The organism is Ensifer adhaerens (genome assembly GCF_001270265.1).
Classification (GTDB): domain Bacteria; phylum Pseudomonadota; class Alphaproteobacteria; order Rhizobiales; family Rhizobiaceae; genus Ensifer; species Ensifer adhaerens_B.
On sequence record NZ_LGAP01000016.1, the window covers coordinates 1 to 56,875 of the forward strand.

Consider the following 56,875-nt stretch of genomic DNA (forward strand, 5'->3'; position numbering starts at 1 on the left):
TGCTTCTCAAAACTCAAGCAGTTCCGCAGAGTAGCCACGCGCTACGAGAAAACGGCACAAAACTACCGAGCCGTCGTCACAATCGCAGCCATCGTCCTCTGGATCAGGTAAGTGTCCACACGACCTAGCCGCTTAGGCTTTACCGGCCGCCGGCTCTCAGCTGTGCAAGCGAAAACAATGCGTCGGCGCTGATGCCGCCGCCGCTGCCGCCGGTCAGGATGGCGAGCCCCGGATTGACGTCGGTGTTGTTCTCGACGTCATAAAGCGCGGTGAAGCGCCTCAGCAGCTTCTCGAGCTCCTCGGGATCCTGAAGGTCCTTGATGTCCATCAGGCGTTCGATGTAGGCGGCCTGCATCTCGATCTTGGCGCTGGCCAGGCCCTCGGGCATGCTGTAGGCGGTGCGAACGACCTGCATCAGCGCGTTGTCGGCGAGCAAATCATAGGGCGTGGTGATTTCAGGCGCCTTGCGCTTGAAATAGAGCGCCAGTCGGACACCGGCATTGTCCTCGCCCTCACTCTCCTCAAGCGTCTGGTTAAGATAGAGATCGAACGTCATCGTCAGTCCACGCCGCGTCTGGATCTGCCCAGCCTCGCCTGTCACGATCTTTCCGTCCTTGTCGAAGTTGAAGGCGGAAACGATCTCGCGATACTTCAAGCCGTTTGGATCGGTATTGATGAAGCTCTTGCGATCGTTGAGGTCGGAGGTGAACATCTGCTTGAGGTAGTCGGTCTTGACGCCCTCCGGATCGATGCCGGCGCCGATCAGCACGATATCGACGAGCCGCTTGTCCTCGAGGAAATCGTCGAGCGTTTCGATCTTCTGGATCTGCGTCGTGTAGTACTTGCTTTCCTCTTCGGCCTTCGTCTTGGCGGCCTTCTTTTCGTCCTCCGTGCCGAAGCGCGACTTCTCGACGATATAGGCCTTGGCAGTATTGACGATGTCAGCCTCGTTCTGCGCCAACTTGGGTGAGCCAAGTGTACCGTCCGGGTTGAAATTAAAGGCCTTCACCAGCTTGATATAGCGCTCGTCCCGCAAGGAGTTGGCGTAGCTTGCCGGATTGTTGAGATCGCTTGTCAGAATCTGCTTCAGCTTGCGCGGCGTCAGATCCTCGTTTTCAAGGCCAAAGGCGCTGAGCACGAAGGAGCGCAATTCGCTATTGCCGACGAGATCATCGACCGTACTCATGGTCTTGATCAATAGCTTGTAGCGACTGATCTTGCCCTCGTCCGCTGCATCGTCGGCGTCGTTGTAGTGGACCATGTAACCATCGGTGGTCGTAGTGGTCTGTTCGGTCGTCTGCGCCTTGGTACCGGCCGGCAGCGTGCCGTCGGGCTGGAAGTTGAATGCCGCAAGCAGAGCCTTGTAGGCCTTGTTGTACTCACCGCCGAACTTGTTCACGTAGCTGTTCGGATCGTTGATGTCGCTGGTGAGAATATTCTCGATCGTCGCGTTCACGGTCGTGACAGGCAGGCCGAACGCGTTTCGGACGTAGTCCGCGAGGCGCGGGTCGGCCACAAGCTCGGCAACGGTCGTGATGGAACCGATCTTCTGTTCGAAATAATCCCTGTTGAGGAGCGCTCCCGAAGGGGTCAGTCGCGGACTGCTGAAGATGTGCGCGTCGTTCAGCATCTTCTTCTTTTCGTCGGTGATCGCCTTACCGCCCACAGGCACGCTGCCATCGGCTTCGAAGTTGAAGGCCCCGTTTATCTGCCGATAAGCGTCGAGCATGCTGATCTGCCTGTTCAACATGCTTACTTCGGTCGAAAGCTCGTTCGCCAATGCGGTCGACTCGCTACCGACCGGCGGCAGCTTGGTGTTGAGGTCAGCGACGATGGCGTTCTTGGCGTCGATCTGGGCCTGGATCGCAGGCTTGTCCGCCTCCGCCGCCTCGGCGAGTTGGGCTGTCAGCGTGCTGATGTCCTTTATGGCGGCTTCGCGCGTCTCCCGATCGGGCTGCGGCTTCCTGGGTTCGGTGCGCCGCGTCTGCGCTGCGGGCTGGGGGGTGGGAAGATCCGCCGGCTCGCTGGTCAACGCGTACCGCACCTGATCATAGGAGTAATTGCGCGTATCGATGTTGAAGATACTGAAAGCGTATGAGCGCAAACGTTCATTGCCGAGGAACTGATCGACGTTGGTGACGAGATCCATGGCCGCGTTGAAATAGGCGTTGTCTCCTTTGAGAACAGTGTCGAGATTGGCGACTCGTTCGTTGTAGAGACCGATCAGTGCATCCTGCTGCGCCGTCGTCTGCGCGGCGGCCGACGATGTGCTGAAGCTGAACGCCTCGGCAAAGTTGCGGTAACGGTCGTCCGTCAGCCGGCTGGCAAAGCTGTTCTCGTCCTTCAGATCGCTTTCGAGCACCTTGCGCATGAAGGCCTTGGCATAGGTCATGTCTTCGAGGCCATGCGCCTTCATGGCATAGGAATAGAGGCGGTAGTCGTCGAGGAACTCGTCGACCGTTTTCACGTTGCCGATGTTTTCCTTGTAGTACTCGGCCTCGCGGGCGACCAGCGGCCGGTCGGCAACACGATTGAGGGTGGTCCTCAAGTCGCTCGTGATCCGGCTGTAGTTGAGATAGGTCGAAACCATGCCTGCTGCCCCGTCGCTTACTTAAGGGGCGGGTCGCACCAATCCCCCGAAACAGAATTCTGACGCGGCATGATTGCACGACAGGCTTGTGTGTGGCTTTTCGCCGCCGCCGCCAGCCATTGCCAAAAATGCGAGCGCTCGCGTTGACGAAACAGAAACCTTGGCCGCTCGGCTTTTGCTAACCATCGAAAAACGCAAAGTTTTCTTAACCGCGATTTTTAAGTCGGCCGGAAGGAGGGCCGCCTATTCTCCAGCCCATAGAGGACGAAAAGTCCCGAAGAGAAGACCGGAAATCGGCTCTCAAGGAAAAACAAGGGCGATTGAAATGCGCAATACACTCTCTCAACCCGCATGGGTCGAAAACACGCTCCGGCTCGATCCGAAGCGTTTTCCTCAGCAGGCAAGCTACGTCCTGCGTGGCCATACAGGCAATGTCACGATCAGCCTGGACGAGCGTGGCGCGGTTCTGCGCAAGGTGCTACCATCAAGCGGCCTGCCGCTTTCGATCGCACTGCCGGCGCGGGCATTCAAAGGGGTCGCGGCACGCGCGATCGACCACGGCGACGGAGACGTTACAGTGACGCTTGAACTTCATCATGACGATCCGGACCTTTGCGTTCCGCTGCTCGTTGCACATGATCTTTCCGATATCGCCGCCGATTGGCGCGCCTGGGCCGAAGCCTATCGCATTCCGATGCTGATGGTCGAAGCCGATGGCGTTGCCCGCGCGCTGGAAGAGCATCTCGGCGAGGTTCGCACCGCACCGCTCAAGCCACGGCGCCGCCATTCCTTCTTTGCCGACCGCCGGCCGCGCTTCCTCGTGCGCCGCTCCACCGGCCGGCTTGGCGTCAACATGAAGATCGACGGGCGCGAAATCATCGCCCGCAGCTAAGTTTTCCTGAATTCCTCCAGTGCAAAAACCGGTCGTTCCCTGCGACCGGTTTTTGTTTGCGGCTACGGCATAATTCCTCAAATCGGATTCGATTTGAGGTGAAAATTATGCAGCGAGTCCAAAGCGCTACAGCGTCCTTAGCGCGTCATATTTGACGCGCGGCGCTGTAACGTCAGAACGTTCACGGCCAAATCGACGTGTTCCTTTGGAAACAGCCGCTTCGCCTTCTTCATGCCATATCGGGCTCATAGCCAAGGTCACGAAAGAAGGAGACACCCGATGCGCAAGCACCTCGCCGCAACCGTTGCCGCAGTCGCCGCCATTTTCCGTGCACGTTCCAAGGCGAAGATGCGCAAGGCTGTCACCGAAGTAAGCTGGGCCTGACGTGTTCCAGCATTTGCCGACGCATCGGCAAATGCGCAAGACGTGCATCAAGCAATTTGGATAGACTGCCGGATCCTCCGCCAAGACGGAGGATTTTTCATATCAGCCGAACAAAAAGCGCAGCGACAAGCCCGGCGAAGATGATCAGCCCCACGACACCATTGAACTTGAACAATGCAAGGCATTGCGAGGGGTCGTGAATGTTCAGCACCAGGATCTGATAGGTCAGCAGCACGGCGGCGACAAGCAAACCGAGATAGGCAAACAGCCCCGCTCCGGCCGCGAGAAACGACAACAGCATAAGCGCGATGGCAAGCCCATAGAGCCCGATCAGCCAGGGGCGTGGATTGTCGCCGAAGCGGCGAGCCGTCGACCGCACACCGATCAATTCGTCGTCTTCCCTGTCCTGGTAGGCGTAGATCGTGTCGTAGCCGATCGTCCAGGCGATCGCCGCGCCATAGAGCAGCACGGGCGCGAGCGAAAGCGACCCGAACTCCGCCGTCCAGCCCATGATCGCACCCCAGGAAAACGCAAGGCCGAGGAAGAACTGCGGCCAGTCGGTAAAGCGCTTGGCAAAGGGGTAGATTGCCACAAGTCCCAGCGACAGCACGCCGAGCAAAATTGTGAAGGCGTTAAGCTGTAGCAGAACCACGAGCCCGACGAGCGCCTGCAGCACCATGAAGACCTTTGCCTGAAAGCGGGAAACCCGGCCCGATGGCAATGGGCGCGAACGGGTTCGCGCGACTTCCATGTCGATGTCATGATCGACGATGTCGTTGAAGGTGCAGCCGGCGCCGCGCATGGCAATGGCACCGGCGATGAAGAGGAAGCTGTGAAAAACGAACCGGCCGAGCGAAAATTGCCCCGCTGCCGCCGCTGTACCCGAAGCCAGGGCGATCGACCACAGGCATGGCCACATCAGCAATTGCCAACCGATCGGGCGGTCCCAGCGAGCAAGTTGCGCATAGGGCCAGAGTGCGCGCGGCAGCACGCGGTAGACCCAGTTGTTCGACGGGGCGTCGTGGACGCGCCCGGAATCGGCGGAGAACGTGTTCATGCTCCCTGTTTGACGCCGCGCGCCGGGACGGTCAAGCGGTTCGATGCCGCACCGTCCCGACGCGTTATACCAAGTCTCGGTGATAGAAACCTATAGGATGGACCATGGCTGGTCTCTGGCTAGGCGCGGGGCGCAGCGCGATGCTGACGCATCGAACAAGCGTCGCAACGACGCCAGAGACCAGCCATGGTCCACCTTCGGCAGGCTTCTCGGGCTTTCTGGCGGCGTCGAGATCCTTGACCGATGCGTGAGCATCGCTCCGCGGACCTCTCCTAGCCAGAAAACCCGATCGAGCCTGTCCCATAGGTTCCTATCATCGAGACTTGGTATCAGCGGCACCGTTCAGTGAAGCGTGAAGTCGAAGCGGTAGGTGGCCGACAGGCCGACGAGGAACTGGTTGCGGCTGCCGCGCTCGCGCACGAGGCTGGAGTCGGCGGCAGAGCCCATCAGGCGGCGATATTCGGCATAGGCGCCGGTTTCGAGCTTTTCCGTTGCCTGCCAGTTGATCGCCGCACCAACACCGGCGGAATGAATGCCGCCGTGCGGATTATAGGTGCTGAGGCCGGATGCTGCCGACTCGGCATCGTTCACGCCGTAATAGGCGCTGAAATAGTCACTGGTGGCAGCCGTCATGCGCGGACCGGCGGAAATGCGAACATTGCTGCTGATGTCGGTAAATGCGTCCGCAGCAACATCGGCGACGATGCCATGATGGCTGCGAATGCCTTGCCGGACTTCCGCGCGCACGCGCATCCAGTCGGTCGGGTAGACTTCGGCGAAACCACCGAGCTCGCCACCGAACTTGACGGGGTCGAGACCCCTAAGGTCGCTGGAGGTACCGGCGTCGCGTTCGAAGATCAGCTTGCCGGCGACACCGGCGCGGAACCCGCCCTGGTCGAGCAGCGCATAGGACATGTTGTCGTTGCGCGACGAGAAGCGAACGGTGCTGCCAGCCTTGCCGAGCGAGATCAGCGGCGCGGCCTGGAACATGCGCTTGGAGGCGCCTTCGTATTTCGGGCCGAGAAAGCCGGTGGCGCCGACCTTCAAGTACCAGTCGCCGGACCAGAAATACTGGCCGTCACCAGCCGAGGCCGTGCCTGCGGACAACAAAAGGGTTCCAGAAAGGAGGAGAAGAGAACGGATACGCAAGGAACAACTCCGGAAGAATCATTCGCCGGGGCGAAGTTTGAACCGTGCCCTTGCGCCGGCCAGTGGCGCAATCTGATAGGACACGGGGCGACTTATTTCCCGTTGTTCCTACGATTCCGTTAACCAGGTCAATTCAGCCTCCGTTTCCCATACCAGCCGCGGCGCCTACCGGCCCTGGTACATTTTCAGGTAGTGGCTGGGGGCGCTTCCAAGCATGCGCCGAAACATCGTCGTGAAGGCCGCAACGTTCTCGTAGCCGGCATCGAGCGCGACGTTGGTGATCGATTCACCATCCGCAAGGCGTGGCAGCGATGCGAAGATGCAGGCCTGCTGGCGCCAGGTGACGAAACTGACACCTGTCTCGTTGCGAAACATCCGCGTGAATGTCCGTCGGCTCAAACCCAGGCGGTCGGCCCACTGATCGATATTGGCGGTCGCCGACGGCGCCCCCAGGAACTGCCGGCAGAGAAGCGCCAGCTTCTGCTCGCGCGGAAAAGGCAGACCGAGCGGCCGCTCATGCAGAAGCGCGATCTCCCCCAAGAGGAGATCCATGATCAACTGCTCCCGCCGCTCCGACATCGTTTCGCTCTCGACGCTGACCAGTGCATCGACGAGGCTGCCCGCCAGCGGGGTGATCTCCATCACCATCGGCCGTTCGGCACGCAGCAGCGACGGCGTGAAATAGATCGAGTGCATGCGCACATCGCTGATCATCTCGGTCGAATGCTCGACGCCTGCCGGGATCAACAACGCGTGCCCCGGCGGAACGAGCCAACGCCCGTGGGCCGTGCGCACAAGGACAACACCTTGCCGCGCCCACCACAATTGCGTGCGGGTATGGCTGTGGAGCGGAACGGTCAGGCCAGCGCCATAATCGCGGCCAAGGGCGAGCACGGCCGAGTTTCCGGCCTCGATCCAGTCCAGGTTCCTGAAGTGGTCGGCATCGGGCAGTTCGGGCAAGTTTACTCGTTGGATCGGCATTGGCCCACTCACGAAAGAACTCGACCACATCACAAAAGCAGGCCACGAGCAAGATCAGTAGAGATATCCCTCGCCGCAAACAACCATCGAGACGGCAAGGAAACATCCATGGCAACGGTTACTTCAACCGGGGACATAACCCCGGAAAAGACGGCATTTTCCGTCATCCTGGCAGTCAGCTTCTGCCACATGCTGAACGACATCATGCAATCGCTGCTGACGGCGCTCTATCCCTTGCTCAAGGCGAACTATTCGCTCGATTTCGTCCAGATCGGCCTTCTGACCTTCACCTTTCAGCTGACCGCCTCGATGCTGCAGCCGGCTGTCGGCATCATCACCGACCGCTGGGCGCTGCCCTACTCACTGCCGGTAGCGATGCTTTCCACATGCTCCGGCCTGATCCTGCTCGCGAACGCCCATGATTTCTCGATGCTGCTGCTCGCTGCAAGCCTGATCGGCGTCGGTTCGGCGATCTTCCATCCGGAATCCTCGCGCATCGCCCGCCTCGCCTCGGGTGGGCGGCATGGCTTGGCGCAATCGCTGTTCCAGGTCGGTGGCAATGCCGGCAGCGCCATGGGACCGCTGCTCGCAGCCTTCATCGTCATCCCCTTCGGCCAGGGTAGCCTCAGCTGGTTCTCGATCGTCGCGGTCATCGGCTTCTTCGTGCTCTCCTGGGTCAGCACCTGGTACGTGCGTCACCGCCGTTCGTCGATGAGCCGGCCAGCACCGAGCCGCGCGCTGCCGCTGCCGAAGAACCGCGTGATATGGGCCGTCGCCGTCCTGGTGCTGCTGACCGCCACCAAGAACGTCTATATGGCCAGCATCTCCAGCTACTTCACTTTCTTCGTCATCGAGAAGTTCAGCGTTACCGTGCAGCAGGCGCAGCTGATGCTCTTCCTGTTCTTAGGTGCGGCCGCCGCAGGCACCTTCCTCGGCGGTCCGATCGGCGACCGTTACGGTGCCCGCTTCGTCATCTGGTTCTCGATCCTCGGCGTCATCCCCTTCGCGCTGATGCTGCCCTATGCGAACCTCTTCTGGACCGGCGTGCTGTCGATCATCATCGGCTTCATCTTCTCCTCCGCGTTTTCGGCAATCGTCGTTTTCGCGCAGGAGCTGGTGCCGGGTCGCGTCGGGCTGATTGCCGGTGTCTTTTTCGGCTTCGCCTTCGGATTCGGCGGCATGGGTGCAGCTCTTCTCGGCATTTTTGCCGACCGGCAGGGCATCGAGTTCGTCTACACCGTCTGCTCCTATCTGCCGCTGCTCGGCATTCTGACGATCCTTCTGCCCAAGATGCCCGCGCGGCATTAGGCAGACATCGTACGGCGGACTTTTCAACGGGCGCCGCCATGCGGCGCCCGTTCTGTTTTCTCCGCCCGTCCACGCCTTGCTCCAGCTATGCTATTTCCCGCAGCCCTGCGTAATCATTCATCAATTTTTGCGCGCTACGGTCGCTGGATGGGGCTTGGGCAGGGGTAGACAATGCGAGGGCGATCGGCGATTCCTGCCTTTTTGACGACGTTGCTTCTGGCAACGGCGGGGCAAGCCGAAACGCTCAACCTGCTGATCTGGGAATCCTATATCGACCAGGCGATCCTCGATCGCTGGACGGCGATAACCGGCGTCGGAATCCATCAAGTCTACTACGACAACGGCGATACCCGCGACGAGGTGCTGGCCGATCCGAACAGCATCGTCGATCTGGTGGTGACCGGAGAGAACGGCGCCGCCCTCTTTGGGCGCAGGGGGGTGCTGGAGACGGTCGACGAGACGAATGTCGCCTCGCTCAGGGACTATGACGATAGCTGGCGCAAGCGCTGCTCGAACCATGGCCTGCCCTATCTCTGGGGCACGATGGGCATTCTCTACCGATCGGACATGCTGCCTGAAGCGCCGACGTCCTGGCGCGACCTGATGCAGCCGGCTCCGGCGCTCACCAAGCACGTCGCCATGTATGACGACCACAACGAGGCCTTCGTCGCGCCCCTCATGCTGCTCGGCGAGTCGATCAACACCAACGAGCCGGCAACGCTCAAGACCGCCTTCAACCTGATGAAGGAACAGGCGCCGGCCGTTCTGACCTATGAATACGTCATCAGCTCGATCCAGAACCAGGCGATCGGCAAAAACATCTATATGGCGCTCGGCTACAGCGGCGACCAGCACGTCCTGAACGAGAAGGCCGGCACACCGGGCGTCTGGCGCTATGTCGTACCCAAGGAAGGCTCGCTTTCCTGGCTCGACTGCATGTCGGTTGTCGCCAAGTCGCCAAACAAGGCGCGAGCGCTCGCCTTCCTCGATTATATCGGCTCGCCCGGAAGTGCCGCCGCAAACGCGCGGGCGCTGAATATGCCGACACCCAGCAAAGCCGCCCTTGCGCTCCTGCCTGAGGCGATGCGCACGGACCAGGCGATCTACCCCTCGCCCGACATTCTGGCCAAGAGTCAATACCAGCAAGAACTGTCAACGACGTCGGTGCAGCTGCGCCGACGCATCATCAGCACATTGGCGAATTTCCAGTGACCCTCGGCAAGCGCGCACTCATCCTGATCTTTCCCGTGGTGCTCGCCGGCTACCTGCTGGCGGCGGTGTCGGTCCATGTCACCCAGAGCCGGTCGATCCGGGCGCTCGAACATGCCAAACTATCCCAGCGGCTGGAACACGCCGCCGCTGTCTTCCAGAACGAAATCGGCCGCAGCAAGGGCTTCCTCAATGCGCTCCTGAACAGCAACGCACTGCGCCAGTACATCTCGGAAACCGACAAAAACTATCGGGCCAACGCGCTCGGCGTCCGGCTGCAGGAAAGTGTCAAGTCGCTTTCCGACGACCCGATGGGCTACGTGTCGCTGGTGATCCTGACATCGAGCCTGCAGTCCGAGTATTACTTCGAAAACAGCTGGGATCCCTTCGCGGAAATCGACGAGGCACAACTCAATCTGGCACGGCGGCTAGTGCGCGAGGAGAAACTCGCCGACTGGACCTATCTCTACGACGCCGGGCAGAAAGCTCGTATCGTCTATTCGTATTTCCTCGATCCCGTCACGTTCACACGGCCGCTGCCGAGCAAGAAATCGAGCGCGCTGCTTATCCAGGTAGCAATACAGCCGGATCGCTTCCTCGACATGCAGGAGACGCTGAAGCAGGAATACGGCGCCGACATCGTGCTTCAGCCGTGGCCGCTGGCGGTCACCGACGATCTTTCGGCAAGCGTGCATCTCGGGCCATCGCTCTATGCGACGCTGACGGTTTCCAACAATCATTTCTACCGGTTGATGGCCCAACAGAAATTGCTGCTGGCGCTTGGCGCCGTGGCAATGAGCCTGTTTTCGATCTGGCTGATCATCGTTCTCATCCGGCGGTTCATCACCGACCCGATTGCCACGCTCGACGCCAACGTCATGGCCGTCATGGTCGGCGCCCATGACGAGATCCGCAACATGGAGGAGAAGGGCGAGATCGGGCGCCTGACGGAGAACATCAGGGAGTTGCACCGGCAGTCCGAGCAATCGCTCAAACTGGTGCAGCGCAGTTCCTGGACCGACACGCTGACCGGGATCAGCAATCGCGGCCACTTCAACGCCGTTGCCGCCAGCATCGTTCGCGAGGCCATTGTCTCGGGCGAAAAATGCAGCCTGCTGTTCATCGACATCGACAACTTCAAGTTCGTCAATGACAAGCATGGCCATGAGATCGGCGACGAGCTCCTGAAGACGCTGGCGACGCGCATCGCCGAGAGTGTCGAAGCGATCACCGAGCGACGCGGTCAGAAGCCGGCGATCCTGGCGCGGCTCTCGGGCGACGAATTCGCGGTGCTGGTCCGCTCGCGGCCGGGTGACGGCACCGTGCGGGAGGTTTCCGCGGCCATCCTGGCACTGTTCGAAGATGGCTTCGAAGTCTCCGGCAAGAGCTATCCGGTCACAGCCAGCATCGGCGCCGCCATCTGCCCCGATGACGCCACCAATCTTGCCGAGTTGATCTCAAATGCCGACGCGGCGATGTATCAGGCAAAGACCAGCGGCAAGAACCGCTCTTCCCGGTTCTCGCGCGCCCTTCACGACAAGCGCACGCGCCTGCGCCAGATCCAGGACGAGCTGCGTTCGCTCGACCCGGACGAACAATTCCACCTGGTCTACATGCCGATTGTTGATACCGATGGCCGGGTGGCCGGTTGCGAGGCGCTGTTGCGCTGGTATTCGCCGGTACTTGGCAACGTGACGCCGGACGAATTCGTACCGATCGCCGAAAGTTCCGGCCTCTTTACCAAGATCGACTGGTGGGTGATCAACAAGGCGATGTCCGACTGCCGGCAGCTGAAAGCGCTGTTTGGTCCCGATACGATCCTGGCGATCAACATTTCCTCGGCCGAACTGCATTCGAAGGCGATTGCCGACTATTTCTCCGATTGCCTCAGCCGCCATGGCCTTCAGCCGCAATCGATCGAAATCGAACTGACGGAGACCTTCGCGGTCAAGTTCAGCGACCAGCTCCGCCGCAACATCGACGAGCTTCGACAAAAAGGATTCCGCCTGTCGATCGACGATTTCGGAGCGGGCTACACCTCGGTCCAGCAGATTATCGAATACACCGCCGATACGATCAAACTCGATCGCGCGCTTGTTTCGAACCTCACGGCATCACAATCGCTACCGGTACTGAAGGCTCTGATCGCGCTGTGCCACGCCAAAGACGTTGCCGTGGTCGGCGAAGGCGTCGATACGCCGGAGAAGCTCTCGATGCTGACGGCTGCAGGCTGCGACCTCTTCCAGGGCTATCTCATCAGCAAGCCGCTGCCGCTCGAGGATCTCGGCATCTGGGCGCTGACGCGCACCGCCCGCTATGCCAATCAACAGGATGATCGCAAGAACCAGCAGGCCATCGCCTGATCGCGTGGTAGACGCGCTCTGTCGTGGTACCTCGTGCATGTGTGCCTTCAACCGCGGGAATCGTGCCTCACGGCTCCCTGCCCCCTTGACCTGACAGCCGCGCCGCCTTAACCGCAACGCAACAATTTTCGGCATGTCGGGGGCAGGCAATGAAGGTTCTTCTGATCGGATCGGGTGGACGCGAACATGCGCTGGCATGGAAGATCGCGCAGTCGCCGAAATTGACCAGGCTTTATGCCGCGCCCGGCAATCCCGGGATTGCCGAGGAAGCGACGCTCGTTGCACTCGATACCGACAACCATGCTGCGGTCACGGATTTCTGCCTGAAAGAGGCGATCGACTTCGTCGTGGTCGGGCCGGAAGGTCCGCTCGTCGCCGGCCTCGCAGATGTGCTCAGCGCTGCCGGTATCGCCGTCTTCGGTCCTTCCGCCGCTGCCGCCCAGCTTGAAGGGTCCAAGGGCTTCACCAAGGACCTCTGCGCCAGATACGATATCCCGACCGGTGCCTATGGCCGCTTCACCGATGCCGAAACGGCCAAGGCCTATGTGCGCGACCAGGGCGCGCCGATCGTCATCAAGGCCGATGGGCTTGCCGCCGGCAAGGGCGTGACCGTCGCCATGGAACTCGATGAAGCGCTTGCTGCAGTCGATGACTGTTTCGACGGCGCCTTCGGTGCGGCCGGCGCAGAAGTGGTCGTGGAGGCCTATCTCGACGGCGAAGAGGCAAGCTTCTTCTGCCTTAGCGACGGCAAGACCGCGCTCGCGCTAGCCTCGGCGCAGGATCACAAACGCGTCGGCGATGGTGACACCGGCCCGAACACTGGCGGCATGGGCGCCTATTCGCCGGCACCTGTGATGACACCGGAGATGATCGAGCGCACGATGAAGGAGATCATCGAGCCGACGATGCGCGGCATGGCGGAGAGCGGACATCCCTTCTCCGGCGTGTTCTTTGCCGGACTGATGATCACCGCCAAGGGGCCGGAGCTGATTGAATACAACGTGCGGTTCGGCGACCCGGAATGCCAGGTGCTGATGATGCGAATGAAGAGTGACCTGCTGCCGCTGCTTTATGCCGCCGCAACCGGCACGCTAGCGGGCATGGAAGCCGAATGGCGCGACGAGACGGCACTGACCGTCGTCATGGCGTCGAAGGGATATCCGGGCAGCTACGACAAGAACACGCCTATCGCTGCGCTTCCGGCAACCTCGCCGCGGACCAAGGTGTTTCATGCCGGCACAGCGATGAAGGACGGCAGCCTGGTTGCAACGGGCGGCCGGGTGCTGAACATCACGGCGATCGGCGAAAGTGCGAGCGCTGCCAAGGACCGCGCCTATTCGGCAGTCGACGGCGTTTCCTGGGACAACGGCTTCTACCGCCACGATATCGGCTGGCGCGCGGTTGCTCGCGAAAAGGTCTGATCGTCATCGGCAAATGGCCGGATCATTCAATTTTTACCAATTCTCCTGACGGGAAAGTAAGAGAGAACGCATATTCTCGCCCAGTACATGTTTCCTTAAATCGTAGCCGACTTCAGGAATTCAAAGTGCTGCAGCGACCTTTGCGCGTCCGATAAGACGCGCGGCGCTGTAGAACAAACTCGGGGAGAAGACCGATGCGCCTGCTGCTGATCACCACCGCCGTCGCGCTTGCAGCCGGCAGCGCCTGGGCATCGTCGATCGAAGCCGTCGTTTCCGGGGATGCAGTCAATTCCAGCGTGGCATCCGTCTCCTGCGCACAATGCCCGCCGCTGCAGATCAAGAAGAAGGTCACCTATGTGGTGCCGGAGATTGAGAATGGCAGCGAGAAGGTCGAGCTCAAGCAGATCAACGGCGAGATGAAACTCGTGCGCACCGAAGCCTGGCTCGGCGGCTCGCCGGTTGTTTTCGTCAGCAAGCCATCTGAGGACGTGGTCAAAGCAGCGGCCGCAGGGTCCGAGCAGCCTATCGTGGCGACCGCGGCCGCGGGCATCGACATCACGAACCCTGGCAACCATGGGACAGCTGCATCTGCAATCGACGAGACCGCCAAAACTGCAGCGGTTCAGACGATCACACGGGCAGAGCCGGCGATCGCCGCAGCTGCGGCCGCGGAAAGCTCACAGCAATTTGATCCTTCCGCCCTCGAACTTCGGCTAAACTGAAGGCCTAGACGGGAAAGTTCCCTGCCCCGCTCAGCCGCCCCTGCATTCAAGGGCTGACGGGCAAATTCGCTGAAACAGCGAGAGATTGCGCCCCTGAGAGAAGCAGGGGCGTAATCTTTTTATCTGGGCTTTTTATCTGGGTCGCGTCGCCCATCGACCCGCTCGATCAAGCCTTCGATATCCCTGTCGGAATAGACCTCGACACCGTTCCTTGTCAGGAGCGCGGCGGTCACCCCTTGTCCCGCATGGCGGGCGCCCGAAAACGTGCCGTCATAGACGAAGCCCGATCCGCAGGACGGGCTGCCGTCGATCAACAGCGCGAAACGACAGTCCGTTTCGCGTGCGAGCGCAAGCGCATTTTCAGCGGCATCCAGGAATTCGCCGGTGACATCGCGGCCGGTGTTCTCGACGACGGTTGCCCCGCCATCGAGCACGTCAGTGCCGGACATGCCGGACGCGATCTCGGCCGGCGGACGCGGCACCGGCATGCCGGCCGACATTTCCGGACAGATGGTGACGAGCCGGCCCTCTTCGCGCCAGCGCTCGATGGCCGGATGGACGAGCGGCTTCGCCTCACCATCGTAGCGCACCGCATGGCCCATGAGGCAGGCGCTGACGAGGATCTTCGCCGTCATGCGCCCCTCCCCGTCATCCCGCGATCTTGGAGAAATCGGCAACAGTGCCGGTCGCCGAACGGATGAGACCGAGCAGTGCCAGACGGTTTGCCCGGATCGAGACGTCGTCGTCATTGACGAGCACGTCATTGAAGAACTGGTCAACCGGCTCGCGCAGCTTCGCCAGGGCCTGCATGGCGGAGCGGAAGTCTTCCTTGGCGATCGCCTCGCGTGCCTCGCCGGAGCCGAGCTGAACTGCGGAGTGCAGCGCCTTTTCGGCATCGAGACGGAAGAGACCCGCGTCGACCGCGTCGGCGACAGCCGTGCCCTTCTTCTCTTCGGCCGCCAGGATCTGCGTCGCGCGCTTGGTACCGGCCAGCAGGTTCTTGCCCTCTTCGTCGGTGATGAAGGCCGTCAGCGCCTCGACGCGGCGGGCGATCATCAAAAGATCGTCCACATCCGGCGTCAGTACCGCATCGATCAGGTCGTGGCGGGCGCCGAGATCACGCAGATAGACCTTGAGACGATCATGGAAGAAGGACAGCAGATCCGCCGACACGTCGCTCGTCAGCGCCGGCTTCTGCGCCCGCAGAGCGGTCAGCGCGATCTCGAAGAACGGCGTGAGCGGCAGGCGCGCCTTGCCTTCGAGGATGAGGCGGATGACACCGAGAGCAGCGCGGCGCAGCGCATAGGGGTCCTTGGAGCCGGTCGGCTTTTCGTCGATCGCCCAGAAGCCGACCAGCGTGTCGAGCTTGTCGGCAAGCGCCACGGTTACGGCGACGGCATCGGTCGGTGCGCGATCCGAAGGGCCATTCGGCTTCCAGTGATCTTCGATCGCTGTTGCCACAGAGCTGTCTTCGCCCTGGAGCAACGCATATTTTCGGCCCATGATGCCCTGAAGCTCGGGGAACTCGCCCACGGCTTCGGTGCGCAAATCGGCCTTTGCCAGCACCACGGCACGGTCGACCAATTTGGCGTCGGCGCCGGTCACCTTGGCAAGCTCGGCGGCAAGCGCCCGGATGCGGGCAACGCGTTCGCCCTGCGTGCCGAGCTTGGCATGGAAGGTGACGTTCAGCGCGTCGAGCTTCGCCATGCGCTGGTCGAGCGGCTTCTTCAGGTCGAGGTCGAATTTTTCAGCCGACGGCTTCAAGGTCTCCAGATCCGGCAGGCTGCCCTGGTCGCGATGCCAGAAGTGGGCGGCGTCCGAAAGGCGGGCGCGCACGACCTTGCCGTTGCCGTGTACGATCTCCTTGCCGCCGTCCTTCGCCTCAATGTTGGAGACGAGGATGAACTTGTTGGAGAGCGTCTCGGCACCCGGCGCGCGGGTCACGAAACACTTCTGGTTGGTCTTGATCGTCAGGCGGATGATTTCCGAAGGGATTTCGAGATAGCTCTCTTCAAAGCTTCCCATCAGCACCTGCGGCCATTCGACGAGGCCGGAGACCTCCTCGAGCAGGCCTTCGTCCTCGACGAGTTCGAGCCCGTTGGCGAAGGCGACATTATGCGCGTCGGCAGAGATCATCTGCTTGCGGCGTTCGCCGTCGAGCACGACCTTCGCGCGCTCCAGCTTCTCGGCATAATCGGCAAAGCGGCGGACGGTGATCGCTTCGGGCGCATGGAAGCGATGGCCGTAGGTGACGTTGGAGGCGACGATGCCGTCGACCTCGAACGGGATCACATGGGTTTCATCGGTTTCCGAGCCGAACGTGCAGACGATCGACTGCAGCGGACGGACCCAGCGCAGGGCGCCCGGCTTGGCCGAGGCGGCACCAGAGCGCATCGGCTTCGGCCAGGGAAAATTGCGGATGATGTCCGGCATCGCCTCAGCGACGATTTCTTCGGCAGGACGGCCCGGCTTGACGATATGGGCGACGTAGAAATCACCCTTCTTCGGATCGCTGTGGACATGGGCCTCGCTGATCGAGGACAGGCCGGCGCCGCGCAGAAAGCCCTCGATCGCCTTTTCGTTGGCGTCGGTGCGCGGACCCTTGCGGTCTTCGCGGACATCGGCGGAACGGGCATTGAGGCCACGGATGTCGAGCGTCAGCCGGCGCGGCGTCCAGTATTCGCGTGCGCCCTCATAGGTCAAACCCGCTTCCACCAGCGCATCGGTCAGCAGCTTCTTGAGGTCGCCGGCGGCCTTGCGCTGCAGGCGGGCAGGAATTTCCTCGGAGCGGAGTTCGATAAGAAGATCGGGCATAGGAGATGACTTTTTCTGTTCCGGACGGTTGCGGCCGACTTAGCAAGCTCTGGCGAAAATGTCACCAAGGCCGACGATGAATTTGACCTACAGGCAGGTAGGGCGCGCTGCGATCACCAGCCACCGCCGCCGCCACCGCCGCCACCGCCGCCGGAAAAGCCGCCGCCGGTGGAAAAGCCTGACGACGAGGATTTCGGCGGGGGCGGCAAGGAAGAGGTCATGGTGTCGGCCATAGAGCCGGCAAAGCCGCCGATCCGATCCCCGAACGTACTCGAACTGAGGCCATCGCCATGGTACCAGGCCGGCTGGTAGGCGGCAGCGGCCGCAGCCCCCGCGGCGGCCGCCAGCAGCCAGCGGTCGAAGGTTTCCGTCCACGGCTTTTCCACCCCGAGCGCCACGGCATAGGGCAGCAGGGTCTCGAAATGCCGGGGTGACATTTCGGGCGCCCCTTGCATGTTCATCCGGTCCTTCTCGGCAAGCGTCATGTATTGCCTGAGGCCGTCGATGCCATCCATCATCCGGGTGCCGAGCGGCGTCGGCGCGCCCATCAGGAAGAAGAACAGGACGTTGACGAGCACTATGCCGCCGATGGCAAACAGAAGCGGCAGTTCGTCGGTCTCCGCCGCGGAATAAAAGACCACCGCCAGGATGCTCGAAAAGATGGTGAAGGCGACGAAGCCGATGAAGGCGATGACCACGATCGACATGATGCGGCTCATCAGGCTCTTTTCGCGCCGCAGGGATTTGCCGAAGGAAACGGCGAGGATCGAAACGAAGAAGGCGATGAAGACGGGGACGATCACCAGCGGGATGCTGTCTTCGCTCAAATCGCCGAACAGGAACACGGCAGCGACCGCGAGAACCGAGAGCAACACGCCGGCGATGATGTAGCCGCTGTTGGCCAGATAGTATTTGCCGCGGTGCTCGCGCTCCATGGCATTTCGGAAATCGGCACCCGTCGCCTGCACCTTCGTGCCATTGGCCCTGTCGATCTTCAGCTTGCCGCCGGCGGCATTGACGGCCTTTATCAGGCTCGCCTCGCCGGTCGGCAGTTTCTCGCTGCTGCCCTTGCCGGTTGCGGCAATGACGATGGCGTTCTTCAGATCTTCCAGCACGACATGGCCCTTGACCGCGAGGCTGAGCGCGGACGCCGACAGAGCCGTCCAGCCCTCGCCGGAAAAGCCCCGGTTGTCGATGTAGTTGACCAGCGCCGGCGAAATGCCGTCGGGCGCGTCCCAGCGCGGCACCATGACGCCCCGTGCCGGGTCTCGCCCCACCTTCAGCCAGGCGCGACCATAATAAAGCGCGACGACCACAAGGCCGGCTCCAGCGATCAGGAGCGCCAGATGGTCGCGCAGCCACCAGGTATTTTCCTGGCTGGCGGTCGGCCGGTCGATGCTGCCCTTCGGCATCTTGATCGCGATCGTCAGGCCTTCCTGCGGCTGCAGGCGCCTGGTGGTTGCAAAGAAAATCTCGCTGCCTTCCTCGGAAGCCCGCGCGTCCTTGCCGGTCGCGCCGTAGCCGCCGGTGAAAACGTCAAGTGCCTCCGCCCGCACGCCTTCCGGCAGAGTGACGGTTGCACTTGCCTCATCGATCGGGAAAGCCCATTCGGTGCCCGTCACGTTCCAATAGAGCTCGTCGTGATCATCGAAGAACCGGATCTGCCGGCTCGTCTCATAGGTGAACTGGAACGTATGCTCGCCGTCCGGCAGAAAGACCTCGGCAGATCCGGTATAGATGCGGATGCCGCCCGAGATCGATTCGGTGCGGTAGGGTTCCTCTTCACCGTCGCGCTCGACCGACAGCAGCTTGAAATCAACCTTGCTGCGGCGGCCCTTGGCATCGGTGAACGTCAGCGGCAGGTCGCGAAAGATGCCTCGCCGGATCTGGTTGCCCTCGGCATTCGCCGTGATCGTTTCGGTGACCGTCAGCGTTCCGTCCTTGGCGACATCGATCACCGAATTATAGGACGAGAACGCCTCGTCCGCCCGCCCGGCGCCGGCCGTCGCCATCAGGAAGAACAACATGCCAAGCAGGGCGACGAAACGGGTCATGCGGTCTCAGACCTTCCGATCGATCTCTCGAGCATTTCCATTCTTAAACGGAGTCATGGAAACGCTCTATTTCTTTGGTTTTCGCATTTCCTGGCGGAAAACCGCTTCGCACTTTTCCTGGAGAAGCTCGAGAAACAGTTTCATCCGGCGCGATATCAAGGACGATCCCCGGTGAAGGCAACGCCGAGCGATGCAAGCGCATCCCAATAGGCCGGATAGGTCTTGGCGACGCAGCCGGGGTCCTCGATGGCAATGCCGTGGATCTTCAGCCCGGCAAGGGCGAAGCTCATGGCGATGCGATGGTCGGCAAATGTATCGATCGAGGCCGGCAATGTCTGGCCGGCAAGCCCCGGATCGGAGGAGACGATGAGATCGTCGCCCTCCTCGTGGGCTAGCCCCGGGCGGATGGCGGTCAGGCCCAGCGACAGAGCGCGGACGCGGTCGCATTCCTTTACGCGCAGATTGGCAAGTCCGACGAAGCGCACGGGCGTCTCGTTGAAGGCGGCAAGTACCGCGATCGTCGGTATCGCGTCCTGCATCTGCGACCCGTCGATGACGGCGGGAAGATTCGGGAAGCTGGAGATGACTGCGTGGGCGCGTGCATCGGGCTGCGAAAACACGGAAGCCGGCACGCCGAGGTCTATGGCTCCTCCGGTCAACACTTCGGCGGCCCAGAGATAGGTCGCGGCCGACGCGTCCGGCTCGATTGCGAAGTCGGCTGCGCGATAGCCCGTCGGTGCAACCTGCCAGACGGATGGACTCAACTGCTCGACTTCGGCGCCGAAGGCGCGCATCGCCGCGACCGTCAGATCGATGTAACCGCGGGCGCCGATATCGTCGCCGGCAAGTTCGATACGGACAGGGCCCTTGGCGCCCGGGGCTGCCATCAGCAGAGCCGAGACGTATTGGCTGGAAAGGCCGGCATCGATTTCGATACGGCCGGCAGGGAAGCCGCCCTTGCCGTTGACGGTGACCGGCGGGCCCCCGGTTTCCGACGTGACCTCGACACCGAGCGTGCGCAGCGCATCGACAAGCGGCTTGATCGGCCGCTTGCGCATGTGTTGGTCACCATCGACGACCACCGGGCCGTCGACCAGCGCCGCCGCGGCCGTCAGGAAGCGCGTGGCAGTTCCCGCATTGCCGAGGAACAGCGGAGCCGACGGTGATGCAAGCCGGCCGGTTCCAGTCACGACGAAGGTCGTGTCGTCTGGCTCGCTGACCTCGACGCCCATCGCCCGTAAGGCATCGGCCATATAGCGCGTGTCGTCGCTCTTCAGCGCGCCCGTCAGCCGGCTCGTGCCCTTGGCAAGTCCCGCAAGAAGCAGCGCCCGATTGGTGATCGACTTCGATCCCGGCGGGCGCACGTGACCGCGCAAGGGGTGGTCGGTCGGCAGGATGGTCAGCTTCTTCACGGTATCACTCATGCTCGGGTCTCTTTATGCAAGTAGCGCCGAGGCTTTCAGCCTCGGCAGGCGTGTCTCTTATCATTCGATGGCGCGATCGGGTAACGTCGCCGATCAGAATTTGACTTGCGGCACCGCACGGTCCGCCTCGTTGGCGATCTCGAAATAGCCGGCCTTCACGAAGCGGAAAGCGTTGGCGATGAGGTTCGACGGAAAACTCTCGACCTTGACGTTAAGGTCGCGCGCCGCGCCGTTGTAGTAGCGGCGCGACATCTGGATCTCGCCCTCGATCGTTTCGAGCGAGCGCTGCAACTCTACGAAATTCTCGTTGGCCTTGAGATCCGGATAGGCTTCGGCAAGGGCAAACAGCTTGCCGAGTGCCTGCGATAGGGCGCCTTCGGCCGCGGCCCGCCCCTCGACATCGCCAGCCGGAACGGCCTGGGCGCGATTGCGCATCGCGATGACTTCCTCGAGCGTCGACTTCTCGTGGGCGGCGTAGCCCTTCACGGTTTCGATCAGGTTGGGGATGAGGTCGGCGCGCCGCTTCAACTGCACGTCGATGCCCGACCAGGCCTCCTCGGCGATCTGCCGCGCCTTGACGAGACCGTTGTAGACGAAAACCAGATACAGGATCACGACAACGCCGATGGCCAGACCGATCATGAGATACCCTCCAAAAAAGCTCGGCAGAGATTAGCACCGGCTTTCCAGCTTCAAAGACCTTTCTGCAGCATTCGGGCGGAGAAACGCGCTCCTCCCCAGCTGCCGGCCGAAGGCTGTGAACACACTGTTCACCGCTACGGCCTATCCGCACGCCCAAACACCTCGATTCCTGTTCCATCGGGAACGGCGGGGACAGGGACGATCGGCGATAGTCCCCCCAACGAACAACCCCGGATACGAAGTGAAGACCATGAAAACGCTCGCAACCCTCATCAACGTGATCGCCTTTACGGCGCTCTTCGTTGCCTATGCGAGCGTTGGTTCGGCCGAGAAACCATCTGGCGTTCGCAGGGCACTGCAAACCTATTCCAGCCAGCTCTACACCGACGCCTATCCGACCCAGAAGCCGACCTGCAAGAACGGCATCAAGGCTGGCCACGCGGCATGAGATCTAGCTCTGCGCAATCCGCACCGCAATCTCGCTGGCAGCTTCATCGGCGCCCAGGTTGGTGACGTCGAGTTCGATCAGCTGATCGCATTTTCCTTTCAACAGAACGTGCCGGCTTCTGAGATCGATCAACACTTGCGGATCGGTCAGCTTGTGCGCCTTGGAACGACCGGCGCGCGTCAACCGCTTCAGGTTCTCCTCCAACGCACAATCGAGTACGACGACAACGAAACGGGCGCCGCGATCGGCAGCCAGCATCGCATAATCGTCGAATACGCGGCTGTCGAATGCATCATCCGACAGCGCATCGGTGAAGAGGAAGGATTGCGCAGCATCGGCCCGGCGCACGTGATCGAGCACTGCGGTTCTAATCGTTGCCCGCAGCGACCGATAGAGCGGCGTGCCCCTGGCAAACAGCGCCTCGGCCGGATTGATCAGCGTGTGATTGTCGGCAAGCCTCGCGCCGAGATGTTCGGCGAGATGGCGCGCGATGGTCAGCTTGCCGGTACCCGGCCAGCCATTGATGTGAACGATGAGGCTCGCTGGCTCGGCGATCAAGCGGCGTCCCGGTTGAGGTTCGCGCCGCCGGCATCGGTCAGCAGGAATGCCTCGCCGCAGGCCTTTGCCAGTGTGCGAACGCGCAGAATGTAGCTCTGGCGTTCGGTCACCGAAATCACCCCGCGCGCATCGAGCAGATTGAAGACGTGGCTCGCCTTGATGCACTGGTCGTAGGCGGGAAAGACGCACTTGTGCAAGTGGTTGTTGGTGCCCTCGACAGGTGCGCCGGCCGCCAGAAGCGCCTGGCATTCTGCCTCTGCGTCGATGAAGTGCTGATGCAGCATGGCGGTATTGGCGTACTCGAAATTGTAGCGCGAATACTCCTGCTCCGCCTGCAGGAAGACGTCGCCATAGCTGATCTTCTCGGCGCCTTCGCGGCCGTTGAAGTTCAGATCATAGACATTGTCGACGCCCTGGACATACATCGCCAGACGTTCGAGGCCGTAAGTCAGCTCACCGGCGACCGGAGAGCATTCGATTCCGCAGACCTGCTGGAAATAGGTAAACTGCGACACTTCCATGCCGTCGCACCAGCATTCCCAGCCGAGGCCCCAGGCGCCCAGCGTCGGGCTTTCCCAATCGTCCTCGACGAAGCGGATGTCGTGCAGCAACGGATCGAGGCCGATGGCCTCCAGCGAGCCGAGATAAAGCTCCTGCAGGTTGGACGGGTTCGGCTTCAGGATCACCTGATATTGATAATAGTGCTGCAGACGGTTCGGGTTCTCGCCATAGCGGCCGTCGGTCGGGCGACGGGAGGGCTGGACATAGGCCGCACGCCACGGACGGGGGCCGAGCGCACGCAGCGTCGTTGCCGGATGGAACGTACCGGCGCCGACTTCCATGTCGTAGGGCTGCAGCACCGCGCAACCCTTGTCGGCCCAATAGTTGTGCAGCGTCAGGATCAGAGCCTGGAACGAGCGCTTTGGGTTCATGTGGTCGGGCAGCGAGGCGGTGGTCATGGGGAACGTCCGAATTCTTCACGAAATGAGAGCCGGACAGGTGCCACGCCGGGCGGCAGGGGTCAAGCGCTGAGGCCGATCTCCATGCACGCAAAGGTGCACGAAAAATCTCACTCGTCTTCGCGTTTGAGCCGGTACTCGCCGGTCTCGGGGTCCTTGACGAGGGTCCCGCTCGCGCCGGTCTGCTGCTCGCGGCGCGTTTGATCGCGCTGACGCGTCAACTTCTTGGCATCCGCAATGAACTTGCGGTAGCCGATCCATAGAACCAAGCCTGCGATCAGGAGCAGGATAAGCTGCGGCATTTTTCCTCCCTACTGCATATTTTCATCCTTAAATCGAACTCGATTTAAGGATGAAAATATGCAGCCATTCAAAGTGCTACAGCGACCTTTGCGCGTCTACAAGACGCGCGGCGCTGTAGGCCGGTCGCGCCGGTCGCGGCTCAAAGCCCGAAACGCGCCCACAATGCCCTTTCCTCTACCGCTTCGGCAAGACCCGCCATCGCAGAAGCAGCGATCGGCGCGGCGATATCGCCGGCAATCGATGCGCCGGTCTGGCGGCGCCCGAAAAGACTGCGCGCCGGCTGGATCAGTTCGAGCCGCGCCTTCTCGCCGTAACGCTTCTTCACCTCGCCGCGCAGATCGCCAAGGCCGTCGATCAGCCCCAGTTCCAATCCGCGCCGCCCCGTCCAGAAAAGACCGGAGAAGACGTCGGGATGGTCGGCCAGCATCTGCCCGCGGCGGGCCTTCACCATCTGGATGAAGGTATCATGGATATCGAGCTGCAGGCTTTTCAGGAACTCGATGTCGCGTTCCTTTTCCGGCTGGAACGGGTCGAGCATGACCTTATTCTCGCCGGCCGTATAGACGCGCCGCTCGACGCCGATCTTCTTCAACAGCTCCGGAAAACCGAAGCCGCCGGAGACGACACCGATGGACCCGACGATCGACGTCGGATCGGCGATGATCTCGTCGCCGGCAAGCGCGATCATGTAGCCGCCGGAAGCCGCCACGTCCTCGACGAAGACGAGCACGCGCTTCTTCTTTTCCAGGGCGAGATCGCGGATACGCTGGTAGATCAGCCGCGACTGCACCGGCGAGCCGCCGGGAGAGTTGACCGAAATCGCAACGGCCGGGGCTTCCTTGACCGCGAAGGCTTTCTCCAGCAAGGGAGCGACTGAGGCCAGATTGAGCACTGGGCGAAACTGGCCGCCGCCGGCCATGATTGCGCCGTGAAGCCGCACAACGGGGATCGCAATGCCATCCCGCCGAAAACGCTTCGGCATCAGCCTTTTGAAGAACCCGGCCATTTAAACTCCTGCAATACGAACTCTTGCCCTTGCATGTATGCACTGGTCGTCCAAACGCAATGCCGCATACGGTAAATCAACGGCGCCGATAGACAGCGCGCCCGTTGTTGAGATCGTCGACGTCTTGAGAAAAGCGATGGGTGCCCTCCTCGTGCATGATCAGCGGCGCTCTCAACACTAGCCGCTTGCGGCTCTGCTTGATTGCGGTGACCAGGATGCGCACGGCATTTTCGCCGATGCGCGGGTGCAGCGGCGTAATCTCGATACCGCCGAAGCGACGGCCGCAGGCCGCAATGATATTGGCGATCGATTCCGGCCGGGCGATCAGCGACAATTGTCCGCCGGGCTTCATGATCGCGCCCGCCGTCTTGATCCAGATCTCGAACAGGCCGTCGCTCATCGCGTGCGCCTCGGCCTTGAGACTGTCCGGCGTGCGCCGGTCGGAGGCATCGTTGAAAGGCGGGTTCATGATCACATGGTCGAAGGCATCGTCTGGTAGCCCGGCGGCACGGCGCGCCCTGCCGGCAAGCGAGACGTCGGCCTCGATCACCGACACCCGCTCGGCGAAACGTTCGTTTTCGGGGAGCGCCAGGCTGCGGCGCGCAAACGCCGCCATGGTCGGCGAGCGCTCCACCAGAACGACCTCGGCCAGCTCCAGCCGCGAAGCGACCGCCATGCCGGCAGCACCGGCGCCGGCGCCAAGATCGGCCACGCGACAGGCGCGGTGGGCGGCAACCAGCGAAGCCAGCAGCATCGCATCCATGCCGGAACGATGCCCCTGCCCCAGCGGCTGCACGACATGGAACCTGCCGCGGTGGAACGCGTCGACCGTTTCGGGCTCGGCAAGCGTCATAGGTCGTTCGCTCATGGCCGATCGTCACCTGCGGCGGCAGACGAACCGGCGATCATGCCCGCAACTCCGCTTCCAGCCCGGCCTCAATCAGGATGCGGCGCGCGGCATCGGCATCGTCGTCCGGCACGAGGAAACGGCGCGGCAGCAGGCCCAGCGACCCCTCCAGAATGCTCATACCCTGATCGGCGATCAGGCAGTTGATACCGGCGTCCTTCATCAGGCTTTCCGCAAAAGAAAGCAGAACGACGTCGTTAGTGCGGATCAATTCCTTCATCCAGCGGTTTTTCCTGTCCTATTTCAGCAAGCGGGACAATTCGCCTCTTGCCGCACGTGCCCCCCCTTCCTATTGTCGAAAGCGACAATGAAAACAGGAGTCCCGGTGTTGGGCGTAGTGATACCGCTGGAAGACAGCAAAAACAAACAGGCGTCCGTGAAGCCGCTCGTTGACTTGACGTCGCCCGACATGGAACGCGTCAACCAGCTCATCCTGTCGAAGGCCGGCTCCGACGTCCAGATGATTCCTGAGGTTGCCAACCACCTGATTTCTTCGGGTGGCAAGCGGTTGCGGCCGATGCTGACGCTCGCCTCCGCGGCGATGTTCGGCTACGAGGGCGACGCTCACGTCAAGCTCGCCACCAGCGTCGAGTTCATGCATACGGCAACGCTGCTGCATGACGATGTCGTGGACGAAAGCGATCTGCGCCGCGGTAAATCCACGGCCCGCACGATCTGGGGCAACCAGGCAAGCGTGCTCGTCGGCGACTTCCTGCTCGGCCAGGCGTTCCGCATGATGGTCGATGTCGGCTCGCTCGATGCGCTCGACGTGCTTTCGACCGCAGCGTCGGTGATCGCCGAGGGCGAGGTGCTGCAGCTTTCCGTCGCCAAGAACATGGAAACGACCGAGGACGACTACCTTCAGGTCATCCGCGCCAAGACCGCAGCGCTTTTCGCCGCTGCCGCCGAAGTCGGCCCGATCGTCGCCCAGACCAGCAAATCCGACCGCAATGCATTGAAATCCTACGGCATGAATCTCGGCCTCGCCTTCCAGCTCGTCGACGACGTGCTCGACTATGGCGGCTCGGCCCGCGAGCTCGGCAAGAATGTCGGCGACGACTTCCGCGAAGGCAAGATCACCCTTCCGGTCATCCTGTCCTATCGCCGCGGCACGGCGGAAGATCGCGCCTTCTGGCGCCAGGCGATCGAGGGTGGCGACAGCAGCGATGCCAACCTTGAAAAGGCGCTCGGCCTGATCAAGCGATATGGGGGCTTAAGCGATACCATCGCCCGTGCGCAACACTATGGAACGATCGCGCGCGATGCTCTCGCGCCGCTGCCGGGTTCGCCCTGGAAATCGGCGCTGGTCGAGGTCATCGACTTCTGCATCGACCGAGTCAGCTGACGCAATCCTCCGGCCGGACCAGGACATCCAAGAGGAATTTCTTGCCGCGTTGCGCCAAAAAAGCCATTCTGTTCCTCAAGAGTTGTGCCGGGCAACACGTGGCTGATTCCAAAACAACCCTCAGTCGTGCGCAAGGCCGAGAGATCGGCAATGAAAGGTTTGACATGCGGCAAAAGACGATCCTCCGCCTTCTTAGCGGCGCTGCACTGATGGCTCTTGCCTCGGTCAGCACCAGCTACCAGGCTTTCGCCGAGGAAAAGGCCGCCGTCGAGGAGACCGAGCCTTTCGACATCACGTCTGTCAACACCTTTGCCGGCGCCTTCCTCGCTGCTCGCACCGCCGATACGGACCGTGACTTTGCCGCGGCCAACGAACTCTACCGCATTGCGCTGCAGTTCGAGCCGAACAATAACGAAGTCAAACAGCGGCTGATGATCACGCTGCTGATGGCCGGCAAGTTCGACGACGGCGCCAAGATCGCCGAGCAGTTGAAGTCCGACCCGGCCGTCGAGCGCATTACCACCGTCATCCGTGCGATCGAGGCGATCCGCAAGCGCGAATACCGCAACGCGCAGAAGCTCTTGAACTACGAAGGTCCGAACGATCTCGACCGGCTGATGAACGGCCTTCTTTCCGCCTGGGCCAAATTCGGCCAGGGCAAGCCCAAAGAGGCGCTCGCGCAGGTCAACGGTCTCGAAGGACCGGACTGGTTCCGCGTATTCAAGAATTACCATGCCGGCGCGATCGCCATCGCCTCCGGCGACAAGGCCGCCGCGCGCACGAAACTCAACGACGCGATCCTCGATCGCGAAGGCGGTAGTGCTGCGCCCGACACGTTCATGCGTGCGGTCGAGGCCTTGGCACGGTTTGAGGCGCGCGAAGGCAACAAGCAGAAGGCGCTCGACACGATCGCCGTCGGCGAGAACATGGTCAACAACTACACTCCGCTCGAAGCGCTTCGGAAGAACATCGAGACCGGCATACCCCAGGAGCAGCAGGTCAAGAACGCATCGCAGGGTGCGGCAGCCGTGCTGTTTTCCATCGGCGGCGCGCTCAACCGCGACGGCGCCGAAGACATCGTCTCGCTCTATCTCCAGACGGCGCGCCGTCTCGATCCGGAAAGTGCCGATATCCTCGTGATGTTGGCCGGCATCGCCGAAAACCTGAAGAAGCCGAAGGAAGCGATCGAGCTTTACCAGAGCGTGCCCGAGACCTCGCCGATGCGCAGGCTCTCGGAACTGCAGCTTGGTCTCAGCCTTGCCAGCATCGGCAAGGTGGATGAAGCCAAGAAGCACCTCAAGGCGCTGATCGACGTCGATCCGAAGAACATCCGCAACTATCTCGCCTATGGCAGCGTGCTTTCCGATGCCAAGGACTACAAGGAGATGGGCGAGCTTTACGACCGCGCCGTCGATGCGATCGGCCCGGTGCCGAAGCGCGGCGACTGGACCGTGTTTTTCCAGCGCGGCATCGCCTATGAGCGCCAGAAGCTCTGGGACAAGGCCGAGCCGAGCTTCCGCAAAGCTCTCGAGCTCAACCCCGATCAGCCGCAGGTGCTGAACTATCTCGGCTATTCCTGGGTCGACATGAACATCAACCTGGAAGAAGGGCTCGACATGATCCGCAAGGCGGTCGAGCTGAAGCCGGATGACGGCTATATCGTCGATTCGCTCGGCTGGGCCTATTTCCGCATGAACCGCTTCGATGATGCGGTGGTCGAGCTTGAAAAGGCTGCCGAGCTGATGGCCGGCGATCCGACCATCAACGACCATCTCGGCGATGCCTATTGGCGCGTCGGCCGCAAGCTGGAGGCGGTGTTCCAATGGACGCAGACGCTTGAGCTGAAACCCGAGGAGGCCGAGATCCCGAAGATCAAGGCCAAGATCGAAAACGGCCTGCCGCCGCTGAAGGAAGTGGTTCCAGCCTCTGCCGACGCCAAGGAAACCGCGCCGAAGAAGGTCACCCCCGAGGCGCCGGCGCCGGACAAGAAGTCCTGATCGCAGCATGCTTCAAGGCGAGATTGCGGGCTTCGCGCTGACACGGGCGGCGCCCGCCAAGATCAATCTGGCACTGCACGTCGTCGGCCAGCGGGCCGACGGCCACCACCTCCTCGAAAGCCTCGTGACCTTTGCCGACCGCGGAGACCGGATCGGGCTTTCGGCGTCGGACGAAGACCGTTTCACCCTATCCGGGCCATTCGCCACGGATTTGCCGACGACGGGCGCTGACCAGGACGGCAATCTCGTGCTCAAGGCGCGGGACCTGCTGCGCCAGGCCTTGGCCCTACAGGGCGTCGACACCCCGCCGGTCCATATTCATCTCGAAAAGAACCTGCCCGTTGCCTCGGGCATCGGTGGCGGATCCGCCGATGCGGCCGCTACGCTGCGCGGGCTTCTCGACCTCTGGCGAACCAGCATCGAACCGGGACCGCTCGCAGCCTTGGCGCTCAAGCTCGGCGCCGACGTGCCGATGTGCCTTGACGGCAGGCCGCTTGTGGCTCGCGGCATCGGCGAGGAGATCACGCCGGCTGAAGAGCTTCCCTCGTTCCCGATCGTGCTGGTCAATCCTCTGGTTGCCGTCTCGACACCGGTGATCTTCCGGACACTGGAAAAGAAGATCAATCCGCCGCTTGCCATCCCCGTCGGCCTCATATCCCCTGCGGCCTGGCTTGCGGCCATGGCGGCGATGCGCAACGACCTGGAGCCGCCGGCGCGCTTGCTGCAGCCGATCATCGCCAGCGTCTCCGACGCACTGGCAGCAAGCGGAGCCGCGCTGGTGCGCATGTCCGGTTCGGGCGCCACCTGCTTCGGCCTGTTCGACAGCGACGAAAGCGCGCAGCGCGCAGCGCACTCCCTTTCTGCTGCCCACCGCGAATGGTACGTTCTCGCCGGCAGAACCGTAGGCAAGGGGAAATAAAATGGCCGAGATCAACGACAATCGCCCCTTCATTCCCGTCGGCATCGCCATTCTGACGGTCTCCGATACCCGCACACTGGCCAACGACAAGTCCGGCGACACGCTTCAAGCGCGGGTGCTCGACGCCGGCCATCGCCTCGAAGCGCGCGCGATCGTGCCCGACGATAAGCAAAAGATCCGCGATCAGGTGGAAGCCTGGACGCGCGACGATACGATCGACGTGGTGATCACCACCGGCGGAACCGGCTTCACCGGCCGCGACGTCACGCCTGAGGCGCTCGAACCGCTGTTCGAAAAGCGCATGGATGGCTTCTCCGAAGTCTTCCACCGGATCTCCTATGAGAAGATCGGTACATCGACGATCCAGTCGCGTGCAACCGGCGGCGTCGCCAACGCCACCTTCATCTTCGTCCTGCCGGGCTCGCCCGGGGCCTGCAAGGACGCGTGGGACAGCATTCTCAAGCAGCAACTCGACTACCGGCACATGCCGTGCAATTTCGTCGAGATCATGCCGCGGCTCGACGAGCATCTGAAGCGGGGCTGAGCGGGCCTGTCCCTGAACGCATCTTACAAGAGGCCGCCTCTGCCGAAACGGCGGTCGACTGCGCGAATGTGTGGCGCAACCGGCCTGTTCCCTAGGGAACTGCGAAGCCACTACTTGTCTGCTAGACGTTCAATGGTCAGCTCACATGAGGGATCGCAACGAGACCCGAGCAAGTCCTTCAAACGGAGCGAAGACGAGCCCATCGCCAATGTCCCCCGGCGAAGGGAACAAGAACATACGACGCGCGGCTCGCCCGGTCGCTCGGCTACGAATTTGCTAGCAAAGATATTTGGTAGCCGCTTGGAGGTGCCGTCCGCAGGACAGGCACCTTTTTTGTTGGCGCCAGTCGATAATCTACGCGCCCTGCCTGCTGTCGAGCGCAACCCAGGCCGGGACCAGCTCGGTCGCAAGCTTTCGTACAGCGCGGATATTGGTCATCTCACTCAGTTGCATCTTCCCGCGCGCGACCACCAAAGCGTCGCCCTTGCGCACGAGGAAACCGGCCTCCAACGGCTTCACCCGCCGCGCAAGGCGATGCAGGAGCGGCTTGCGGTGGAGGCGTGACGGGGAGAAACGGGCCGGGCCTTTGTGAAGCGATACATATTCGACGAGTTCATCCACCCAGCGTCCGATCGGCCGAGCACCAGGCTCAAGCAGCATCAGCCACTCGCCGCGCGCGGAGCGCACGATATCGCCCAGATCCCAATCGACGCAGAAGCGGCAACCGGCGGCATCGGCCACACGCACCGACCCGTCCTTGGAGCCATGATCGAGGATGATGACATCGCTGACCAATCCCTCCACGGCGCCTGCCACGAGCACGGACAGCGTCTGCGCCAGTTCCGCTTCGTTATCGCGTGTTTCCATGATGATCGTCAGCATAGCTGTTCCTACCGCATTGCAGCGTAAAATGCTACATCCGCGTGCGACGATGGCTCCCGTCCTCGTCCTGATCTCCAAGTCATGCCTATCGCTCTCATTTCAGCGGGCATGATTTTGTTCTTGAATTGTTCTTGTTTTCACGATAGGAAAATAATCAGAACAAAACGGGATCAAACACGCGATCCCCCGGAGATTCCGATGAACGAGCTGTCTCAGATCAGGCAGGGTGCGCTTGCACCCGCCAACACGGCAGAGGTTGCCGAAGCATTGATGAGCGGAACCGGTCTCAGGATCGAGGTTGATCGTCGCCGCGGACGGGGCGCCGGACTGAACATGTCGGGCCGCTTCGAGCCGCAGGCGCGTGAGGCCTTCGACGATGGTTGGGAGAGTCTTGAAGACCTGCCGCCCTTCAAGACCGAGGTGCAGGTGGAGAAGCCGCGCTCGGTGATCAGCCGCAACGATTCCCCGGATATTTCCTTCGATCGCTCGATCAACCCTTATCGTGGCTGCGAGCACGGATGCATCTATTGTTTCGCCCGTCCGACGCATGCCTATATGGGGCTTTCGGCCGGCCTCGATTTCGAGGCGAAGCTCTTTGCCAAGCCGGACGCTCCGCGCCTGCTGGAGCGCGAGCTCGCCCGCTCGGACTACAAGGTGAGGCCGATCGCCATCGGCACCAACACCGACCCCTATCAGCCGATCGAGAAGGAATGGCGGATCATGCGCCAGATCCTCGAAGTGCTGCAGGCCGCCAACCATCCGGTGATGATCGTGACGAAGTCGGCGATGGTGACGCGCGACATCGATCTGCTTGCGCCGATGGCGGAAAAGGGGCTCGCCCGTGTCGGCATTTCGGTAACGACGCTCGACCGAAAGCTGGCACGCACGATGGAGCCACGCGCTTCGACGCCTTCCAAGCGACTGGAGGCGATGCGCTCCCTCTCCGAAGCCGGCATTCCGACCGGTGTCCTGGTGTCGCCGATCATCCCGGCCCTGAACGATCACGAGATAGAACGGGTTCTGGAAGCCTCCCGGACCGCAGGAGCGCTGGAAGCCACCTATGTGCTGTTGCGTCTGCCGCTCGAGGTCAGCCCGCTCTTTCGCGACTGGCTGCTTCGGAACTATCCGGACCGCTATCGGCACGTGATGTCGCTGATCCGGTCGATGCGTGGCGGCAAGGACTACGATGCCGAGTTCGGTAAACGCATGAAGGGCGCCGGCCCCTATGCCTGGCAGATCGGCCGTCGGTTCGAACTTGCGGCCAAACGCCTCGGCCTCAACCTCAATCGCCGGCAGTTGCGCGACGACATTTTCGTGCCGCCGCTCGGGACCGGCGTCCAGCTTTCGCTGCTCTAGCGGCAACAGGTGCTGCGTATTCCGCAGGGGGTGCGAAGTTTTCGGCCGTTTAGGCCATGGAATGAGAGGTTCAGCCAGAAGGTCTCATGACATTCATGGTTGGCCGGAAGATGAGGGTCTCAGCCTTGGGGCCTCTGCATGGCGCCCAAGACCGAAATCGGCTTGGGAAGCAGGTCATGTCGCAAATTCAGGAAAACAGCGCCTGTTGCGCGTCATATCCGACGCGCAACGACAGAAGTGAATTCCGGCGTCTCGTCCGTGCCTCAGGATGACGCTGGCATACCCCCCGGCTGCCGCCGCACTCAGATCGGGGGACTTGAAGAGAATCGGTCGATCATGCGAGTTTCGCCGCATGTCACATCGCAGATCGATCGATTCTCCCCTTTTCCCGGATATTCTCCTTGGGCCCGATTTCAGCTTTGAGCTGGCTGCCAGAAAGGATGGTGCATGGCCCGTCGCCGGCGCCGACGAAGCCGGTCGCGGACCGCTTGCCGGCCCGGTCGTTGCGGCCGCCGTCATCCTCAATCCCGACGCCATCCCTGAAGGCCTGAACGACAGCAAGAAATTGAGCGCCGCTGCGCGCGAAAAACTGTTCGACGAGATCCTGGCGACCGCCACCGTTTCCATCGCCTCTTCCTCGGCCACCACCATCGATACCATCGACATCCGCAAGGCCAGCCTCGAGGCGATGCGACGGGCCGTCGACGGCCTGTCCCTGGCCGCCCGTTTCGTGCTGGTCGATGGCCGCGATGTGCCGCCCGGCCTCGGCTGCCATGCCAAGGCGGTAGTCAAGGGCGATGCCCGCTCGCTTTCGATTGCAGCCGCGTCGATCGTCGCCAAGGTGACCCGCGACCGGATGATGGAACGTGCCGATATCGCTCACCCCGGCTACGGTTTTGCGGTCCATGCCGGCTACGCAACGGCAGTGCACCGCAAGGCGATCGACGCCAAGGGCCCCTGCCCACTGCACCGCATGAGCTTTCGCCCGCTGCGCAAGGACTGACATTCGGCATCGGTGAAACCCGGCCGGCGCGACAACCGCGAACCGCAGCCAATAGCACTCCCCTTTGAAGGGCTCCTGGGCCGCTCGGTGCGTCACGCAGGCGCACAGCGAGCGGTGCCACGGCAGCTTTGCGCAGTCGCACGCTCGGCGCCGAGCCGCTACGCCAGCGCATTTGCCTGCAATTTGCCAACCGGCCCTGGCGATCGGCCGGTGTTTGACGAATGCTCTGATACCAACCTGCGCTGATATTGACCTCTTGCGTGGGACCGTATGCGGTCATCCGGCGAGGAGCATACCGCAGAGCGATGCCTCGGCATCGGTCGAGGGTTGCGACGCTGCCGGTGGCCGATAGACGGCCCACCCGTGGGCCCGGCGCAAGAGGTTAATGTCAGCGCAGGTTGGTATTATCCCGTCAATCGATCCGGAAGCGGGATGTTGAACGTCAAGGGTGACATTCCAACCGGCTTTCGCCGGCGTCGGCAAAAGTGGCCTCAAAAGCAAAAAGCCCCGCGCAAGGCGGGGCTTTCAAATCGTATCCTGCAGCGCGTGCTTAGTTCAGGCGCGACTTGACTTCGCCAAGTGCCTTCTTGAACAGCTCGCTCTGGGCGCCAGCGTCGGCTTTGGCAGCAACCACCTTTTCGGCGGCGCTGATCGCCAGATCGACGGCAGCCGAACGAACGGCGTTGATCGCGTCGCTTTCGGCCTGCTTGATCTTCTGTTCCGACAGCGCGGTCCGGCGGGCGACGAATTCTTCCGTCTTCTGCTTGGCTTCGGCGGTCAGCATTTCGGCTTCACGCTGAGCGGCGGCAACGATACCGGCAGCTTCCGCTTCGGCATCCTTGCGCTTGCGCTGGTATTCGGCAACGAGGCTCTGGGCTTCTTCGCGCAGGCGCTTGGCTTCCGCCAGCTCGTTGCTGATCTTGTCGGCGCGTCCATCGAGCGCCTTGCCGATCATGCCCGGCACCTTGAGATAGGCGATCAGGACGAAGAACAGGATCAAGCCGACGAGGGCATAGAAGGTCGCATCAAGATGCATGGTTCAGTGCTCCTCAGTTACCGGCCGATGCCTTGACGGCAGCAACGATCTCAGCCTTGGTGACGGTGCCACCAATGAGCTGCTTGACGACGGCGGTCGCAGTTTCCTCGGCAATCGCGCCGACGTCTGCAAGTGCCTTGGTCTTGATGTCGGCGATGCGGTCTTCCGCAGCGGCGATCTTCTTGGAAAGATCGGCTTCGACAGCGTTGCGGTCGGCGACAGCCTTGGACTTGGCAGCTTCGCGCGCGCCGTCGGCGATCTGATGACCCTTGGCCTTGGCGGTTGCCAATTCCTGCTCATAGGATGCGATGGCGGCGTCAGCTTCGCCCTTCAGGCGCGACGCTTCGTCGAGATCCTGAGCGATCCGGTCGTGACGGGTTTCAAGAATTCCGCCGATGCGCGGAATGATGACCTTCGACATCAAGAGATAGAAGAGGCCGAACGTGATCGCGAGCCAGAGCAGCTGCGATGCGAAATGGGTCGAATCAAAGGGCGGGAACACGCCGGAGCCAGCCTCGCCTTCGTGGGCCACACCCGTTTCGGTGTGCACCTCACCGGCCGCAGCGGCATCGTGTGCTTCGGCGCCTTCAGTGGTGGTTGACTGCTGGGCATAGGCCGCGGTCACAAACATGCTCACCTCCAGGTGCACTCAAGAATATGCGCGGCCGCGACCCTTTGACGGGTCGCGGCCGAAACTCCAGCCGTTATTAGACGGCGAAGAGGAGGAGCAGGGCTACGAGCAGCGAGAAGATGCCCAGAGCTTCCGTAACGGCGAAGCCGAATACGAGGCGGCCGAACTGGCCGTCAGCAGCCGACGGGTTGCGCAGCGCGCCAGAGAGGTAGCTGCCGAAGATGTTGCCGAGGCCGAGAGCCGTGCCGGCCATACCGAGGCAAGCCAGACCTGCGCCGATGTACTTTGCTGCTTCCGCTTCCATGATTGAACTCCTTCGAATGGTGTTGCGGCTTAGGATTGCGCTTCCGGCGGAGGACCGGCCGGAAGCAAGCGACTGTATTCCTTAGTGGCTTCCGGGATGGACAGCGTCGTTGAGGTACATGCAGGTCAGTACCGCGAAGACATAGGCCTGGAGGAAGCAGACGAGGAATTCAAGACCGGTGATAGCGACGGTCATGATGAGCGGCAGGATCGCGCCACCGATACCGAGCGCACCGAGAGCGCTCAGGGAGGTCACGAAGCCAGCGAAAACCTTCAGCGTGATGTGGCCGGCCAACATGTTGGCGAAGAGACGGACCGAAAGGCTGATGGGACGGGAAAGGAACGAGATGATTTCGATCGACACGACCAGCGGCAGCAGGACGCCCGGCACGCCGTGAGGCACGAACAGCTTCAGGAAGCCGAAGCCATGCTTGTAGAAACCATAGAACAGCACCGTACCGATGACGAACAGCGCCAAGGCGAAGGTGACGATGATCTGGCTGGTGATGGTAAAGAAGTAAGGGAACATGCCGAGCAGGTTCGCCGTCAGGATGAACATGAACAGCGAGAACACCATCGGGAAGAATTTCATGCCGCCGCTGCCGGCGCCTTCGCGCAGCATCGAAGCGATGAATTCATAGGACATTTCCGAAACCGACTGCAGGCGCGTCGGGATCAGCCCGCGCTGCGATGTGGTCAGGTAAAGGAAACCGGCAGCGGCACCCACGGTCGCAACCATGAACAGCGATGCATTGGTGAAGGAAAAGTCAATTCCGCCAATTTCGATCGGGACAATCTTGTTGACCAGGAACTGGTGGGTCGGATCGTTTGACACCGCGCTTCTCTTTCGTTCTGCCCGCCTTTAGGGCGGATACCGTGTTTTCCGGGCGACGCCTCAGGCGTCATCTCCGTCCGTCTTGTCATTCCCAGAACTGCGCTTCACCGAGTCGAGTGTTGCCACCATCCCCGCCGAACGCAGTACATTCAACACACCGGCGCAAAAGCCAAGGAGCAGGAAAATGATCATGCCCCACGGCCCTGTACCCGCAAAGTGGTCCAAAAGATAGCCCAGAAACGCCCCAACAACGATGCCAGCGATGAACTCGCTGGAGAGCTTCATCGCCGCCGCATAGCCTTTGCGGCTTTCGGCGGCACGGGCCTCGGCAGTATCCGGCTCACTGGGTCGCTTGGACTCAATTTTTTCGCCGAGCTGCTTGAGCCTCGCTTCCAGACTTTCCTCGGGTTTCTCCGTCACGTGGCTCTCCCTTGCTGTCCTACACGGTCACGACCGTGATTCGGTCACACAAAGGGCTGCTGTTCAAGCCACGTTTCAGCCCCATTTGAAGTCGCGCGCAACATAGTTTTAGGCATCCGCATAGTCAAGGCGTGCAAAGCGCTTCGACGTGGACAATATTTTTCAATGATTTCATCGACTTGACTGCATCCAGCGCCGACGATCGACAGACAAAGGAGGGAATCGGCAGATCGCAAGCCGGAATCTCCGACCCGCGATCGATGCTTGTGAGCCAAGGGGTCGGCAGCAGAACTGCGTCAGCTCCAGCCACCGCCATAGGTTCGATAGAAGATGTGCAGGCCGATCTTGCCGACACGCTTCATCGTCTTTGCCCAGGCCGGGTTTACGTAGGTTGCGTGATAGTGCGTGGCTGAGCCGACTTCGGGCAACCAGATCTTGCCGGCGGTTACCGCCATGGCAACTTCCTTTGCTTCCTTCCAGTGCGAGCGGGAGTAGATCAAATCGCGGATCATGTCGCAGGCGAAGGAGAACTGGCAACGGTTGCGCCACGCCTTGTTCTGATAGACGACGCCGCAGATCGTTTTCGGATAGGTCGGATTGCGCACCCGATTGAGAATCACTTGCGCGACGGCCGCCTGCCCCTTCAGCGGTTCGCTGCGCGCCTCGAAGTAGATGCCTTCGGCAAGGCACGTCTGTTCCTCCTTGCTGAAGACTCCAGCCGGCAACGGGGTCGCGGCCCAGGCGTGATCCTCCGGAGAGATGTCGGGAATGAAACGTCCAGCGTTCGTGTCCTCACGCAGGATAGAATCGAAGGGCGATTCACGCGCATAGTCCGGCTCGGGCCGGACATAGGCAGTCGCAAGAATGTCGGGCCTGTCGTTGGTGACGAGCTTGGCCAACATCGGCGAGACGCCGGGATCCGTCTTCGGCGGCTTCTTCTTATAGAAGGCCGTGGCGATCTCGATCTCCTTGCCTTTGATCTTCGGCTTGGCGAAGACCATCTTTTCGGGCCCCTCGAAACCCGGCTCCATCAGCGAGCTCGTGCGCTGCAGGATCGAGCCGGCAGTAAAATCCTTGGGCGGAGTGACGGGGGTGACGGCAACGATACGGCCCTTCTTGCCCCGGCGATTGACACGGTCTTCATCCGGCGTGCCGGCGTGCTTGCTTTCGGCGGTCAGGGCGACGCGGCTACCATCGGGAAGATTGACACCGGCGCCACCATCAAGCGCGCTCGTCGTGATCGGGTCGGCAAAGACCATCTCGACTTCGTGGATCGAACCGGCCGGCGACGGCGTCATATACATCCGCCAGCGTTCGCCGCCGCGATTGATGCCGGACAGGAAGGTTGCCAGGTCGGAATAGGCCGCGACCGTGGGAAACCCGATATAGACCGCAAGGCCGATGATTGCCGGAGCCAGCCAGGCGGAGAAGTTAACACGAGATTCGCGACGCAGTTTCCGACTCTTCCGCACCAACCCACTCCACGCAACGCTTATCGAAGGCACGGCTTTGCCCTCGCCGGCGATGAGCCAACGGACAGGTTCCGCGCGGGACGCTACAGCGCCGCGCGTCTTATCAGACGCGCAAAGGTCGCTGCAGCACTTTGAAGTGCTGCATGTTTTTGTCCTTAAATCGGATACGATTTAAGGAAACATGCAGTAGGACAATGAAGCCGCCGGACGCCTGCCGACGATGCTTCGTTCGAGCCTTGAAAATGAAGCATTAACCTTGATGTTTGGTTAATGCGTCTTCACTGAAAGACAGGAAGGGCAGGCCTTTCGGCCCGCCAGCCGCCTTGGCAGCCTGCATCGTCAGATGATGACGTGCGAGCCGAGTTCGACGACACGGTTCGTGGGCAGGCGGAAGTAATCGGAAGGATCGATCGCGGCATTGGCGAGCGCGATGAACAGGCGGTCCTGCCAATGCGGCATGCCGGATTGGGCGTCCGGCACCAGTTTACGCCGGCCGAGATAGAACGACGTCGACATGATATCGAACTTCAAGCCCGACTTGCGGAAGAGGCCCAGTGCCTGTGAGACGTTCTGCGTCTCCATGAAGCCGAAGCGCATTTCGAGCAGGGTGAAGCGTTCGGAGAGCGGCTGCACGCTGACACGTTCCGCCTTCGGCACCTTCGGCGTATTGGCGGTGCGAATCGTCAGGATGAAATTCTGCTGATGCAGCACGTGATTGTGCTTGATGTTGTGCAGCAGGGCGGCGGGCGTCGATTCCGGGTCGCTCGTCAGGAACACCGCCGTGCCCGGCACGGCAACCGGCGCATGTTCGCTCTTGCGCTCGATCGACTTGACGAAACTCGCCAACGGAATGTCGATATGGCGCGTCTTGGCATGGAGGATCTCCGTGCCGCGCTTCCAGGTCCACATGATGACGATGAAGGTGACGGCGATCAGCACCGGCACATAGCCGCCGTCATGCATCTTCAGCATGTTGGCGCCGAGGAAGACGAATTCCAGCGCAAACAGCGGCAGCAGCGCGGCGCCGGCCCAAAGCGCCGACCAGTTCCAGCGCACGCGCAGGAACTCGAAGGAGAGAACGGTGGTAACGACCATCGCGCCGGTGACCGAGATGCCATAGGCGGTGGCGAGTGATTCCGACGAGCCGAAAACCAACACCAGTGCCATGACGCCGAACATCAGCAGCGTGTTGACGTTGGGCAGATAGATCTGACCCGTGTGGGTTTCCGAGGTGTGGAAGATAGCCATGCGCGGCAGGAAACCGAGATGGATCGCCTGCCGCGTCAAGGAGAATGCGCCTGTTATGACAGCCTGGCTGGCGATGATCGTGGCAAACGTCGCCAGGATGACGACCGGCAGCAGCGCCCATTTCGGGAACATCAGGAAGAACGGGTCCGACATCGCCTCGGGGTTCTTCAGGATGAACGCGCCCTGGCCAAGATAGTTGAGCGTCAGCGCGGGAAAGACGACGAGAAACCAGGCCCATTGGATCGGGCGACGACCGAAATGGCCGAGGTCGGCGTAGAGTGCCTCCGCGCCGGTCACCGTCAGGAAGACGGCGCCGAGCACGATGATGCCGACATAGCCCTCGTTGAACATGAAGCTGGCGGCATAATAGGGATTGAAGGCCTTGAAGATCGCCATGTCGTCGGAAATGTGGACGAGGCCGATGCCGCCCATCACCAGGAACCAGACCAGCGTGATCGGTCCGAAGAAGTTGGAGACCGCTGCCGTGCCCTTGGACTGCACCGCAAACATCAGGAGCAGAATGACCACGGCAATAGGAACGACATACTCCGACAGCGCCGGGGTCACGAGCTTCAGACCCTCGACGGCCGAAAGCACGGATAGCGCGGGCGTGATCATCGCATCGCCGATGAACAGCGCGGCACCGGCAATGCCCATGAAGAACAGGATCGCCGTGTGGCCGTTTCCCGTCTTCATCAACAACGCCAGCAGTGAGAGCGTACCGCCCTCCCCCTGGTTGTCGGCGCGCAGCAGGAACAGCACATATTTGATCGTGACGATGATCGTCAGCGTCCAGAGCATCAGCGAAATCAGGCCGATGATCTCCACATCGGTCACGCCGTCGTGGGAGACCGGCCGCAGCGCTTCGCGAAACGCGTAGAGCGGGCTGGTGCCGATATCGCCATAGACGACGCCGATGGAGCCGAGGCCGAGGACGAGCAGCCGGCGCAGGTCTTTCGACCCTTGTGTGGAAGGGGCATGCGATTGGGTCATGCGTGTCCTACTGGTTGTTACAGCCAGCCTTTCCAGCGAAAGAAGAAAAAGGGTATCACGGCGGATATCACCATGGCGGCAAGCGCCCAGGGATAGCCGAACTGCCATTCGAGTTCCGGCATCACGCGAAAATTCATGCCGTAGACGGAAGCGACCAGCGTCGGCGGCAATAATACCACCGCAGCGATCGAGAAAATCTTGATGATGGCATTCTGCTCGACATTGATGAGGCCGAGGGAGGCGTCGAGCAGGAAGGTGATGTTGCCGGAGATGAACGAGGCATGCTCCGACAAGGTCTGGATGTCGCGCGAGATCGAGCGGCAAAGCTCGCGGCTGTCCTTGTCCGCCTGGACGTCTGGAACCGTGTAGACGAAGGTCAACAGGCGCGAAAGTGACGAGAGGCTGTCGCGGGTCTTGGCGACCAGTCGGTGATGGCCGGCGACATCGCGCAGACGTGCTTCCAGAAAATGCGGCGGCCGACGTTTGACGACGGCCTTTTCGCCAAAAACCTGCAGCGACAGATCGTCGATCTTGCCCACGGCCTGTTCGAGAATTTCGGCGGTACGGTCGGCGATCGTTTCGAGCAGCCGGGTCAGCATCACGACGCCGTTCGGGCAGCCGCCCGGAATCCGGTGCATCGCCGCCTTGAAGAGCGCGAATGCCCGCGGCTCGGCGTAACGAATGGTCACCAGCCGCCCGCCATGCAGGATGAAGGCAACGTCAGTCAGATCGGGAATATCGGTTTCCGAGCGGTAGACCAGCGACGCCGTCATGAACACGGCATCGGCCTCGGTATAAAGCCGGCTTGATGGCTCGATGTCCTTCAGGTCGTCCCGTGTCGGGATGGAGATGCCCAGAAGCTTCTCCATCATCAGATCCTCGGCCTTGCTCGGCTCGACGAGGTCGACCCAAACGATGTCGGGACGCAGGGTAACGGGCTCATCCGCCACCGACAGGATGACGGTCTCTCCGTTGGAGCAATAGCCCGTAATCATTCAGACGCCCTTCCCGCTGGTGCCGCCGCGGGCGAAGGTGCGAGCCGGAGCGAAAGTGAGCAACCGCATCGGCGCCACATTATTCCCACAATAGAAATCCATCGGATGAAGCGTTCCGCCAGTCAGGACAAAATCCTCAACTCGGTCATCGCGGGAGGACAAGATCTCCGGCGAGAGGGCGCTAAGTTGGGCACCTTCGCAAGTGCGGCACGGCATATGGCGCAACACAGACGCAAAATCAATGCCCCCTCGGTACATGACACAGGCGCCGTCTACCGTTCCGGCGCCACCCTACTGCATGTTTCTCCAAATCGAAATCGGGTCGCGGACAAAATTGTGCCGTCATTCAGGGGCTACGGCAGACGACCTTCGCGTCGGCTTGCCACCGCAGCGACGGCATCCGACGAAGCTGTGGATGAAGGTCTATTCGAAGACAATGCTCGGCATTGCACGGCTCTTGTCGTCGCGGGCTGCCGAAACCTCGGCCCAGACCCTGGTGGCGATGTCGCGATAGATGCGTGCGATCTCGCCGTCCGCATCGGAAACGACCAAAGGTGTGCCCGCGTCCGAGGTTTCCCGGATACCCATCGTCAACGGCACCTCGCCGAGGAAAGGTACGCCGATGCGTTCGGCCTCCTTGCGTGCCCCGCCGTGGCCGAAAATGTCGTAGCGATTGCCGGTGTCCGGCGCAACGAAGTAGCTCATGTTCTCGATGATGCCGAGGACCGGCACCTCGACCTTGCGGAACATCGCCAGCCCCTTGCGGGCATCGACCAGAGCCAGATCCTGCGGCGTCGAGACGATGACCGCGCCGGCAAGCGGAACTTGCTGTGCCATCGTCAACTGCGCATCGCCGGTGCCCGGCGGCATGTCGACCACCAGCACGTCGAGATCGCCCCAGGCCACTTCGCGCAGCATCTGCAGCAATGCCGACTGAATCATCGGGCCGCGCCAGATCATCGCCACTTCCTCGTCGACGAGGAAGCCCATGGACATGACCTTGATGCCGTAGTTTTCCATCGGGCGGATCAACCGGCCTTCGATCTGCTGCGGCCGGCCGTGTATATTCAAGAGGCGCGGCATGGATGGGCCATAGATGTCGGCGTCGAGCAGGCCGACCTTCAGGCCGTTGGCCTTCAGCGCCAATGCCAGGTTGACCGATGTGGTCGATTTGCCGACGCCGCCCTTGCCGGAGGCGACGGCGATGATCGCGCCGACGCCGGGAATGCCCGCCTTGGCGGCCGCGCCGCCGGCCGGACGCTGGCCGTGGGCATGACCGGCATGGGCGCCGGCCGGTTGCGGGCGCTGCACCGGGGCAGCCGCAGGGGCGGCCTTGCGATCGGCGGTCAGGGCGACCATGGCTGCGCTGATACCGGGGATTTCCCGCACCACGCGCTCTGCTGCGGCGCGCATCGGCTCCAGTTCCTTGGCCCGGTCGGCCGGCACGGTGATCGAGAAATAAGCCTTGCCATCCGAGATGAACACATCCGACACGAGCCCGAGCTCGACGATGTTGCCTTCCATATCCGGGCCGCGCACGGTTCGCAGCTTATCAAGAACCACGTCTCTGGTGACTTCCGGCATCGCGCCCTCTCATTCTTTGTTCTCTCTTAGATAATCGAGGCCGGGCGCTTCGCCAATGCGACATAACGCAAAAAAGCAGGGCCGCCACTCACCCTGGTGTCCGTACATCCGGGATCACACGAGGTTGGGTGGCGGCCCTTTTTGTCGCGACCTTCTTGGGCGCTGTCTTGTTTTTAGTCCCCTCTGGACATGCCGCTAACAATGCAGGATGCGTGCCAGATTTGGGGCAAGACGAAAAAGCGAACATTTTCAGCGAAATAGATGGAAAGTCTCTCGCCCGGGGCGCCGAGAGCATCTGCCCAGTTTATGGGCAATGGTCTCAAATCCGCACAGGATCGGTGCATTTTACGCCTGCGACACCAAGGCGGGGAGCCGGGTTCGAGCAGCGTCGAACCCGGCGCTGCCGAACGACGGCTAGCTGATGTAGCCCTTCTTCATCGCCTTGACGACGGCCTGCGTCCGGTTCACCGCGTCGAGCTTCTTGGTGACGTGGTTGAGGTAGTGGTTCACCGTGTGCTCGGAGAGGCCGAGAATGCCGGCAATCTCGGCGCTGGTCTTTCCCGCCGCCGTCCAGCTCAGGCACTGGATCTCGCGTTCGGAGAGCGACGCACTGCTGTTCTTCCATACCGAGCCGATCTCGGCCAACCGGTTGTAGACATGGATTGCGATCATCTGCAGTTCCATGGTCACGGTCATCGGCAGTTCTGCTTCCGGCCCCATCAGGATGACAGCGCCGCGGCCGCCTTCGGCGTCATGCACCGGGAAGTAGCTGGCCTGGAAGATGCCGTTCTCGCGCAGCATCGCGATGTATTCGCGGGCTGAATCGGGCTTGCCGCCTTCGCCTTCCCAGGCATCGAGCGTCACCTGGAACGGCGTCGTCGTTTCCCGCAGCCGCTTGACGCCGGTGCTGAAGCGCAGCATCGACAGGCTGTCATATTTGTTGAGCAGTTCGGCAGGCATATTGGAGATAACAGTGGTTGCGGCCAGGCGTTCGACATCGATGGAAGGGATCGAACAGATGAGAAAGGTTTTGAAACCAAACATCTGCGTGATCCGCCGCATATAGCGGATGATATCGAACTGGGTCTCCAGCTTTGCGATCTCGGACGCGAAATCACCGCCCCGGGGCAGATCTGCGTCAGTCTTCCCGGTGGTCATCGTATCCTGCATTCGCGCGTTCCATGGCATTCATCAATTATCAAATAGACTGACCTGCAGGCCAATGCCAACAGATGATCGAGATTCCCTGCCCTACGCGCCCAAAAGCCTGTGTATTTCCCTACAAGCGAACCGCACCATGCCGCAGCATCCAGCTTTTATGTGCAGAAAGTGCCAATTCTCAGTTGATCAAACCGGCGCGCATGGCCTTGGCGACCGTCTGCACGCGGTTGACCGAATCCAGCTTTCGCGTCGCTCGGTTGAGATAGTGGTTCACCGTATACTCCGATAGCGCCAGGATCCGCGCCATCTCGCTGGTGGTCTTGCCGGCAGCGGCCCAGCGCAGGCATTCGACCTCGCGGCGCGACAGGCTTCCCGAGCCGCGTCGCTCGCGCCCGCGCACCTCGGCCAGCTTGCTGTACAGAATGCCGGCCCACAGATTGAGTTCCTGCATCTCGTCGTTCGACACCACGGGGCGGTCGCCGCCAAAGGCAATGGCGGCCCGATGTCCGCCGGCGTCGTGCACCGGCAGATAAATGCCGCGCGGCATGCCCGCCTGTTCGAAGACGCAGATCGCCGCGTCGCCCTTGCCGTCTGCGCGGCGGCGCGCCAGCTGATGAGCGTCATAGGTGAACGGTATGGTGCTGCGGCGCAGACGCTGGATCACAGGGCTGCCATTGATCAGGCCGGCGCTGTCGTAGCCCTTCAGGAACTCAACCGGATAGGTCGTCATGATGGCGTTGGCCTCAAGGCTGCTGCAGCCGGTATCCGGAACGGCGAGCACCAGGAAACCGCGGAAGCCGTAAGCGTCCGCAACCTGCCCGATCACCCGTCTAATGTCATCTTCGCAACAGATCGGCCCCCTCACGGACCGTCCGTCAGGAAGCATCAACGACGCCATATTCGCGCTGAAATCGATCATCTTCCGCCCTTCTCCACATCCGGCCCCGGGGAGGAGCACGGCCGCTGACGCCGCATGAAGATCACGTCAAAATTACTATCAATGTCAAAATCAAACCGACTCGCGTACAACCGCAAAGCGATCCTGATATATTAACGTTATCGAGCTTGGACCGCCACGTCCAGTCGAAGTTCCTAATTTATCGTAAAGTGAACTCAAGGTCCACCGCGGCCCGGACCGAGGCGAATCGCGGCCTCCTCCCCGATCGCCGCCGCCGCCGTCCGCACCGCCCCCGACCAGGCGATCAACTGCTCCATGCTCACCCGATAGGCCGGTCCCGTAACCGAGATTCCAGCCGTCAGATCGCTGCCCGAAACACGGATCGGCGCAGCCACGCACCGGATCTCTATCTCATGTTCTTCCCGATCGAAAGCGTGTCCATCGCGGCGAATGTCCGCGATCTCCGCCAGCAGTGATTCGGCCGAGCGATGGGTATGCGGCGTGAACGCATGGAACGCCATCCCTGCCACGAGACGCTCCAGTTCCAGTTGCGGCAACAACGACAGCGCCGCCTTGCCGATGCCGGTGCAATAGGCGGGCGAGGCCTTGCCGATCTGCGAACTCATGCGCACCGTCTGCCGGCTTTCGACCTTGTCGACATAGACGATCTCGGTTTCGCGCAGGATGCCGAGATGCACCGTTTCTCCGGTCAACTCGTGCAGGCTGCGAAGATGTGGTTCGGCAACGTCGCGGAAGCGATTGCCGGACCAGGAGCGATAGGCAAGCGTCAGCAGTCGAAGACCCGGTTCGTAGCAGAGATCGCGCCGCTGCACGAGCAGCCCTTCCTCGACGAGGTGGCTGAGCAGCCGATGCAAGGTGCCGCGCGGCTGCCCCGACCTTGCAAGGATGTCGGTGAAACGCTGCGGCCCGTCCGCCATGACCACCGCCTCAAGGACGGCCATGGCCTTGCCGAGCGTGCCGGTGCCCACCGCCTCGCCATCCGCTATCACTGTCGGTTCTTCGCTCATGTCGCCCGCTTCATTTCGGCCCATACAGGTTCAAGGTTCGCCATCCGATCTTGACAAAATAACCGTCATCGCCCGATAATTCCATATAATAAAATCAAGTTCCACATATCGGAACAAAGAAATCTGCAAACGCGCCGGAACGGCGCGAATGGGGAGTGCCGGACCGATGCCGTTGCCTGCGGCCCAATTTCATGACCTGAGGGATCGCTGTGTGCTTATAACCGGCGGCGGCGCCGGCATCGGTGCTGCGCTCGTCGAAGGTTTCGTTCGTCAGCACGCACAGGTCGCCTTCGTCGACATCGACGAGCCCGCAAGCTTGGAACTCGCCGACAGGCTTGCAGTCGAGACCGGGCACAGGCCGCTGTTCATTCATGCCGATCTGCGCGATATCGGCGCGGTGAGGACAGCCGCCGAAACGGCCGCGGCGACGCTCGGCGCGATCCAGGTGCTCGTCAACAATGCCGCCCGCGACGACCGGCAGCAGCTCGAAAGCGTCACCGAAGAGAGTTGGGACGAAAGCCAGGCCGTCAATCTCAGGCACCTGTTCTTCATGAGCCAGGCGGTAGCGCCGCATATGAGGCGGGCCGGCGGCGGATCGATCATCAATTTCTCGTCGATCGCCTTCCTGCTCAACATGGCGGAAATCCCGGCCTATGCGACGGCCAAGGCCGGCATCATCGGATTGACGAAGTCGCTCGCCGGCAAGCTCGGCCCCGACAATATCCGCGTCAACGCAATCCTGCCCGGCATGATCGTTACCGAGCGCCAAAAGAAACTCTGGCTCGATGAAACGGCGATCGCAGCGATGCTGGAGAAACAATGCCTGAAGCGGAGCCTGACCGCCGAGGACCTGGTGGGGCCATGCCTCTACCTGGCTTCGAACTGTTCCATGGGCATGACAGCCCAAACGATGATCATTGACGGAGGCGCACTTTGATGACCGCAGCCTATTATGCCGCAGTCGACTGGGGAACCACGAGCTTTCGGCTCTGGATCATTGCCGAGGACGGCACGGTGCTTGCCGAACGGCGCAGCGGCGAAGGCATGACCACAGCCGCCAAAACAGGCTTTTCAACCGTCCTGGAGGCGCATCTGGCGGCCGTGGCCGCGCCGACGCACCTGCCGGTTATCATCTGCGGCATGGCGGGTGCCAAACAGGGCTGGCTGGAAGCCGGGTATCTCGACACGCCCGCCGCCCTCTCGACCATTGCCATGGGCGCCGTCGCGGTGCCCGACGTCGGGCGCGACATCCGTATTCTTCCGGGTCTCGCCCAGCGCGATCCGCAGCACCCCGACGTGATGCGCGGCGAGGAAACCCAATTGCTCGGCGCCGCCGGAAGCCTCGGCGACGGCCGGCACCTCGTCTGCATGCCTGGAACCCACAGCAAATGGGTGCGCCTTGATGGCGGCAAGGTCACCGGCTTCTCCACCTTCATGACCGGCGAATTGTTCGACGTGATCTCCAGGCACTCCATCCTCAGCCACTCGGTCGCGGATGCGCAGGTCTTTTCCGGCGACCATCCGTCGTTCCTCGCCGCGGTCACCGCTGCGTGCGCCAAGCCTGCGCTCGCCACCAACCTGACGTTCGGCGTGCGCGCCGGCCAACTCCTCCATGGTGCGAGCGCCACCGACGCCAAGGCGACGCTTTCGGGCACATTGATCGGGCTTGAGATCGCCGGAGCATTAGCGGCAGCCGGCACCGTCGACAGCGTCTGCCTCGTAGCCTCCGGCTCTCTCGGCGCGCTCTACCACGCCGCACTCGCAAGCCAAAACCTTAGCCCGCGGGTCGTCGACGCCGACGAGGCCGTGCGCGCCGGCCTTTCGACTGCCGCTCAGGCAATCTGGCCCCTCTGATCGAAAGACTATTGATATGAACCGTATCCCCTTCCCGCCGATGAAATACCCGCTGGTCGCCATCCTGCGCGGCCTCAAGCCCGAAGAAACCGAAGGCGTCGTCGGCACGCTGATCGAAGCGGGCTTTACCGCGATCGAGATCCCGCTCAATTCGCCCGACCCGTTCCGATCGATCGAAGCCGCCGTGAAGATGGCACCGAAAGACTGCCTGATCGGCGCCGGCACCGTGCTGACGACGGCACAGGTCGAACAGCTTGCTGATGTCGGCGGCCGGCTGATGGTCAGCCCCAATGTCGAGCCGGCGGTGATCCGACTGGCGGCGGAAAAGGGCATGGTGACCATGCCCGGCGTCTTCACTCCGACCGAAGCACTTGCCGCGGCGGCAGCAGGCGCAACCGGCCTCAAGTTCTTCCCGGCAAGCGTGCTCGGCCCGTCCGGCATCGCCGCAATCCGCACCGTGCTGCCGACCGATGTCGAAGTGGCCGCCGTCGGCGGCGTGTCGGAGGAGAATTTTGCCGACTATGCCAAGATCGGCATCAGAAGCTTCGGGCTCGGCTCAAGCCTCTACAAGCCGGGCATGAGTGCCTCCGACGTCGGCAAGCGCGCCGCCGCGACAGTCAAGGCCTACAACGCCGTCTACGGAGCGCGATGATGAGCGATACCATTCCCTTTTCCGGCAGCATCCTTTGCGAATCGACCTCGATCCTCGGGGAAGGCCCGACCTACGACTCCGGTAGCGGCACCGCCTGGTGGTTCAACATCAAGGGACAGGAGTTGCATGAGTTGCACCTGGAAACCGGCCGCAAGGCCGTGCATGACCTACCGTTCCTGGGCAGCGTCCTTGCCGTCATCGATCCGTCCCGGCAACTGATCGCTTCCGACCAGGGGCTTTTCCTGAGGGATACGACAGGCGCCTTCAGTCTCGTGACGACGCTTGAGGACAAGCCCGGCAATCGCTCGAACGACGGCCGCGTTCATGCTTCCGGTTCGCTCTGGATCGGCACGATGGGCCGCAACGCCGAGAAGGAAGCGGGCGCGATCTATCACGTCGCCGGCACCAAGGTGACCAAGCTCTATAACCGGATCACCATTCCCAACAGCATCTGCTTTTCGCCGGATGGGAACGTTGCCTATTTCGTCGACACCGATATCAACCACCTGATGCGCGTCGATATCGATGCCGAGACCGGGCTGCCGAAGGGCGAGCCCAGCCTGCTCGTCGACAGCAGCGGCGAGGCCGGCGGCATCGACGGCTCGGTCTGCGATGCCGACGGCCTGATCTGGAATGCCCGTTGGGGCAGTGGCACGGTCGACGTTTACCGGCCTGACGGCGTGCGGATCGCGCGTTATGCGATGCCGACGACGCAGCCGAGCTGCACGGCCTTCATCGGGCCGAGGGCCGATCGCATGCTGGTGACGTCGGCTTGGCAGGACCTGGACGAGGCGGCGCGCGCAGCCGATCCGCATGCCGGCAAGACCTTCGATCTCGGCGTCAGCGTCAAGGGCCGGTTCGAGCCGTCGTTCCGCCTTTGATCGAAAGCCCTTGGCGAAACGCCAACAAAAAGTCATACAATTCATCCACGCGATAGACGCATGGTGAGGAGGAAGCTCGCATGAGCGACAAGAAGAAAGAACTGCGCAGCCGCCACTGGTATGGCGGCACCCACAAGGATGGTTTCATCCATCGTTCCTGGATGAAGAACCAGGGATTTCCGGACCATGTTTTCGACGGGCGTCCGATCATCGGCATCTGCAACACCTGGTCGGAACTGACCCCGTGCAACAGCCACCTGCGCATTCTGGCAGAGGGCGTGAAGCGCGGTGTCTGGGAGGCCGGCGGCTTTCCCGTCGAGTTTCCGGTTTCCTCGCTTGGCGAAACCCAGATGCGGCCGACGGCCATGCTGTTTCGCAACCTGCTCGCGATGGACGTCGAGGAGGCGATCCGCGCCTATGGCATCGACGGCGTCGTGCTGCTCGGCGGCTGCGACAAGACGACACCCGGCCAGCTGATGGGTGCAGCGTCGGTGGACCTGCCGACGATCGTCGTTTCCTCCGGACCGATGCTGAACGGCAAGTGGAAGGGCAAGGACATCGGCTCGGGCACCGACGTCTGGAAATTTTCCGAAGCCGTGCGCGCCGGCGAGATGAGCGTCCAGGAGTTCATGGCGGCCGAGAGCGGCATGTCGCGCTCGCCGGGCGTCTGCATGACCATGGGCACGGCCACCACCATGGCTTCGATCGTCGAGGCGATGGGCCTGTCGCTGCCGATGAACGCCGCCCTCCCCGCCGTCGACGCGCGCCGCATGGCGCTGTCGCACATGACCGGCAAGCGCATCGTCGAAATGGTGCATGAGGATCTGCGCCTGTCGAAGATTCTGACCAAGAAGAACTTCGAGAACGGTATCATCGCCAACGCCGCCGTCGGCGGATCGACCAACGCGGTCGTGCATATGCTGGCAATTGCCGGTCGTGCCGGCGTCGATCTCTGTCTCGAGGACTTCGACCGTGTCGGCGGTCAGGTGCCCTGCATCGTCAACTGCATGCCATCCGGCAAATACCTGATCGAAGATCTCGCCTATGCCGGCGGCCTGCCCGCCGTCATGAACCGCATCCAGCATCTGCTTCATGCGGATGCGCCGACGGTCTTCGGCATGCCGATCAGCCGATACTGGGAAGACGCCGAAGTCTTCAACGACGACGTCATCCGTCCGCTCGACAACCCGCTGCGGGCGGCAGCCGGCATTCGCGTGCTCAAGGGGAACCTGGCGCCGAACGGCGCGGTCATCAAGCCGTCGGCCGCCAGCGAACATCTGCTGGCGCATGAGGGCCCGGCCTATGTCTTCGAGACGATCGAAGATCTGAAGGCGAAGATCGACGATCCGGATCTGCCTGTGACCGAGGATACCATCCTGGTGCTCAAGGGCTGCGGCCCCAAGGGTTATCCCGGCATGGCGGAGGTCGGCAACATGCCGATCCCGCGCCGGCTGGTCGAAAAGGGCGTGCGCGACATGGTGCGCGTTTCGGACGCCCGCATGTCGGGTACGGCCTTCGGAACCGTCGTGCTGCATGTCAGCCCGGAATCGAACGCCGGCGGACCGCTGGCGATCGTCAGAACCGGCGACCGCATCCGGCTCGACGCGATGAAGGGCGAACTCAACCTGATGATCAGCGAGGAAGAGTTTGCAGCCCGCATGGCTGCCTGGCAGCCGCCGGAACAGAAGTGGACGCGCGGCTACTACAAGCTCTATCAGGACACGGTGCTGCAGGCAGACAAGGGCGCAGATCTTGACTTCCTCGTCGGCGGCAGCGGCAGCGAGGTTCTGCGCGAAAGCCACTGAGAACGCCGTCGCGCCGTGCGACGTCGCAATGGGAGCTCCGCCATTTCGGCGGAGCTTTCTTTTACCCAGCCATCGATCGGCGACCGATCCGCAACTCTGTGGTCGGCGCCGACGAGCGCAGACGCGACCAGGTCTCATAGCCATAGATGGCGAGACCGACCGCAATGAAGAGCTCCTTGTATTCGGTCGGATCCCATATGCGCACGAGTTCGTGCGCCTGCAGCACGAACAGCTCCTGGATCGCGACGATCAGGATGGCGGCGGCGGTCAGAACGGTGAATTCCCGCCACAGCCCGCTCCGCAGCGCGAGATCGGCGACCACCAGCAGGATGATCACGGTCATCATCACCATCATCTGGGTCGGCAGCATGCTCCAATTGTCGCTGTTGAACGCCGCCATCGGTGCGCTTGCCGCCAGCACCAGAACGCTGGGCGCGAAGGCTTCGAGCCGCCCGAGTGCAAAGCCCTTGCGAAGGTAGAGCCAGATAAAGGGCGCCAACGTCAAAAGCACGAAACTGCCGGCATAATAGAGCAGTTCGGAGGAGCCGGTAGAGATGTTGTGCAGGTTCAATTCCTGCTGCTTGTTGAGACCAAGCAATGCGTCCGGCGTGGAAATGCTGAACAGGCGTTGCATCCAGGATATCTCTTCCATGCCGACGATGAAGAGGACAAGACTGAAGAACGCAGCAGCGCAGGCCGCGAGCCATGCGATGCGACCGGCTCCACCGTACGCGAAGCGCAACTGACCGATCGCCGCCGACGCGAAGAACGCGCTCGAGGCGAAGATCAACAGGGCGGAAAGCCACTCGAAGATATTGTCCTCGCGGGCCAGGGCGCTGAAGATCGCGGCATCGACGGTGAAAAGCAGGGCGGCCGCGGCCGAAAAGACCAACATGGCGATGCAGATCCAGAGTTCGCGGCGCGAAGCCAGCCGGAGGACAGGCGTGCCCAACCAGGACGCATCACGCGTGAACCCCTGGATGGCCGCAAGCGACAGGCTGAGCGCCACCCATGCATGCCAAAGATTGTAGGGTTCGACCTGTGGCATTCGCTCCGAAAAATAGCGCACGCCGAACAGGCTGCGCTCAATCCCGACAAGGCAGACCATCACCAAAACGGAAAGCAGGGAAACGGAGAGAAATCGCCGTGGCAGAAACATCGGGGAACCGTCCAGATCAACAGGATGGATTATCCACGAAGAGATCCCTGTCCTGCCTTCTGCAAGTATCGGCAAGAACACTCAAGATTGTGTGAATGTAAAGAAGCAATCAATAAATCACTAAAATACAAAGATGGAGTGATGGCGGTCGGATTTCTGGCGAAAGATGCGCCACGGTCGTCGGCGATATTGATCGGCGGCCATCGGAAGCCGGCGCATGACTGCCCGATTGCCGGTGCGATCACTTCAAATTTTTCTGGAACCGTTTCTGCCGCCGGGCGTTGCTTTGATATCACCGGTGCGGTGGAAACCTGGCGACAATCAGGACCGCGCCTTGATCGACAACGTCAAGGAAAGGCAGTTTGACATGACCAAGAAACTTGTATCTTCCGTTGCGGCCGGTGCGCTTATCGCGAGTGTTGCGTTCGCGCCGATGACCTTCGCTCAGGACGCCACCCAGCCTAAGCCGGCCGAGCCGCAGACGATGGAAATACAGCCGGTTCCGGGTGCCGAAGCACCTGCAGACCAGGCGCAGACGACACCGCCGGCAACCACCGAGGCACCTGCCGACATGGCTCAGTCTGACGGGACTTACCTGACCGAGCAGGCCAGCGACCAGATCGCGACCAGCACCTATGTCGGCCAGACCGTCTATAATGCCGGCGACGAAAAGGTCGGCGAAATTAACGACCTGATCATCAAGAAGGATGGCGGCGTCGAAGCTGCCGTGATCGGTGTCGGTGGCTTCCTGGGCCTCGGCGAGAAGAACGTTGCGGTCCCGTTCGATCGCATCCAGATCTCCGAGCAGGCCAATACGGATGCCTTGAAGCTTACGACGACGGAAACCGCTGAAACCTTGAAGGCGGCTCCGGAGTTCAAGACCAAGGCGCAGCAGGTCGCCGAACAGATCGCCAACCAGCCGGTTGACACATCGACGACCTCCTCGACCACCGGAACGGCACCGGCAACCACGATGCCGGCACCGGCTGAGGGTACCCAGCAGTAAGCTGGATCAAGAAACGACCAGGGCTGGATCGGTAAACGACCAGGGCTGATCGATAAACGACCAGGAGATGGAGCGGCGGCGTTTGCACCGCCGCTCTTTTATTCACATAAGCACGCCGTAGCGCAGCGCATCATAGATGCCGGCATGGATGTTGCGGCTGGCGACGGCATCGCCGATACGGAACATGCCGAAGCTCCCGCCCGGATTGCGAAGCTTAATCGGGTTTTCGCCGCGAAGCAGCGCCTTGTAATCGACGGCGCCCAGATTGCGGGAAAGCGGCTTGAGCGGTGCGCCGCTTCGCGCACCGGCGAGGCGGAGAGAACCGGCAGCCAGTCGCCCTTGTTCCAGCCGGTGCGACGGCCGCGATGGGTGAGCTAGATCATCACCGCGGCATCGTGCTCGTGACAGTCGTCGGCGATCTTCTTCAGCCAGGGCACGATCTCGTCGGAATAGGCGTGGAGATTGCCGAAGGCGGGCGGAGAATCCTCCGAAACGATGGCGGATCCCGCCGTCATCGTCAGCGCCATGCCGCCCTTGGCCTTTTCAAGGTGGTAGAGGCGGGAGCGATCCTTCGGCATGCCGTCTTCGGAATAGGCCGGCTCGTGCGAAGTCGACATGATCCGGTTCTTGAGCGTCAGATGTTTGAGGCGATAGGGCTGGAGCAGCGGGTCTTTCGGCAGCGTCATTTCTGTTCCCTTGAGCGCCGCTCGTCCGCTGAAGTGGACCGGGGACACTGCATCATTCTTGTTCTGCTCATCCCCAGTGAGGGGGTGGCGTCGGCTCAGTACCAGGCGTCCGCCATGCCGTTCTTGCGGCGAGAGACATAGTCCGTCAAAGCATCATCGATCGCCACGTCCAGCGGCGGCGCTTCGTATTCGGCCAGCGTCTTCTTCCAGCTGCGGTTCGCCCGCACCGCCATGTCGGTTCCGCCCTCCTCCGTCCATTTTTCGAACGGTTCGTTGTCGGACAGGCCTGAATCCCAGAAGGCGGTCTGGTAGTTGCGCATGGTGTGGTCGCAGCCGAGGAAATGGCTGCCAGGCCCAACCTGCAGGAAGGCGTCCATGGCCAGCGTGTTGTCGTCGACGACGACGCCGGCGAGATAGGAATGCAGCGCGCCGCAGAAATCCGTGTCCATGACGAACTTTTCGTAAGACATCGCCAGCAGCCCATCGACGAAGCCGGCCGAGTGCAGGATGAAGTTGGCCCCGCAATGCACGGCCGACAGCATCGACATGACGCCTTCCTGCATTGCCTGGGCATCCGGCAGCTTGGAGTTCGAAAAATTGCCGGCGCAGCGCAGCGGCAGGCCGAGCCGGCGCGCCAACTGGCCGACGACCATGCTGCCGATCGCCGGTTCCGGCGTGCCGAAGGTCGGCGAGCCCGAGCGCAAAGACATGGATGAGAGGAAATTGCCGAAGATAACCGGCGCGCCCTTGCGCTCGAGCTGGGTCAAGGCGCACCCGGCCAGCGTTTCGGCATAGGACTGGGCAATGGCGCCGGCATTGGTGACCGGCCCCATGGCGCCGCCGAGGATGAAGGGCACGATGACCGCCGCCTGGTTTGCCCGTGCATAGGCGCGCAGCGACTTCGTCATGGTGCCGTCCCAAACGAGCGGCGAGTTGACGTTGACGTTGCCGAGGATGACGCAATTGGCATCGACGAAATCACGCCCGAAGAGAATGCGCGCCATCTCGATCGAATCTTCGGCGCGATCCTCCGCGGTGATCGAGCCCATGAAGGCACGGTCGGAATATTTGATGTGGCTGTAGACCATATCGAGGTGGCGTTTGTTCACCGGCACGTCGACCGGCTCGCAGATCGTCCCGCCGGAATGGTGCAGCCACGGGCTCGACTGTGCCAGCTTGATCAGATTGCGGAAGTCCTCGATCGTGCCGTAGCGCCGGCCCTTGTCGAGATCGGTGACGAAGGGAGAGCCGTAGGCCGGCGAGAACACGACATTGTTGCCGCCGATTTCGACACTGCGGGCGGGATTGCGGGCATGCTGGGTGAACTGGCGCGGCGCCGAGCGCACGATCTCCTTCAGCATGCCAGGTTCGAACGTCACCCGGACGCCATCCAGCTTGGCGCCGGCGCGTTTCCAATGATCGAGAGATGCCGGATCGTCGCGAAATTCGATGCCGACTTCGGCAAGGATGCGATCGGCGACCTTCTCGATGCGGGTCAGGCTTTCCTCGCCCAGGATATCGTAGGTCGGGATGTTGCGAACGATGTAGGGAACGCCAAGGCTCTTGGCGCTGACGCCGCCGCGCTGCGGCCTTGCCCCTCGCGTCCGTCTGGGCGCTTCGCCCGCTGTCACAGTCGTCATTTCCATCGACGTCCTCCCATCATTCATGGTGATGGTATTGATGAAAAATCACGTTGTAACGCTGGAAAAAATTGAGCCATGCGATAAGCATAAGTTATGGAAAACCTGCGTCGCCTGCTCCCGTCTGCAGCCAGCCTCATCGTCTTCGAGGCTGCCGGCCGCCATCAGAATTTCACCCGCGCCGCCAGCGAGCTCGGCATGACGCAGGCCGCCGTCTCCTACGCCATTCGCGGACTGGAAGAGCAATTGGGCGTGCCGCTCTTCCACCGCGTGCATCGCGCCGTCGAACTGACGGAGGCGGGCGAGAAGTTCCACGCCGACGTTTCCGTCGGGCTCTCGCGCATTCAGAAGTCGGCGGAAGACATCCGCTCCAAGAGGCGCGAGACCAATGTGACGCTTGCGGCATCGACCGCTTTTGCCTCGATGTGGATGCTGCCGCGCCTCAACCGGATGCGCGAGGACCTGCCTGAAATCGATCTCAGGATCCAGACGAGCGTGCGCGATCTCGACCTCGACGAGGAGCCGATCCCGCTTGGCATCCGCGGCGGCGATCCGAGCCATTGGCCGCGTTACCATGCGGCCCTTCTTGCCGAGGAGGTCGTCAATGCGGTGGCGACACCTGCCTATATCGAGCAGCATGGGCTGCCGAGCACGCCGGCCGATCTCCTGCGCCACAACCTCATTCATCTGGAAGAACCGGTCCGGCGCGCCTGCGACTGGACCGAATGGTTCGCCAGTGCCGGCCTCTCCTACCCGCCACAGGCGCGGCGCCTTGCCATCAACGACTATGTCCTGGTGATCCAGGCAGTGCTTGCCGGCGAAGGCGTGGCGCTTGGCTGGGAGCATCTGACCGATCCGCAGGTTCGCTCCGGCGCCCTGGTCCCAGTCTGCGGCCATGTGCTGAAAACAGGGCTGGCGTTTTACGTCGTCTGGCCGCGCTCGCGCGAGCTGAACAACCAGGCGCGCCGGGTCAGGGACTGGTTGTTGGCGGAAGGCACGCGAAACCGCGCTGAAAGCGCCAAGGACTGACGCCCATCATCACAGCAGCGCCTGAGCATGTCGCGCAAAAGTGTGCCGCGCTTTTGCGATGACGACATGCGCAAGAATTAAAGCGCAGCAAGCGAATCCTAGAGATCGCGACGCGCTTTAAAGCTGAGCTGCAACGCCGCGGTAGCGGTCCGAGAGGTAGCGCATCGTCGCAACGGCGTCGGCGGGCTTGCCGTAGAAGTAGCCCTGGCCCATGCCGCAGCCGAGCGCCTTCAGCTTCAAGGCCTCGGAAAAATCCTCGATGCCTTCGGCGACGACCTCAAGCTCCAAACCTTCGCACATCGAGACGATAGCCTTGATGATA

Annotated in this window: 53 protein-coding genes and 2 pseudogenes (1 of these 55 cut by a window edge); 23 read left to right on the forward strand and 32 right to left on the reverse strand. The window is 61.9% G+C overall.

All coding sequences use genetic code 11. The features are described 5' to 3' along the window. Positions 1–111 (forward strand): annotated as a pseudogene (locus tag AC244_RS21115) (IS5/IS1182 family transposase); the annotation flags it as partial. A gap of 28 nt (positions 112–139) precedes the next feature. Here the strand turns inward: AC244_RS21115 and AC244_RS21120 are convergent. Next, positions 140–2,590: a DUF1217 domain-containing protein gene (locus AC244_RS21120; protein WP_053250798.1), complete on the reverse strand. Its 2,451-nt coding sequence runs from the start codon at positions 2,588–2,590 to the stop codon at positions 140–142. A 325-nt stretch (positions 2,591–2,915) separates the two neighbouring features. On the opposite strand from AC244_RS21120, the gene AC244_RS21125 reads away from it, so the two are divergent. After that, positions 2,916–3,482: a DUF6101 family protein gene (locus AC244_RS21125; RefSeq protein WP_025426130.1), complete on the forward strand. Its 567-nt coding sequence runs from the start codon at positions 2,916–2,918 to the stop codon at positions 3,480–3,482. Positions 3,483–3,963: 481 nt separating this feature from the next. Here the strand turns inward: AC244_RS21125 and ubiA are convergent, their stop codons facing one another. From ubiA to AC244_RS21140, 3 genes are all read right to left on the reverse strand, one after another. Further along, a complete protein-coding gene (gene ubiA / locus AC244_RS21130; protein ID WP_053250799.1) occupies positions 3,964–4,923 on the reverse strand; it encodes a 4-hydroxybenzoate octaprenyltransferase in 960 nt (319 codons plus the stop codon). A 342-nt stretch (positions 4,924–5,265) separates the two neighbouring features. Beyond that, positions 5,266–6,072 (reverse strand): MipA/OmpV family protein, encoded by an 807-nt coding sequence (locus AC244_RS21135; protein WP_053250800.1) that lies wholly within the window; start codon positions 6,070–6,072, stop codon positions 5,266–5,268. Positions 6,073–6,237: 165 nt separating this feature from the next. Then, positions 6,238–7,053 carry an AraC family transcriptional regulator gene (locus AC244_RS21140; protein ID WP_053250801.1) on the reverse strand — a complete coding sequence of 272 codons (816 nt, stop codon included), beginning with the start codon at positions 7,051–7,053 and terminating at the stop codon, positions 6,238–6,240. 108 nt (positions 7,054–7,161) lie between these two features. Between AC244_RS21140 and AC244_RS21145 the strand changes: the two genes are divergently transcribed. The 5 genes from AC244_RS21145 to AC244_RS21165 all read left to right on the forward strand — a co-directional run bounded on the left by AC244_RS21145 (position 7,162) and on the right by AC244_RS21165 (position 14,076). Continuing rightward, on the forward strand, positions 7,162–8,361 hold the full coding sequence (locus AC244_RS21145) for an MFS transporter (RefSeq protein WP_053250802.1): 1,200 nt from the start codon (positions 7,162–7,164) through the stop codon (positions 8,359–8,361). Positions 8,362–8,532: 171 nt separating this feature from the next. Beyond that, positions 8,533–9,573, forward strand: a complete 1,041-nt coding sequence (locus AC244_RS21150; protein WP_053250803.1) for a spermidine/putrescine ABC transporter substrate-binding protein — start codon at positions 8,533–8,535, stop codon at positions 9,571–9,573. After that, entirely contained in the window at positions 9,570–11,933 is a 2,364-nt protein-coding gene (locus tag AC244_RS21155; protein WP_053250804.1) for a putative bifunctional diguanylate cyclase/phosphodiesterase, read from the forward strand. The genes AC244_RS21150 and AC244_RS21155 overlap by 4 nt, the downstream gene beginning before the upstream one ends. Positions 11,934–12,082: 149 nt before the next feature. Beyond that, complete coding sequence (purD, locus tag AC244_RS21160) at positions 12,083–13,354, forward strand: phosphoribosylamine--glycine ligase (protein ID WP_053250805.1); 1,272 nt, start codon at positions 12,083–12,085, stop codon at positions 13,352–13,354. Between the two features lie 194 nt (positions 13,355–13,548). Beyond that, positions 13,549–14,076, forward strand: a complete 528-nt coding sequence (locus AC244_RS21165; protein WP_053250806.1) for a plant virulence effector HPE1-like domain-containing protein — start codon at positions 13,549–13,551, stop codon at positions 14,074–14,076. Between the two features lie 119 nt (positions 14,077–14,195). Here the strand turns inward: AC244_RS21165 and AC244_RS21170 are convergent, their stop codons facing one another. The 5 genes from AC244_RS21170 to AC244_RS21190 all read right to left on the reverse strand — a co-directional run bounded on the left by AC244_RS21170 (position 14,196) and on the right by AC244_RS21190 (position 21,010). Next, on the reverse strand, positions 14,196–14,711 hold the full coding sequence (locus AC244_RS21170) for a DUF523 domain-containing protein (protein ID WP_053250807.1): 516 nt from the start codon (positions 14,709–14,711) through the stop codon (positions 14,196–14,198). Positions 14,712–14,724: 13 nt separating this feature from the next. Continuing rightward, complete coding sequence (gene glyS, locus AC244_RS21175; protein ID WP_053250808.1) at positions 14,725–16,890, reverse strand: glycine--tRNA ligase subunit beta; 2,166 nt, start codon at positions 16,888–16,890, stop codon at positions 14,725–14,727. Between the two features lie 113 nt (positions 16,891–17,003). After that, positions 17,004–18,917 (reverse strand): DUF2207 domain-containing protein, encoded by a 1,914-nt coding sequence (locus AC244_RS21180; protein ID WP_414735941.1) that lies wholly within the window; start codon positions 18,915–18,917, stop codon positions 17,004–17,006. Between the two features lie 182 nt (positions 18,918–19,099). Then, entirely contained in the window at positions 19,100–20,368 is a 1,269-nt protein-coding gene (locus tag AC244_RS21185) for a 3-phosphoshikimate 1-carboxyvinyltransferase (protein ID WP_053250810.1), read from the reverse strand. A 93-nt stretch (positions 20,369–20,461) separates the two neighbouring features. Continuing rightward, positions 20,462–21,010, reverse strand: a complete 549-nt coding sequence (locus AC244_RS21190; RefSeq protein ID WP_053250811.1) for a LemA family protein — start codon at positions 21,008–21,010, stop codon at positions 20,462–20,464. Positions 21,011–21,260: 250 nt separating this feature from the next. Here AC244_RS21190 and AC244_RS21195 point away from each other — a divergent pair, with 250 nt between their 5' ends. Next, on the forward strand, positions 21,261–21,458 hold the full coding sequence (locus AC244_RS21195; protein ID WP_053250812.1) for a hypothetical protein: 198 nt from the start codon (positions 21,261–21,263) through the stop codon (positions 21,456–21,458). A gap of 3 nt (positions 21,459–21,461) precedes the next feature. Here AC244_RS21195 and AC244_RS21200 read toward each other — a convergent pair whose 3' ends face one another. The 6 genes from AC244_RS21200 to AC244_RS21225 form a co-directional block, all read right to left on the reverse strand. After that, complete coding sequence (locus AC244_RS21200; RefSeq protein ID WP_053250813.1) at positions 21,462–22,016, reverse strand: AAA family ATPase; 555 nt, start codon at positions 22,014–22,016, stop codon at positions 21,462–21,464. Beyond that, complete coding sequence (locus AC244_RS21205; protein WP_053250814.1) at positions 22,013–22,975, reverse strand: glycine--tRNA ligase subunit alpha; 963 nt, start codon at positions 22,973–22,975, stop codon at positions 22,013–22,015. Before AC244_RS21205 ends, AC244_RS21200 begins: the two co-directional genes overlap by 4 nt. A gap of 110 nt (positions 22,976–23,085) precedes the next feature. Continuing rightward, a complete protein-coding gene (locus AC244_RS21210; protein WP_053250815.1) occupies positions 23,086–23,277 on the reverse strand; it encodes a hypothetical protein in 192 nt (63 codons plus the stop codon). A gap of 140 nt (positions 23,278–23,417) precedes the next feature. Next, complete coding sequence (locus AC244_RS21215; RefSeq protein WP_053250816.1) at positions 23,418–24,284, reverse strand: S49 family peptidase; 867 nt, start codon at positions 24,282–24,284, stop codon at positions 23,418–23,420. A 76-nt stretch (positions 24,285–24,360) separates the two neighbouring features. Continuing rightward, positions 24,361–25,152, reverse strand: a complete 792-nt coding sequence (locus AC244_RS21220) for a tRNA1(Val) (adenine(37)-N6)-methyltransferase (RefSeq protein ID WP_414735940.1) — start codon at positions 25,150–25,152, stop codon at positions 24,361–24,363. 37 nt (positions 25,153–25,189) lie between these two features. Then, positions 25,190–25,411 (reverse strand): DUF2007 domain-containing protein, encoded by a 222-nt coding sequence (locus tag AC244_RS21225; RefSeq protein WP_053250818.1) that lies wholly within the window; start codon positions 25,409–25,411, stop codon positions 25,190–25,192. 108 nt (positions 25,412–25,519) lie between these two features. Between AC244_RS21225 and AC244_RS21230 the strand changes: the two genes are divergently transcribed. From AC244_RS21230 to moaB, 4 genes are all read left to right on the forward strand, one after another. Beyond that, positions 25,520–26,536 carry a polyprenyl synthetase family protein gene (locus AC244_RS21230; protein ID WP_053250819.1) on the forward strand — a complete coding sequence of 339 codons (1,017 nt, stop codon included), beginning with the start codon at positions 25,520–25,522 and terminating at the stop codon, positions 26,534–26,536. Between the two features lie 164 nt (positions 26,537–26,700). After that, complete coding sequence (locus tag AC244_RS21235) at positions 26,701–28,533, forward strand: tetratricopeptide repeat protein (protein WP_053250820.1); 1,833 nt, start codon at positions 26,701–26,703, stop codon at positions 28,531–28,533. A gap of 7 nt (positions 28,534–28,540) precedes the next feature. Next, the gene (locus AC244_RS21240; RefSeq protein WP_053250821.1) at positions 28,541–29,452 is read left to right on the forward strand and encodes a 4-(cytidine 5'-diphospho)-2-C-methyl-D-erythritol kinase; all 912 of its coding nucleotides are present in this window, start codon (positions 28,541–28,543) and stop codon (positions 29,450–29,452) included. A 1-nt stretch (position 29,453) separates the two neighbouring features. Then, a complete protein-coding gene (gene moaB, locus AC244_RS21245; protein WP_053250822.1) occupies positions 29,454–29,996 on the forward strand; it encodes a molybdenum cofactor biosynthesis protein B in 543 nt (180 codons plus the stop codon). A gap of 354 nt (positions 29,997–30,350) precedes the next feature. On the opposite strand, the gene AC244_RS21250 is transcribed toward moaB, so the two are convergent. Next, entirely contained in the window at positions 30,351–30,878 is a 528-nt protein-coding gene (locus AC244_RS21250) for a glycosyl transferase (RefSeq protein WP_053250823.1), read from the reverse strand. A 198-nt stretch (positions 30,879–31,076) separates the two neighbouring features. Here AC244_RS21250 and AC244_RS21255 point away from each other — a divergent pair, with 198 nt between their 5' ends. Both AC244_RS21255 and AC244_RS21260 read left to right on the forward strand, forming a co-directional pair. After that, positions 31,077–32,234 carry a PA0069 family radical SAM protein gene (locus AC244_RS21255; RefSeq protein WP_053250824.1) on the forward strand — a complete coding sequence of 386 codons (1,158 nt, stop codon included), beginning with the start codon at positions 31,077–31,079 and terminating at the stop codon, positions 32,232–32,234. Between the two features lie 352 nt (positions 32,235–32,586). Then, positions 32,587–33,237, forward strand: coding sequence for a ribonuclease HII (locus tag AC244_RS21260; RefSeq protein ID WP_053250825.1), 651 nt, complete (start codon positions 32,587–32,589; stop codon positions 33,235–33,237). A gap of 550 nt (positions 33,238–33,787) precedes the next feature. Here the strand turns inward: AC244_RS21260 and AC244_RS21265 are convergent. The 12 genes from AC244_RS21265 to AC244_RS21325 form a co-directional block, all read right to left on the reverse strand. Further along, positions 33,788–34,273, reverse strand: coding sequence for a F0F1 ATP synthase subunit B (locus tag AC244_RS21265; RefSeq protein ID WP_053250826.1), 486 nt, complete (start codon positions 34,271–34,273; stop codon positions 33,788–33,790). A gap of 13 nt (positions 34,274–34,286) precedes the next feature. Further along, entirely contained in the window at positions 34,287–34,904 is a 618-nt protein-coding gene (locus AC244_RS21270) for a F0F1 ATP synthase subunit B (protein WP_053250827.1), read from the reverse strand. Between the two features lie 76 nt (positions 34,905–34,980). Then, positions 34,981–35,208, reverse strand: a complete 228-nt coding sequence (locus tag AC244_RS21275; protein ID WP_025426100.1) for a F0F1 ATP synthase subunit C — start codon at positions 35,206–35,208, stop codon at positions 34,981–34,983. 81 nt (positions 35,209–35,289) lie between these two features. Beyond that, positions 35,290–36,042 carry a F0F1 ATP synthase subunit A gene (locus AC244_RS21280; RefSeq protein ID WP_053250828.1) on the reverse strand — a complete coding sequence of 251 codons (753 nt, stop codon included), beginning with the start codon at positions 36,040–36,042 and terminating at the stop codon, positions 35,290–35,292. A 60-nt stretch (positions 36,043–36,102) separates the two neighbouring features. Next, on the reverse strand, positions 36,103–36,462 hold the full coding sequence (locus tag AC244_RS21285; RefSeq protein ID WP_053250829.1) for an AtpZ/AtpI family protein: 360 nt from the start codon (positions 36,460–36,462) through the stop codon (positions 36,103–36,105). A 296-nt stretch (positions 36,463–36,758) separates the two neighbouring features. After that, positions 36,759–37,934, reverse strand: coding sequence for a cell wall hydrolase (locus AC244_RS21290; protein WP_053250900.1), 1,176 nt, complete (start codon positions 37,932–37,934; stop codon positions 36,759–36,761). Between the two features lie 339 nt (positions 37,935–38,273). Beyond that, positions 38,274–40,175: a potassium transporter Kup gene (locus tag AC244_RS21295; protein WP_053250830.1), complete on the reverse strand. Its 1,902-nt coding sequence runs from the start codon at positions 40,173–40,175 to the stop codon at positions 38,274–38,276. A gap of 17 nt (positions 40,176–40,192) precedes the next feature. After that, positions 40,193–41,170 (reverse strand): magnesium transporter CorA family protein, encoded by a 978-nt coding sequence (locus AC244_RS21300; RefSeq protein ID WP_053250831.1) that lies wholly within the window; start codon positions 41,168–41,170, stop codon positions 40,193–40,195. Positions 41,171–41,593: 423 nt separating this feature from the next. Then, positions 41,594–42,754 carry an Mrp/NBP35 family ATP-binding protein gene (locus tag AC244_RS21310; RefSeq protein WP_053250833.1) on the reverse strand — a complete coding sequence of 387 codons (1,161 nt, stop codon included), beginning with the start codon at positions 42,752–42,754 and terminating at the stop codon, positions 41,594–41,596. A 414-nt stretch (positions 42,755–43,168) separates the two neighbouring features. Beyond that, entirely contained in the window at positions 43,169–43,942 is a 774-nt protein-coding gene (locus tag AC244_RS21315; RefSeq protein WP_053250834.1) for a LuxR family transcriptional regulator, read from the reverse strand. 151 nt (positions 43,943–44,093) lie between these two features. Further along, positions 44,094–44,834: a helix-turn-helix transcriptional regulator gene (locus AC244_RS21320; protein WP_053250835.1), complete on the reverse strand. Its 741-nt coding sequence runs from the start codon at positions 44,832–44,834 to the stop codon at positions 44,094–44,096. A 194-nt stretch (positions 44,835–45,028) separates the two neighbouring features. Further along, a complete protein-coding gene (locus AC244_RS21325; protein ID WP_053250901.1) occupies positions 45,029–45,841 on the reverse strand; it encodes an IclR family transcriptional regulator in 813 nt (270 codons plus the stop codon). 166 nt (positions 45,842–46,007) lie between these two features. Here AC244_RS21325 and AC244_RS21330 point away from each other — a divergent pair, with 166 nt between their 5' ends. The 5 genes from AC244_RS21330 (at position 46,008) to AC244_RS21350 (ending at position 51,033) form a co-directional block, all read left to right on the forward strand. After that, on the forward strand, positions 46,008–46,778 hold the full coding sequence (locus AC244_RS21330; protein ID WP_053250902.1) for an SDR family NAD(P)-dependent oxidoreductase: 771 nt from the start codon (positions 46,008–46,010) through the stop codon (positions 46,776–46,778). Further along, positions 46,775–47,695, forward strand: coding sequence for a 2-dehydro-3-deoxygalactonokinase (locus AC244_RS21335; protein ID WP_234716996.1), 921 nt, complete (start codon positions 46,775–46,777; stop codon positions 47,693–47,695). The genes AC244_RS21330 and AC244_RS21335 overlap by 4 nt, the downstream gene beginning before the upstream one ends. A gap of 16 nt (positions 47,696–47,711) precedes the next feature. After that, positions 47,712–48,347, forward strand: coding sequence for a 2-dehydro-3-deoxy-6-phosphogalactonate aldolase (locus AC244_RS21340; protein WP_053250837.1), 636 nt, complete (start codon positions 47,712–47,714; stop codon positions 48,345–48,347). Beyond that, positions 48,347–49,228 (forward strand): SMP-30/gluconolactonase/LRE family protein, encoded by an 882-nt coding sequence (locus tag AC244_RS21345; protein ID WP_053250838.1) that lies wholly within the window; start codon positions 48,347–48,349, stop codon positions 49,226–49,228. The genes AC244_RS21340 and AC244_RS21345 overlap by 1 nt, the downstream gene beginning before the upstream one ends. An 80-nt stretch (positions 49,229–49,308) precedes the next feature. Next, entirely contained in the window at positions 49,309–51,033 is a 1,725-nt protein-coding gene (locus AC244_RS21350) for an IlvD/Edd family dehydratase (protein WP_025426085.1), read from the forward strand. A 61-nt stretch (positions 51,034–51,094) separates the two neighbouring features. Here AC244_RS21350 and AC244_RS21355 read toward each other — a convergent pair whose 3' ends face one another. After that, the gene (locus tag AC244_RS21355) at positions 51,095–52,081 is read right to left on the reverse strand and encodes a hypothetical protein (protein ID WP_152976044.1); all 987 of its coding nucleotides are present in this window, start codon (positions 52,079–52,081) and stop codon (positions 51,095–51,097) included. Between AC244_RS21355 and AC244_RS36610 the strand changes: the two genes are divergently transcribed. The 3 genes from AC244_RS36610 (at position 52,049) to AC244_RS37630 (ending at position 53,576) form a co-directional block, all read left to right on the forward strand. Further along, on the forward strand, positions 52,049–52,558 hold the full coding sequence (locus tag AC244_RS36610; RefSeq protein WP_152976045.1) for a hypothetical protein: 510 nt from the start codon (positions 52,049–52,051) through the stop codon (positions 52,556–52,558). The two genes, AC244_RS21355 and AC244_RS36610, sit on opposite strands and share 33 nt — an antisense overlap. 1 nt (position 52,559) lies before the next feature. Beyond that, positions 52,560–53,198, forward strand: coding sequence for a PRC-barrel domain-containing protein (locus tag AC244_RS21360; protein WP_053250903.1), 639 nt, complete (start codon positions 52,560–52,562; stop codon positions 53,196–53,198). 144 nt (positions 53,199–53,342) lie between these two features. Further along, positions 53,343–53,576 carry a hypothetical protein gene (locus AC244_RS37630; protein ID WP_202596101.1) on the forward strand — a complete coding sequence of 78 codons (234 nt, stop codon included), beginning with the start codon at positions 53,343–53,345 and terminating at the stop codon, positions 53,574–53,576. On the opposite strand, the pseudogene AC244_RS21365 reads toward AC244_RS37630, so the two are convergent. Beyond that, positions 53,480–53,884, reverse strand: a pseudogene (locus AC244_RS21365) (N-methylproline demethylase); the annotation flags it as partial. The gene AC244_RS37630 and the pseudogene AC244_RS21365 overlap by 97 nt on opposite strands. A gap of 95 nt (positions 53,885–53,979) precedes the next feature. Beyond that, positions 53,980–55,530: a trimethylamine methyltransferase family protein gene (locus AC244_RS21370; protein ID WP_053250841.1), complete on the reverse strand. Its 1,551-nt coding sequence runs from the start codon at positions 55,528–55,530 to the stop codon at positions 53,980–53,982. Between the two features lie 90 nt (positions 55,531–55,620). Here AC244_RS21370 and AC244_RS21375 point away from each other — a divergent pair, with 90 nt between their 5' ends. After that, positions 55,621–56,553, forward strand: coding sequence for a LysR substrate-binding domain-containing protein (locus tag AC244_RS21375; RefSeq protein WP_053250842.1), 933 nt, complete (start codon positions 55,621–55,623; stop codon positions 56,551–56,553). Positions 56,554–56,670: 117 nt separating this feature from the next. On the opposite strand, the gene AC244_RS21380 is transcribed toward AC244_RS21375, so the two are convergent. Next, positions 56,671–56,875 carry the end of a putative bifunctional diguanylate cyclase/phosphodiesterase gene (locus AC244_RS21380; RefSeq protein ID WP_234716998.1) on the reverse strand. Its footprint extends 1,142 nt past the window's final position, so 205 of the gene's 1,347 nt are visible here — the last part of the coding sequence; its start codon lies off the right edge, out of view — the gene reads right to left on this strand; it ends in the stop codon at positions 56,671–56,673.

What these genes read in the sequence shown, in the direction of transcription:
- AC244_RS21120 (WP_053250798.1), bottom strand. Translation starts at nt 2,590, where the DNA reads ATGGTTTCGACCTATCTCAACTACAGCCGGATCACGAGCGACTTGAGG.
- AC244_RS21125 (WP_025426130.1), top strand. Translation starts at nt 2,916, where the DNA reads ATGCGCAATACACTCTCTCAACCCGCATGGGTCGAAAACACGCTCCGG.
- ubiA (WP_053250799.1), bottom strand. Translation starts at nt 4,923, where the DNA reads ATGAACACGTTCTCCGCCGATTCCGGGCGCGTCCACGACGCCCCGTCG.
- AC244_RS21140 (WP_053250801.1), bottom strand. Translation starts at nt 7,053, where the DNA reads ATGCCGATCCAACGAGTAAACTTGCCCGAACTGCCCGATGCCGACCAC.
- AC244_RS21145 (WP_053250802.1), top strand. Translation starts at nt 7,162, where the DNA reads ATGGCAACGGTTACTTCAACCGGGGACATAACCCCGGAAAAGACGGCA.
- AC244_RS21150 (WP_053250803.1), top strand. Translation starts at nt 8,533, where the DNA reads ATGCGAGGGCGATCGGCGATTCCTGCCTTTTTGACGACGTTGCTTCTG.
- purD (WP_053250805.1), top strand. Translation starts at nt 12,083, where the DNA reads ATGAAGGTTCTTCTGATCGGATCGGGTGGACGCGAACATGCGCTGGCA.
- AC244_RS21165 (WP_053250806.1), top strand. Translation starts at nt 13,549, where the DNA reads ATGCGCCTGCTGCTGATCACCACCGCCGTCGCGCTTGCAGCCGGCAGC.
- AC244_RS21170 (WP_053250807.1), bottom strand. Translation starts at nt 14,711, where the DNA reads ATGACGGCGAAGATCCTCGTCAGCGCCTGCCTCATGGGCCATGCGGTG.
- glyS (WP_053250808.1), bottom strand. Translation starts at nt 16,890, where the DNA reads ATGCCCGATCTTCTTATCGAACTCCGCTCCGAGGAAATTCCTGCCCGC.
- AC244_RS21180 (WP_414735941.1), bottom strand. Translation starts at nt 18,917, where the DNA reads ATGTTGTTCTTCCTGATGGCGACGGCCGGCGCCGGGCGGGCGGACGAG.
- AC244_RS21185 (WP_053250810.1), bottom strand. Translation starts at nt 20,368, where the DNA reads ATGAGTGATACCGTGAAGAAGCTGACCATCCTGCCGACCGACCACCCC.
- AC244_RS21190 (WP_053250811.1), bottom strand. Translation starts at nt 21,010, where the DNA reads ATGATCGGTCTGGCCATCGGCGTTGTCGTGATCCTGTATCTGGTTTTC.
- AC244_RS21195 (WP_053250812.1), top strand. Translation starts at nt 21,261, where the DNA reads ATGAAAACGCTCGCAACCCTCATCAACGTGATCGCCTTTACGGCGCTC.
- AC244_RS21205 (WP_053250814.1), bottom strand. Translation starts at nt 22,975, where the DNA reads ATGACCACCGCCTCGCTGCCCGACCACATGAACCCAAAGCGCTCGTTC.
- AC244_RS21210 (WP_053250815.1), bottom strand. Translation starts at nt 23,277, where the DNA reads ATGCCGCAGCTTATCCTGCTCCTGATCGCAGGCTTGGTTCTATGGATC.
- AC244_RS21215 (WP_053250816.1), bottom strand. Translation starts at nt 24,284, where the DNA reads ATGGCCGGGTTCTTCAAAAGGCTGATGCCGAAGCGTTTTCGGCGGGAT.
- AC244_RS21220 (WP_414735940.1), bottom strand. Translation starts at nt 25,152, where the DNA reads ATGAGCGAACGACCTATGACGCTTGCCGAGCCCGAAACGGTCGACGCG.
- AC244_RS21225 (WP_053250818.1), bottom strand. Translation starts at nt 25,411, where the DNA reads ATGAAGGAATTGATCCGCACTAACGACGTCGTTCTGCTTTCTTTTGCG.
- AC244_RS21235 (WP_053250820.1), top strand. Translation starts at nt 26,701, where the DNA reads ATGCGGCAAAAGACGATCCTCCGCCTTCTTAGCGGCGCTGCACTGATG.
- AC244_RS21240 (WP_053250821.1), top strand. Translation starts at nt 28,541, where the DNA reads ATGCTTCAAGGCGAGATTGCGGGCTTCGCGCTGACACGGGCGGCGCCC.
- moaB (WP_053250822.1), top strand. Translation starts at nt 29,454, where the DNA reads ATGGCCGAGATCAACGACAATCGCCCCTTCATTCCCGTCGGCATCGCC.
- AC244_RS21250 (WP_053250823.1), bottom strand. Translation starts at nt 30,878, where the DNA reads ATGCTGACGATCATCATGGAAACACGCGATAACGAAGCGGAACTGGCG.
- AC244_RS21255 (WP_053250824.1), top strand. Translation starts at nt 31,077, where the DNA reads ATGAACGAGCTGTCTCAGATCAGGCAGGGTGCGCTTGCACCCGCCAAC.
- AC244_RS21260 (WP_053250825.1), top strand. Translation starts at nt 32,587, where the DNA reads ATGTCACATCGCAGATCGATCGATTCTCCCCTTTTCCCGGATATTCTC.
- AC244_RS21265 (WP_053250826.1), bottom strand. Translation starts at nt 34,273, where the DNA reads ATGCATCTTGATGCGACCTTCTATGCCCTCGTCGGCTTGATCCTGTTC.
- AC244_RS21270 (WP_053250827.1), bottom strand. Translation starts at nt 34,904, where the DNA reads ATGTTTGTGACCGCGGCCTATGCCCAGCAGTCAACCACCACTGAAGGC.
- AC244_RS21275 (WP_025426100.1), bottom strand. Translation starts at nt 35,208, where the DNA reads ATGGAAGCGGAAGCAGCAAAGTACATCGGCGCAGGTCTGGCTTGCCTC.
- AC244_RS21295 (WP_053250830.1), bottom strand. Translation starts at nt 40,175, where the DNA reads ATGACCCAATCGCATGCCCCTTCCACACAAGGGTCGAAAGACCTGCGC.
- AC244_RS21300 (WP_053250831.1), bottom strand. Translation starts at nt 41,170, where the DNA reads ATGATTACGGGCTATTGCTCCAACGGAGAGACCGTCATCCTGTCGGTG.
- AC244_RS21310 (WP_053250833.1), bottom strand. Translation starts at nt 42,754, where the DNA reads ATGCCGGAAGTCACCAGAGACGTGGTTCTTGATAAGCTGCGAACCGTG.
- AC244_RS21315 (WP_053250834.1), bottom strand. Translation starts at nt 43,942, where the DNA reads ATGCCATGGAACGCGCGAATGCAGGATACGATGACCACCGGGAAGACT.
- AC244_RS21320 (WP_053250835.1), bottom strand. Translation starts at nt 44,834, where the DNA reads ATGATCGATTTCAGCGCGAATATGGCGTCGTTGATGCTTCCTGACGGA.
- AC244_RS21325 (WP_053250901.1), bottom strand. Translation starts at nt 45,841, where the DNA reads ATGAGCGAAGAACCGACAGTGATAGCGGATGGCGAGGCGGTGGGCACC.
- AC244_RS21330 (WP_053250902.1), top strand. Translation starts at nt 46,008, where the DNA reads ATGCCGTTGCCTGCGGCCCAATTTCATGACCTGAGGGATCGCTGTGTG.
- AC244_RS21340 (WP_053250837.1), top strand. Translation starts at nt 47,712, where the DNA reads ATGAACCGTATCCCCTTCCCGCCGATGAAATACCCGCTGGTCGCCATC.
- AC244_RS21345 (WP_053250838.1), top strand. Translation starts at nt 48,347, where the DNA reads ATGAGCGATACCATTCCCTTTTCCGGCAGCATCCTTTGCGAATCGACC.
- AC244_RS21350 (WP_025426085.1), top strand. Translation starts at nt 49,309, where the DNA reads ATGAGCGACAAGAAGAAAGAACTGCGCAGCCGCCACTGGTATGGCGGC.
- AC244_RS36610 (WP_152976045.1), top strand. Translation starts at nt 52,049, where the DNA reads ATGCCAAAGATTGTAGGGTTCGACCTGTGGCATTCGCTCCGAAAAATA.
- AC244_RS21355 (WP_152976044.1), bottom strand. Translation starts at nt 52,081, where the DNA reads ATGCCACAGGTCGAACCCTACAATCTTTGGCATGCATGGGTGGCGCTC.
- AC244_RS21360 (WP_053250903.1), top strand. Translation starts at nt 52,560, where the DNA reads ATGACCAAGAAACTTGTATCTTCCGTTGCGGCCGGTGCGCTTATCGCG.
- AC244_RS37630 (WP_202596101.1), top strand. Translation starts at nt 53,343, where the DNA reads ATGGATGTTGCGGCTGGCGACGGCATCGCCGATACGGAACATGCCGAA.
- AC244_RS21370 (WP_053250841.1), bottom strand. Translation starts at nt 55,530, where the DNA reads ATGGAAATGACGACTGTGACAGCGGGCGAAGCGCCCAGACGGACGCGA.
- AC244_RS21375 (WP_053250842.1), top strand. Translation starts at nt 55,621, where the DNA reads ATGGAAAACCTGCGTCGCCTGCTCCCGTCTGCAGCCAGCCTCATCGTC.